Below are 56,444 nucleotides of genomic sequence, written 5' to 3'. Positions count from 1 at the left end.
GAAGAAGAAAAAGCACAATGCACCGACGTCAGTGAACTAGTCGGTACCGAACGCTGGTAGAAACATTTTCGCCGGCAATTCCGTTGCGCCCCGGTGCGGCCCCTGCCGAACCGGGGCGCAAGCCGTTTTCAATTCTCGCAGAACCGTTTGCAATCAACGGGGTGTTACACTTTTTTCTTGTATTCCTGAGAAAAGGGTTTATTGTTGTCTGGATTGAGAAGGTACTCAACGAACGGATCACGCATAGCGTCTGTTACCATCTATCTTGTAGCGCTCCTTTTCCTGTTGCCGATAGAGATACGTGCTGATCACAGCCCCTTGGAGAGGCGGGATGAAGCTCTTTATCGGCAATCTGCCCTATGATATAAACGAAACGGAATTGCGCGAGCTCTTTAGCGCCCACGGCGAAGTCGTCGATATGAATCTGATCCTGGATCAGTTCTCCGGCCGGTCAAAAGGGTTCGCCTTTGTCGAAATGTCTTCCCGATCCGGTGGCCAGCAAGCCATGGAAGACCTGAATAAGCGGACCTACAAAAACCGTCAATTAGTCTGTAACGAAGCAAAACCAAAAAAGAAATCACGGGGCCGGCGCTAGTGCGTCGGAAAACGACGGCATAGCTTGCCTGCCGGCGACCCGCAACACGGCATACGATCACCGAACATACTATAATCAGATAGTCATCCCACAGGCATTCGCTTCCTCTCTCGCTTGCCGTGCTCGATCCTGTCACCTCGAAACGACATCCTATTGTAACGACAACAACCCCCAACGCCTTCTTCCGGACCTGGTCCCGTCGACGGCAGTAAACCATTTTCTATCTAACACAAATCATCAATGACGGCCTTCGGGCCGCCTGCCGGAACTCCGGGACATTTCGCCCCGGCATTGATTCCGGACTTATGCATCATCTACAAGGAGTATTCATGAGCTTTACCGAATTTTCGTTTCACCAGCAGCTCCAGGCGAACCTGGACACCTGCGGCTACCTTGCCCCGACCCCGATCCAGCAGCAGGCCATCGGCCCGGTTCTGGACGGTCGGGACTTGCTCGGCCTGGCCCAGACCGGCACCGGCAAAACCGCCGCGTTCGTGCTGCCCATCCTGCAGCGACTGCTCAGCGGCCAGCGCGGTTGTCTGCGCGCCCTGATCGTTTCACCGACCCGGGAACTGGCCGAACAGACCCACGAGTATATCACCAAGCTGGCCTCCCGCACCAAACTGCGCAGTGCCGTAGTCTACGGCGGCGTCGGCAAACCGGCGCAGATCGCCAGAATCAGAGGCGGCGCCGAGATTATCGTCGCCTGCCCCGGACGCTTGCTTGATCTCGCCCAGGACGGTGTCGTCAATTTTTCCAAAGTGCAGACCCTTGTCCTCGACGAAGCTGACCACATGTTTGACAAGGGCTTTCTGCCGGATATCCGCCGGATCGTCAAACTGCTGCCGAAACAGCGACAAAACCTGGTCTTCTCGGCCACCATGCCGCCTGAGATCCGCACCCTGGTGGAAGGGTTGCTGACCGATCCGGTAACAGTGCAGGTCGACCACGACAAGACCATCGACACCATCTCGCACGTTTTTCTGCGCGTCGCGCAGCACAACAAGATTGTTCTGCTCAGGGATATTCTGCAACAGGGCGGCGTCTCAACCGCCATCGTCTTCACCCGGACGAAGCACAAGGCAAAGAGCCTTGCCCAGCAGCTGGCCAAGAACGGACACAAGGCGACCTCACTGCAGGGCAACCTGTCCCAGCAGAAACGCCAGGAGGCCCTGAACGGCTTCAAGAACGGCACGTACACCATCCTGGTGGCAACCGATATCGCCGCGCGAGGCATCGATGTCTCGGATATTTCCCATATCATCAACTTCGACATGCCAGAAACGACCGAGACCTATACCCATCGGACAGGACGAACCGGACGGGCAAAACGGCACGGCGAAGCGCTCAGCTTCATCGCCGAGGACAACGGCCGTCTGGCATCAACGTTGGAACGGATGCTCGGCAACAAGCTGGTCTACCGGACCCACAGCCACACCGGCCAGGCAACCCGGACCGACAACCAGCCGCAGGAAGCGCGACAACAAGATCACAAAGTCGACCGGAATAAGCGCCCACCGCGCGGCAAACGGTCATCACAGCGCAACCGTTCACTGGCGTTTGACTTCGGTGTCTGACAGCACCGGTCAAACAACCGTGACCCAAGCGCACCATGCAGCACCAGAATTAGTCACCCCGGATCGATCATCGATCCGATTTATCAAAACGGTCTCCGCATTGACGGGGCCACATTCGAAGGAGCAGTACTCATGGCAAAAGGCACAGTAAAATGGTTTAACGACGCAAAAGGTTTTGGCTTCATCGCTCAGCAGGACGGTGCCGACGTATTCGTCCATCACAGCGGTATCATGTCCAATGGCTTCAAGTCACTGGACGAAGGCGCCAGCGTTACCTTTGATGTCGTCGACGGTCCTAAGGGCCTGGCGGCAACCAACGTCGTTCAGCAATAGCAGCCTGCTTTTCGGCAGTTCCCGGGGGCGGCGTCTTCATCAGACGCCGCCCCCGGCTTTTCTCTCACATTTGCCTCCCCCCGACTCACCCTTCATTTTCTCCACAGCTCCCCCTTGACAGCCCCCTCTTCTGACGGTCTACTTGATAAACACCTACGGAGTTTTCCAGGAGACGACAATATGGAAGAAACCACCGCTTCAATGGAACTCGGGAAAAAAGACGCCCGGACCTTCATCAGCAATGAACGCATCGACTATCAACCGTTTATCGCTCTAAGCGACATGCATCTGGTGCGTAAAACCGTTCCCGCAACCTACCAGCTCCTGCAGGAGACCCTGCTCAAACTGGACGATGACTTGTGGCTGGAAATCGATACATCGACCAGCCGTCTCGCCGAACAACACGGCACCGCGTTCAACTTCGACGAATACACCAAAGGCTTCGTCGCCGGTGTTGCGGCAGTTTGGGAAAAGATTCGTGATACAGTGCTCTGATCGCCTCTCTTCCGCCACGGCAACGACCGAGAATGCCATCAGACAGGTCGTGTCTGGCCCGGTGACACAATGTAACACGTTAAATCGATTCGCTTTTTTCCGGTTGCTTTTGGCCGGCAAACAGGCCATCATTCAACCGCGCGACTGAAGTCGCAACGTACGGTCAATGCTGTCAGCCAGGCCGGGAAATCAGCCTGCCACGTAAATAATCACCAGCAGAGGGAGCTCACCATGGCCAATTTTCTGTTTGTCCTCCGGGACAACGACTTTGAAAAGGCAACTAGGTGTTTTCAATTCGCAAAAATAGCCCACGGAAAGGGACATCATGTCGATCTGTTTTTCATCGACAGCGGCGTCGATTGGGCGATAAAAACACGCGACGGCAGCAAAAAGACGGATACCGGCGATTGCGTCGACGATTATCTGCCGTATCTGGTGGAACACGAAGTGCAAATCGGGATCTGCACGCCATGCGCGAAGAACCGCAAACTCGACGAAGCGCACTTCCATGCCAACATGGCATTGGACGGCGGGCCGCATCTGATCGACATGGCCGCCGAAGCGAAGGTTTTCAACTTCTAGGATCTTCCGGGAAATACCGGCTACTCTGCCGGACCGGCGACAGGTAGTGGCCAATGGCCGACGGCTATACCAGGCATCACTTCGACTTTGATACACTCCCGTGGCTAACCAGCCCGCGCCGTCAGTTGGAGCTGCGTGGAGTGGCCCTTGGTTTGATCAAACTCCCGGCCGATCAGGGCTACACCTTCACCCATCAGCATCGAGAGCAGGAAGAGGTCTACATCGTCGTTGACGGTAACGGGGAAATGCTGCTCGATGGAAAACGGGAGCCGCTCGGCCGGGGCGACATCGTTCGCGTCGATCCGGCAACGAAACGGGCGCTGAAAGCCGGTCCGGACGGTCTCTTCGTCATCTGCGCCGGGGCGGTGCCGGCGGGGTTTCCGAAGCATCCCGATTCGCGCTACCTGATCGACGACGGCATCCCCGACTACGCTGATATCCCACCGTGGTATCAAGGAGATGAAACGGTAGTGGAGAATAATGCCCGGCTCAAGCGCAGGATGCTCGCGGCAGAAAAGCGGCGTGCCGAGAAAAAAAAGAGTTAACCCGTAGAGCCGATCAGCGACGGACAACCCCGCACTCGGTGACAAACGTCGACAACGACCGGTACTCTTGGGCACCGACCAGTTTTTTCTCGCCGATGACAAAGGTCGGCACACCGGTTATGCCCAGCGCATCGGCCCGTTCCCAATCCCGGTCAACCGCTTCGGCAAAACTCCGTTCGGTCAGCACCGCACGGGCCTCTTCAACGTCGAGTCCGCACCGCTGGACGATCGTCAGCAACACGTCCTGCTGCGCCAGATTTTCGTGATTGACGAAATAGGCCTTGAAGGCCTGGTCGTGAAAGCGTTCACCCGCTCCCCTGGATTCGGCCCAGAGGCCGAGTTCCTGCGCCAATCTGCTGTTAAACGTCTTCGACCGTTCACAATAGGGCATATTCAGCGCCTTTGCGTTTCGGCGCAGATGCTCGATCAAATCTGCTTTCGGGTACGGGTAACGTTGGTAGATCTCGTCGAGTTCGCGGCCGTCTTCCGGCGTATCGGGATGCAACGGAAAAACGCGCCAGGTAATGGAGACATCGAACTCTTTGAGTAATCGATCGATTCGCCCGGTCATGAAATAACACCATGGGCAGACATAATCGCAGTAAAGGTCCATCTTGGTCATCATGGTAATAGGTGCCCCCGCTTGTTACTGCTTGATCGGATATCGACCGGTCTTCTTCTCCAGGAAAAAACGATTCCGTCTGATACGGTAACCATCTCGGGTCGCATTGCCATCGGAAGAAAATCGCCGCCGGCCGTCAACCGAGGCGTTAACAGACAAAGCGGGGTCAGGCTTGACAAGTTGACAAACCGCAGGCGGTTTGTCAACTTGTCAAGCCTGACCCCGCCCCTCTCAACCGGCAACCGGTTTCCGCCACTCCGTCGTAAAACCGTATCGTTTCAGACGGGTCACGCCGTCGGCAAAATAATTACCGACATCTGCCACTCCATGTGCATCGTCTCCCGGTACCACGGCAATCCCGAAGTCATGCGCCAGACGCAGGATCGACTCGGTCAGGTAGGGTTCGTCCGCTCCTTTGGCAAGTGCTCGAAGATTAAAATCGAGAATAAGGTCAAGATGCCGGATCAACTCCAGATTCCTTCGAATTTTCTTATTGATCTCAGGATGCTCAAAGCGCTGTCGATAGGCCGGATCAAAGATCCTGATCAAATCGAAATGGCCGACCACCGCTGGCCGCAGCAACGAGATCATCTCGTACTGCTGGTCGAAATATCGAAGGTAGAGGCGGTCGATCCCACCGGCTTTGACCGCCGCCCGATGATACATTTCAGGCGAATAGTCGAAGTTTATATCATCGACGAAATGAACGGAACCGACGATATAATCGGGCGCAAACGCTTCGATTAATGCCGGTACGAATAGTTGATAACCGCTATAAGTCTCGATCTCCATTGCCGCGAAGAGACGGATCTGCGGAGCGTAGAGGGTTTGCAGCCGACGACACTCGACCATGTAGCGACCGAAACGCTCATAGAGCAGCTCCGGGGTCAGCCCGGCCTCTCGCTGATCGGTGTAAAGCAGCTCCTGACTGATGCCGGGTGCATGCTCGGTGATACCGGCCCAGGCAAATCCCCTGGCAATGTAGGCCTTGACGATCTCCTCGAGCGAATCGACCGCGTGATTGCAAAACTGGCCGCTATGACCGCCGTGCACCGATACTTTCTCTTCAGGCTCCATGGCATCTTCTTCTCTGAGTAAAATCAAGTGCTTCCCCGCCCCGGTCCGACACCGGCGGCACGTCATGTTTTTGTACTAGAAATTCACTGGTATCTCAAGGAGTCATTGAATTATCCCATGGTGAACTTATGGTTGAAGAAACATGAGAAAAGCGGGGTCAGGCTTGACAAGTTGACAAACCGCAGACGGGTTGTCAACTTGTCAAGCCTGACCCCGCTTCTAATATAATGGAATTGATTAAACTGCGATTACGAGGCTTGGGGGAGGTCCCGGAAACGAACTGGGTGGAAGTCACTTCCGGTTTGAACCTGCTTCAGGTGCGGTCCGTCCCACGGAAAACGGCACTGATCAATGCATTGGCAACGATCAATCCGCCATATCCGTGCGAGCATGCCGACCCGTTTGCCGATCTGCCACGGCAGATCAGCCGGCAGGGGTACACGCGAAGGATCGTGCCGCACAAACGAACCATCGCCATCACCGTTTTCAACAGTGATCCCGGACTGATACAGGAACTGGCCGAGATCAGCCCCGTCCTCTACGAAACGGACCTGATCGAGGTCGGCCGCCGGCTCGACTATTCCCGCTGGATTAATTTTATCGAACTCGCCTCATCGACAAGATGGGGCGACATAGCAGCCGAGGTGGATTCTGTACTCCCCTCTTCGGCCCCGGCCACCGGCAGCGAAGAACGGTTGCGCCGTCGCCTCGACACCCTGGCATCGTCAGATCGTATCAAAGAAGAGCTCATGTCTGAGCTGGCCGACTACCTCAAAACAGCGGCGGCCGAAGCACCTGCTGCCGAGAAAACTCGACTGACCGAACTACGCCATCGGGTTCTCCGGGCCCGTCACTTTGCCACCGCCCGCACAATAGTCGAACAGTGGCTGCCGCTGCTGGCCGCCATTGATCTTACGGATCTGCCGTTCTGGCAGTTCGGTGACTTGCGTCCTGCCCCGGAGATTCGACTCCCACCGCCGCTTTCCCATCTCCTGGAGAAACTCCGGAACGTCCTGGAAACTGTAGATGCGGCTGCAGCCGAGGAGTTGCTGCACCGGCTGCAAGTGGAACTTGACCGCCAGGGGCCGACACCGGCACTGCACGTGCGATGCCGGCAACACCTGCCCACCGTCGAGATCAAAGCTGAAAACGGCGGGCTGCGGCCCATCGACGGACTGGCTCCGCTCGACCGGCTCGCCGCCTGCTGCCAACTGCTCATCGCGCTGTCCACGGTCCTGCTGCGTAGCCGGCCAATCCTGTTGTTTTCCCTGCCGAGCTGGGCGAGCTTCAGGGAAGATCGAGATCTGCTGGCCAGCCGAATCACCGAGCTGGCCGACAGCTGCCAATGCCTCTGCGTCACCACCGACAGCCGCCCCTTTCCCGACCATGACGCAATTTTCGTGGACAATTAGTCCCGATCGTAGGCCCTGTGCCGAGGCGAGGAACCTGACCGACAGGTCCCTCGCCTCGGGGCTCCTCAGGAAACGGTGATCAGCGGTCTGATCTTTTCGAGCATCTTCGGGCCGACACCCTTGACGTTGAGCAGATCGTCAACAGATTTAAACGGACCGTTCTCCTCACGGTAGGCATTGATCCGTTCAGCAAGCTTTTCGCCGATTCCCGGCAATGTAGCCAATTGTTCAAGATCAGCCCGGTTGATATCAACCGTCTCACCGGCGACCTGGGCCGCCGCCGCGGCCGATTTGGCTCCGGCGGCTTGACTCAGGGCCGGACCGGCCACGGAAAAAAGCAGGACAAGTGAACAGAGTATGGACACGATTACGCGATGCATTTTCATCAGACTTCCTCCTGTTGTCTAGGTTCTTCTATCGAAAAATAGTGATATTCCATGGTCTCATCGGCCGAGGAGATGGAATGCATCGAACATAGCCGCTCTATCTGACAATTTTCTGACACCTGCCGCTTTTTTCCTCCTGGAGGTTGTTTTTTTACTAGATAATCACCTCACCCCGGCTGATCGGTTCTACCGGAGGCTGCATCGCGAGGGTCCTGCGGGTCGGAGAACACGCTAAAACCTATCCCGCCGTTGGAAATTTGCGCAGGACAGGTTAAAACCGGTCCCGCCGTCCGCTGAGATGGAGATTTTCATTGTCTGTTGTGACCTTCCGTCATGAAGGTTATAGTAAGTTTTAGGTAAGGGCGGAAATTCCGGAACAATCCGGACAAATAGGCACCGAAGCGGCGACAAGCAAGTCGACGGGAACGTCGACAGGAGCGTAGCACCTCCGGAGGCCTCCTTTTGGTGCATCTCACTTATCCGCGGGTTGATTATGTTCGCTGTCTACAACGATAGAGGCTACAGTTTTCGCAGCACGCTCGAGGAAGTCTATCGGGTGGAGGGAATCACGCCAACCAAGCGTGTCAAGCCGCTGCTCTCCGACGACCAGGGCGAGTCAGCCGATACCGGGCAACAGTCGCCGTTGACCAACGAGGCGGTCAACGCCTATAAAAAAATGATCCAGTCACGGCATGAAGAAGCGATCTATCATGCCTATCAGATCATGAAGCGGCCGGTTTTCACCGTCGGCGAAAACATTTCAATCTCTGACTGCTACGAGATGCTGACAAGCAAAGGGATCAAACAACTCCCCGTCATCAACGACGAAAACAAACCGGTCGGCCTAATCACCAGGGAAAGCCTGCTCAAGGTGTTGCTGGTTGACAACGAGACCGTGCGCTCGCCTGAGAGCGGGTCGATTGCCCCTCTCGTTTCGCGACCGCTGATCTCAGCCGATCCGGTTTCAGACATCAGACGTGTCGCCCAAGTGATGTACGAGTGCGAACTCAACTGCATTCCGGTAACCAACGCCGCCGATGTGATCATCGGCATCATTACCCGGACGGATATCGTCTACGCCGTTTCCACCTACCCGGCCATAACGCTCTGGGCATAACCCCGGAAAGGCAGCAGGCACTCCGACGCGACCGCAACTGCACCGGCTGCTCCGCATTATCGATCTCACACAAAGATTTTCTTGTCGACCAGCCCCAGCGCCGGGTGATTAGATGTGGTATCGTTTCAGTTTTTTCAGCAACCCCTGCCTGGTAATGTCAAGCAACGCTGCCGCCTGAGTCTTGTTGCCGTTAGTCCGTTCGAGGGCTTGTTTGATCAGTCCGACTTCCAATCGTCTGGCCTGAGCCGGAATAGCAAGATCATTGAAATCGGTCTCGCGCCGGCGCTTCTTGTGGCTGTTGAAAAAATGGAGCAGATCGCGCGAGCAGCGATCCGGCTGAATAATCTGGCCGTTGTCGGTTAGGGCTACCAGCCGCTCCACCTCCTTGAGCAACTGCCGAACGTTGCCAGGCCAGGAAAACCGCTCGAAGAGATCAATAACCTCCGGCGAGAACCCGGACACGTGTTTAGAGAAACGCTCGTTGGTAACACTGAGAAAATGCTGAGCCAGCGGCAGGATATCCTCTTTTCGATCACGAAGCGGCGGGATGACAATCTCCACCGAAAACAGCCGGAAGAACAGGTCTTCCCGAAACCGTTCTTTTTTGATCTCCGCGGCCAGATCGCGGTTTGACGCGCTGACCAGGCGCAGGTCGTATGATATCACCTTGTTGCTGCCGAGCCGGTGCCCCTCGCCTTCCTGAATAACACGCAGAAACTTCGGCTGAATGATCAACGGCATTTCTCCGATCTCATCGAGAAACATGGTTCCGCCACTGGCCTCTTCGAAAAAGCCGCGACGGGATTGCTCGGCGCCGGTGAACGCACCTTTCTCGTGGCCGAAAAATTCACTCTCCACTAGATTCTCCGGGATACAGGCACAGTTTACCGGCACGAATGGTTTGTCTGCCCGATCGCCGAGGGCATGGATCATCCGGGCGACAAGCTCTTTTCCGGTACCGTTTTCCCCGAGAATCAATACATTTACCGGTGTTTTGCTGATGATGCGAACCAAGTTGAGGACATCTATCATGGCCTGGCTCTCGGCTATGATCTTGGTGCCATGGATGGTTGCCTGCTCGAGCCGTTCGACCTCTTTTCCGAAGCGAGAGGCGATGGTCAGGATTTCCTGATTGAGCATCACCGACTCGATGGAAATGGAGAGAAAATGTGAAATCTCATCCAGTTTATGCAGATCATCGACGGTAAAGTCGCGACCGTCCTTTTTGTTGAGCAGCTGAATTGCCCCGGTCACACTTTCGCCGGTGACACTCCTGATAGGACAGCAGACGACGTTTCGACTGACAAAGCCGGTCTGTTCGTCACTGCTGGAATGGAAGCCGCGATGCTCCGCGAGATTATTTTCGACGATGCCGCGACCGCTCTTGATCACCTGACCGACAATGCTGCCCTCCAGCGGCGGTTCAATCTGCTCCTCCTCCAGGCCGGTGCCGAACATTGAACAAATCCGGTTGCTGCCCCGCTGCATAATAAAGATGGTGCATCGTTCCGCCTGCATGAAATCGGGAAGAATACGGGAGTAAAAGGTAATAAAGGTCCGATAATCGTCGAATGTCCAGGAACTGGTAACCTGGGCAAGGCGGTTGCGTAGCTTGACGAGCTGTTCCTGCGTAACCGATGGGGAAGTTTTAGCCATAATCGTAAACGATATTTACATTTTTTAAACGGATGAAGAGCCAACCGTACGTTTCGGAGACACCCCGACACACCTGTCAGCATCATTTAACCTTAACGACATGATGCAAATTTGTCAAATCGTTCCAACACCTTTCCTTTTTTACGTAATAATACAAACAGTGCTCTTCCGGAATCGAGTTGATTATCTCCGTCACACCAGGAATAACCCTGACAAAGAGAAAAAGCGAAGAATCGGTTGTCGTTAAAATCGTTAACTCCGTTGGCATTTTTCACCTCAATCCTCTCACAACGGTGTCACCATGATACACGGCAGTCTCACCACGAAACCGCTCGACCCACCAAATATAGACGAATATTCAGCATGATAATCACTGACAACAGCATTGTTTACAGAAAAATCAACATAATAGGCAACATTGGCACACGTCGTGCAATACCTGAGACATGAGACAACAAGCAACGAAAATCATTTCACTGAACGAGTCGCCGGACATGAGTAGCCAACGAGACAAACGAAATGATATGCGGCAAATCGGGCGAGGCTTCATCGTCTGTAACCAGGGTGCGTTGATAGGACGAAAACTTGCAAAGGTCTACATGGACCAGCAAAAACGCACCTATGTTGAAATAAACGGGGAGTTGGAAAGACTCACCGAACAACACGGCTATCTTGCCGTTGATTGAGAGGAAACGCTTCGTGAATATGCTCGGCAGAGACATCCTGGAGACTCGTAGGGAGAATCTGTTGCCGATCACCTGCACACCGGCCGGTACCAATCAGCCGAGGTGCGATAAGCCCCCCCGGGGATGTGGAGTGGCTGGTTCATCAGCTGTCAGTGATTGTACGCCGTCTGGAAGCACCTGTTGCTGGATCATCCATCGCCGATCCACAAATATCACCTGTATCTGATTCCACTCCACATCCCCACCCCCAGTACGCAAAAACCGGGACAGCCAACGGCTGCTCCCGGTTTTTCTTATAGGAACCATGAAAAATTGTCATTTCGCCCAATCTCTTCGTTGCGCGATCAAATTTTACCCTCGGAATATCATCTATGCCTGCGGTAAAATTTTCTTGCGCGCCTCGATCTTGAACGAAATTCCGAATTTTTCAAGCTCCCCTTATGTCATCATTGTGGCTTGGACCGGTGATCAGGGCGAAGACTCCCCGTCGTCAGCTGAAGCTTCCTCATCTTTCTCGGAAACACGGACACTGCCGGTACCGGCAACGGTCACCCCGCGTGACAGGAACAATACTTCCAAGGCCAGTAACTCATCATCGACGACTTCATCGTCACTTTCCGGTAGGGCGTCAGGCTCGCTATACCATTCTTCCCGTAATTCAGCCAATCGATCTCGCATCGTATCCTCCTCAGTCTATCGGTAACACCTGCGGATACTCAGTATGTAACCGGAACGAAGCCGTTTGACAAGCAGGCAAAAGCAGCCTCCGCTTTTGCCTTTTCCGCCATCGTTCCTATTTTGTAAGGTGAGAATTACTATTATCCAGTTCTCGATAAACAGCTAACCGAATCCGGGAGGTCAAGCGGTGATTACTATCAGCGAGGCAGCACGTACCCAACTGCTCGACCGCGGCGGCGGCGAAGGTCTGATCCGTATCGTCGTACAGTCCGGCGGCTGTGCCGGCATGACCTATCACGCAGAAATTGTAGCGAAAAAACAAGAACACGAAAAAATCATCAAACGCGACAGAGGGTTGACCGTCATCACCGACGACGACAGCCTGCCGTACCTGATCGGACTGCAGCTCGACTACTCGGATGATCTGATCACCGCCGGGTTCCGCTTTTATAACGGCAGCAACAAGTCATCGTGCGGTTGCGGCGCCAGCTTTTCAACTGGTGGCCAGCCGCTCTTCAAAGACGAGGGGGCCGGCTGTGGCGCCTGAGCCGATACCGCTGCTCGGCGGTAAATCCGTGCACTGCATCAACGAATCGCAGATGGCCGAGGCCCAGCACCTCAGTGAGAGTGATGCGGTCTCCGCACCGAAAATCCAGGCCCACCTTCACCAAGCGGAGGCCGAATTGACGCGCAATGAACGAGCAGCGCTGGCCTTCGTGTTGATCAAACGTCTCAAGGAAACCCAGGGCGACTAGCATTCCACGGATCAAACGGTACGAGCATGGCTCTCGGGCACGTATCCCTTCAAGCAATGCCCGGCGGCGGGAAGGCCTTGCAGAAAGCGGCGACATCGGCGCCGATCTCGGTGATAAGCCGCTCGTTTTCCGGCTCAGAGACCACCGCGTTAATCCATTCGCCGACCTGGAACATCTCCGCTTCCTTGAATCCCCTCGTCGTTACCGCCGATGTTCCGATCCGAATTCCGCTTGGATTGCCCGGTTTTCGTTTATCGAACGGCACCGCGTTGTAGTTGACCACCAGTCCTGCCATATCGAGGGCCCTGGCTGCTTGCTTGCCGGTAACCTTCTTGTTGGTCAGATCGACGAGCAACAGGTGGTTGTCGGTGCCGCCGGTAATCAGATCAAAACCCCGTTTGCACAGCGTTTCGGCCAGGGCCCGGGCGTTTTTCACGATCTGCCCGGCATAGTCGGCAAACTCGGGTGTCGCCGCTTCCCTGAAGGCCACCGCCATGGCTGCGGTGGTGTTGTTGTGCGGCCCGCCTTGTATGCCGGGGAAGACCGCCTTGTCGATGGCCGCCCCGTATTCCCGCTTGCACATGATGATCGCACCGCGCGGTCCCCGCAGCGACTTATGGGTGGTGGTGGTCACCACATCGGCCCACGGCACCGGCGACGGATGCGCGCCACCGGCGACCAGCCCGGCGAAATGGGCCATATCGACAAGCAGCAGGGCTCCGACTTCGTCGGCAATTTCCCGAAACTTTTCAAAATCGAGGATCCGCGGATAGGCGGAATGACCGGCAATGATGATTTTCGGCCGGCACTGCCGGGCCTTTTCCAGGATCTGTTGATAATCGATCAGACCGGTTTCCCGGCTCAGCGTGTAATGTTCAGCCTGGAAATATCTGCCGGAAATACTCACCGCGGCGCCATGGGTCAGGTGGCCGCCGTGCGGCAGAGCCATGCCGAGAATGGTATCGCCGGGTTTAAGAAAGGCGAGATAGACGGCTAGATTGGCCGGCGATCCTGAATACGGCTGCACGTTCACATGCTCGGCGTCGAACAGGTCAATGGCCCGCTCGATGGCGAGGCGCTCCACCTGGTCGATGATTTGCTGTCCCTCGTAGTAGCGCCGGCCGGGATAGCCTTCCGAATACTTGTTGGTCAACACCGAGCCGGTCGCCTGCAGCACCGCTGAGGAAACGTAATTTTCCGAGGCGATCAGGCGGATCTTGTCGAACTGCCGCCGCTCCTCCTGCTTAATCAAATCATAGATATCCGGATCGGTCTGTCTGATGTCGTCCATAGTTCCTGCCATCGGTTCCTCGTCAAAAAAGTCGCGTGCTCCGCTTCGCGTTTATTCGCTTTCTCGCAGCAGCCGCGCCGCCTCCTCATCGCCCTGTAGATTGCGCCGATGCAGGTAGGAGGCAAGCCGCTGTTTGGTCTGCCGATCCTTTTTCTGAGCCAGATCACTCTTGCCGGTGATCGATTCGATGCGTACCGCAACCACCAGACACAATGCCACCGCCGGTGTTTCGGCGGTGATCGGGGGAAACTCGGTGGCAGGCTTCTCATGAGCGGTAACCAGGCCGTTCAAGGCGCGCACTTTCTCATCGATCCGCTCGACGACCTCGGCCCGCCCCCGGATGATAACACAATGGTAGAACTGATGGACCAGGCACGGTTCGGGAAGATCACCATAATAGCCGAGATCGAGATAGGCAAGCGGAATATCGACGGTAAAGCAGACCCGCGGATCGCGCCTGATATTGTCGAGTTTCTCGCCGGCCCGGGCACAATGAAAATAGATCGAGCCGTCGAGATAGACGTAGTTGACCGGGGTGATGTAGGGGTAACCGTCGTTACCGAGAGTGGCCAGCCGGCCGATAGTGGTGCGCTGCAGGATGGCATCCATCGCCGTCCGGTCGGTAATTTCACATCGGGCTCGTTTCATATTGTCCTCACGCGCGTGCCGCCGGATGATCGAGATCCTGCCGTTGCCACAGGGACTGCAGCGTTTCGATGCCGGCCCGGGCGGAGTTTTTCATCAGGGCGAACTCCCCATCGGTGAGCGGCCGCCCTTCGGCGGACACCTGGATCTCGACCCAGTCACCGCCGGCCATCACGAAGTTACCGTCGGCCTCGGCTCGGGCGTCTTCCCGATAATCGAGATCGAGCAGCACTTCACCGTCGACAAGCCCGACCGAAACCGCCGCCACCGGCCGCAACAGCGGCAGACAGGGCAAACGGTGCTCGCGCACCATCCTGGCGATGGCCGCCCGCACCGCCAGTGCCGCTCCGGTAATCGCGGCCGTCCGCGTCCCGCCGTCGGCGTTGAGGACATCGCAATCGACCCGCAGCGTATACGGGCAGAGCCGGGTAAGATCAACCATCTGTCGCAGACTGCGACCGATCAGCCGCTGAATCTCCATGCTGCGTCCGGACCGCGCGGCCGTTTCCCGACGATTGCGCGACGAGGTGGCGCCCGGCAACATCGCATACTCCGCAGTAATCCAGCCCTGACCACTGTTTTCCAGAAACGGCGGCACTGCCTCTTCCAGGCTGACGGCGCAAACCACCTGGGTGGCGCCGGTGCTGATCAGCAGCGAGGCATAGGCCTGCGGCTGGATGTCCGGCTCGACGCGAAGCGGCCTCAGTGCATCTGCCGCCCGGTCATGGGCTCGCTGCCAGGCTTTCGTGGTCATGGTCGGGCGCTCCTAGAGTTCACGTTTGTCGATGATCCGGTTGCCCTTGCCGTTAAAGCGTTCCAGACTCCGCTCCTCGACCAGCTTGACCTCGACGCTGACCCCGAGTTCCGTGGCCAACCGTTTCTTGATCTGCTCGATAACCTGCCGCTGCTTTTTCATCTCGTGGAAAAACATAGATTCGACGACTTCGACGAGAACGGTCATTCGGTCCTCGTTCTGCTGTCGCTCGATGACCAGATTGTAATGGGGTTGCGTCCCTTCGATATCGAACAGGATGGCCTCGATCTGCGTCGGAAAGACGTTGACCCCTTTGATGATCAACATATCGTCAGTCCGGCCGGTGATTCGTTGAATCCGCTGCAAGGTGCGGCCACAAGGGCACGGCTCGAGCAGCAGCCGGGTCAGGTCGCGGGTCCGATAGCGGATCACCGGGAAGGCCTCTTTGGTCAGTGTGGTGATGACCAGCTCGCCGATTTCACCCGGCGCAACCGGCTCCAGCGTTTCCGGATCGAGGATCTCGATCAGGAAATGGTCCTCGTTGACGTGCAATCCGTTGCACTCTAAACATTCCCCGGCAACACCGGGACCCATCACTTCTGAGAGTCCGTAGTTGTCGGTGGCGATGATGCCGAGGCGCTCATTGATTTGACGGCGCATTCGCTCGGACCAGGGTTCGGCGCCGAACAATCCGTATTTCAGGGACAACCCACTTGGGTTGATGCCCATATCCATCATCACATCGGCCATCTTCAATGCGTAGGACGGTGTGCAGACCAGCGCCGTGGTCTTGAAGTCCTGCATGATTTGGATCTGCCGGCGGGTATTGCCGGAGGAGATTGGAATAACCGAGGCGCCGAGCCGCTCCGCCCCGTAATGGAGGCCGAAGCCACCGGTAAACAGGCCGTAGCCGAAGGCGATCTGGATGACATCATCCTTTGTCACCCCGGCCGCGGTGAGGATGCGGGCCACCAGGTTCGACCAGGTGCGGATGTCGTTACTGCTATAGCCGACCACGGTGGCCATGCCGGTGGTCCCGGACGAGGAGTGGATGCGGACTACATCGCGCAACGGCACGGCAAACAGGCCGTAGGGATAATTGTCCCGCAGATCCTGTTTGGTGGTAAACGGCAGCCGGCGCAGATCGTCGAGCGAACCGAAGGACTCGTAATCGAGCTTCATGTCGAAGAACTTGTTGCGGTAAAACGGCACATGGGTACCAACCCGATACAGTGTCGCCTGGAGCCGCTCCAACTGCAATTGCTCCAGTTCGTCCCGCGCGATGCACTCCCTCTCCTCTTCCCAGAACATCATCTCACTCCATCTCTTCGTATCAACCTGCAAGCCGGCACGGCGCCGGCGGTTAGTGAATCCGTTCCCGCCCCAGGTAGGCTCGTTGCACGTCACGATTGGCAAGCAAATCCTCGGCCGACCCCTGCAGAATCACCTTGCCGGTCTCCAGGACATAACCGCGATCGGCAATAGTCAGCGCCGCCTTGGCGTTCTGTTCGACGAGCAATACCGTATTACCTTCTTCACGCAGCCGGCCGATAACCCGAAAAATCTCCTGCACGATCAGTGGAGCGAGGCCGGTGGACGGCTCGTCCATCATAATCAGCGACGGTTTCGACATCAGGGCTCGCGCCATGGCCAGCATCTGCTGCTCGCCGCCGGACAACGTCCCGGCCAGCTGCTGCCGCCGCTGGTGCAGGATCGGGAATAACTCATACTGGTGGGCCAACTGCTCGGCGAGCAGCTGTCTTCCCTGCCGCCGCAACACGTGACCGCCGAGAATCAGGTTTTCTTCGACCGACAGCGGCGCAAACACCTGCCGACCTTCCGGCACCATCACGCAACCGAGCGCCGGGAGCTTCTGTGCGGCCAGGGTGGTGATCGGCCGGTCACGAAACTCGATCTCGCCCGACGTCGCCCTGAGCAACCCGGCAATCGTGGTCAGCAGGGTCGTCTTACCGGCCCCGTTGGCACCGATGATGGCAACGATCTCGCCGGCCTTGACATGCATGGAGACCTGTTTGAGGACCTTGAGCTTGCCATAACCGGAGGAGAGATTCTTGATTTTCAACATGACCCGTCCGCTACTCCCCGAGATACACCTTGATCACTTCTTCGTTGCTCTGAATCGCTTCCGGTACATCTTCGGCAATCTTTCGACCGAAACTGAGCACGACTATCTCATCGGAAATATCCATCACCAGCGACATGTCATGCTCGACGAGCAGCACGGTGATGCCGAGCTGTCGGATCGAACTGATCAGCCGGCCGACCTCGGCCGTCTCGTAGATATTGAGACCGGCAGCCGGTTCGTCGAGCAACAGCAGGTCCGGCTCCATGGCCAGCGCTCGGGCCAGTTCGACGGCCCGTTGCTGGCCGAAGGCCAGGCTGGTGGCCTCGAGTTCGGCCAACTCGGCGATCCCGAGCATCTCCAGACGCTCCAGCGCCGCCTGCCGGATCCGCTGCTCTTCGGCCAACACCCAGGGCAAATGGAGCATCGAGGCAATGAAACCGCCGCTGCTCCTGATATGCCTGCCGATCATCACGTTCTCCAGCACCGTCATGCCGGGAAACAGCTTGATGTTCTGAAAGGTCCGGGCAATTCCGAACGAGGCGATCTGGTGGGGTCTGTGGCCGGTAATATCGCGGCCGTCAAGCAGCACCGATCCCGACGAGGGCGTCAGCGAACCGGTGATCAGGTTGAACAGGGTCGTCTTGCCGGCCCCGTTGGGCCCGATCACCGCCTTGATCATCCCGCGCTCAACCGAAAAGGAGACCTCGCTAACCGCCTGCAGGCCACCAAATTGTTTGCCCAGGTTCGAGACTGCCAGCAAGGCCATCAGCGCAGCCCTCCCGGCTCTTTTACCCGGCGCCGGCGGCGGCGGAAGAAATCGAGCACACCGCTGAAATTCAGCAGGCTCAGGACACCGTTCGGGGCAAACAACATGATGCCGATCAGAATCAGGCCGAAGACGGCATCGTCATAGCTGCCGAAAACACCGCGCAGCGACAGGAAGTTGAGTACCACCCCCATGACCAGCGCACCCCAGAGGTGGGCCATGCCGCCGACCGCGACGATCGCCACATAGCGCACCGATTTCATCACCCCGGCCTCCGACGGCCCGATACCGCCGTTGTAATGGGTCAGAAAGACCCCGGCAACGGCGGCGAAAACGGCGGACAGGACAAAGACCTGCAGTTTGCAGCGGGCCGTGTCGACGCCCATCGCCCCGGCGGCATCCTCGGAGCCGTGAATGGAACGGAGTGCCCGGCCAACCCGGCTGTCGATCAGATTCCTGAGCAGGATCAGACCCATGATCAGCAGGCCCCAGGCGATATAGTAATTTGCTTCCCGGACAGCGAAGCTGCCGCTGACCTCCAGGCCGAACGGCAACAGGAAGGGCGGCACCTCGGAGATGCCGTCGGCCTCGCCGAAATATTCGCTGGCCAGGGCAATGCGGTAGATAATGATGCCGAAACCAAGCGTCGCCATGGCCAGGTAGTGTCCTTTCAGCTTGAGCACCGGGATGCCAAGCAGCCAAGCGATCAGGGCCGCTGCGATAATCGCGACCAGACAGGCCGCCCAAGGGGCGACTACCACCAGTTCGGCTCCATAGATATCCTGACCGGTAGCCAGGATACCGGCCCCTTCAAGCAGTCGAAAGAAGGCCTGGTCCTGAAAGAACGCCAGATTCCTGGTAGTCAGCGCCGCGGAGAGATAGCCGCCGATGGCGAAAAAACCGGCGTGGCCCAGCGAGATCTGACCGGTATAGCCCATCAACGCGCAAAGTCCGATGATCAGCAGCGAATAGTAGGCCGCCATGGTCAACTGGGTCAGGTAATACCTGGTGTCCGTCCAGTCGGTCAACACCTGAACGCCGACCACCAGGATCACCAGCGGCAGTAGGAAAAGAAGGCGCCGCATCGCTAGAACTCCTTCAATCCGGCAGCCGTCCCGGAACCGAACAGGCCGTGTGGACGAACGAACAGAATGATCAGCAGGATGGCGATGGCGATGGCATCCTGAAAGGCCAGCGGCAGCACCGACACCGAGAATGCCTCGATGATGCCAAGCAGCAGACCGGCCGCCACCGCCGCCGCGGAATTGCCGAGTCCGCCAAGGATGGCCACGGTGAACCCCTTGATGGCCAGACCGGTACCGTTATCGTAGGCAGTCGAGGTAATCGGCGACATGACGCAACCGGCCAGCGCGCCGATACCGGCGCTGAGGACAAACGAGAAGGTCACCATGTCGCGGGTATTGATGCCGCAGAGTACGGCCGCCTTGCGATTGGCGGCGCAAGCCCGCATCTGCCGACCCACCGACGTGCCCTGGAAAAAAATACTGAGAAACGCCACCATCAGACCACAGGCGCCGATTACCCAGAACACCTGGGGTGACACGCGGGCACCAAGCACGTTGACGGTGCTGATCTCGTTGCCGACAAAATACGGCAGCGAACGGATCGACTCGTCCCAAACATGCAGGGCCGCCTCACGGGTCAAAATGGACAGGCCGATGGTGATGATGACCATGCGCAACACCCCGGGATTGTCCAACCAGCGGATAAAACAGATCTCCAGCAGCGCCCCGTAGAGCATGGTCAGGGCCACCGCCGCAGCAATGGCCAGCGGCAGCGGCATGATCGGCAAAAGCGAGATGGAGATCATGCCGCCGAGCATGACGAACTCGCCCTGGGCAAAATTGATGATGCCGGTGGTGTTATAGATGATATTGAAACCGATGGCGACGATCGCATAGATCGAGCCGTAGGTAATCCCGGCAAAAAAATATTGAATAAAGAGTTCCAGGGTCATCGGTCACGCCTGCGCCTGAAAACGCCGGGCATCGCGAGCCCCGACCGCCGGGGCCCAAGATATCCGGCGGAGTCCGGTCGACAGCTCTCCTGCCCGGCAGCGATGCTTACTGCTTTTCATAGGGAACAAAAGCGCCGTTCTTGACGGTGACCATCTCGAACGATTCGAGATCGAGCCCGTTATGATCGGTGGCGGAAAAACTGAAGATGCCGGCGGTGCCGGGCAGACCCTGGATCTTTTCGATCTCGTCGCGAATCGACTGCTGATCCGTGCCGCCGTTTTCGATCGCTTTCATCAGAATGATAAAGGCATCATAGGCATGACCGCCGAAGGTGGACGCCTGTTCCTGAAATTTCCCTTCGTAATCGGCCTTGTACTTGGTCAGCAATTGCTTCTGCGGGTGATCGGCGGGAAGTTTGTCGGCCACCAGCAAACGGCCGGCCGGAAAGATGATCCCCTCGGCAGCCACGCCGGCCGACTCGACATACTTGATATTGCCGAAACCGTGACTCTGAAAAAGCGGCACGTCCCAGCCGGCCTGACGCATATTCTTGGCGACAATAGCCTGGGCAGGAACGATCGACCAGTTGACCACCGCCTGCACGTCCGGATTGGCTTTCATCTTGGCAACTACGGCGGACAGGTCGTTGGCATCCTTGTCATAGACCTCGGCCTCGACGATCTCGATGCCCATGGTCGGGGCGATGGCCTGCAGCTGCTCCTTGCCCGCTTTGCCAAAACCGGTGTTGCCGGCCAGCACCGCAATCCTGCTGATGCCCATCTCCTGCATGGTCATGAAGATCCGCCTGACCGCAAAGGAGTCACTCTGCGGGGTCTTGAAAACGAAGCCGGCCACCGGGTTGACGATGACCTCGGCGGCGGCACAGGAGAGCAGCGGCGTACGACTCTCTTCGAAGAGCTTCTTGACGGCCATCGACTCGCCGGACGTGGATGGTCCGATTACCGCGACGACCTGCTCCTCCTCAATCAGTTGCTTGGCAAAGGAGATGGCTTTTTCCGGACTGCCGCCGGAGTCCTTAATGATCAGTTCGATCTGCTTGCCGTTAATGCCGCCGGCCTGATTGACCTCGTCGGCAAGCATCTCGATGGTCCGCGATTCCGGTCCACCGAGAAACGCCGCCGGTCCGGTAACCGCCAGGATGGCACCAACTTTCAAGGTTTCAGCCATTACAGCCGGGGCCGCGGCCAAGCTCAATGCCAGGACGACCATCATCATGCGACACGCTTTCATGTCTGCTCTCCCCTCTTGCTGTTGAAAGCCGCCTGCACAGCCCGGTCACTGCACGACTTTCATCCCTGTTCTCCAGTCGTGCCGTACTTCACTGCCGGGGCACTCCCGGGAAGTGTCGACCGATCTATCGACAATGATGGTCGAGGCCGGTCTTCTTCTGCCTGCCGGCGAACTGTCAGTTGACCCGAAACCGGGCCGCCCGCCGTCATCATATGCTGCCAACTGCCCTGAGAAACGGTTTATCCGCCCAAGCTTGCTCTTCGGGCGGAAATGTGGTTCCAGTGCAACCTACAGGTTCCCTACAGGTTATAGATCTGCTGGCTCTCCAGAATCGTAAAGCCATCCTTGAGCAAGGTTTCAATAGCCCGATCCATCTCTTCGAAACGAAAGATCAACACCGCGTTTTCGCCGGTCTTGTTGACAAACGCGTACATATACTCGACATTGAGATTAGCCTCTTTGATGCTTTTCAGCACCATGGCCAGCCCGCCGGTACGATCGGGCACTTCGACGGCGATGACATTGGTCTTGCCCACCGTAAAACCGGCGCCGCGCAAGGCCTGCTCCGCGGCTTCCACTTTGTCGACAATCAGTCGCAGGATACCGAAATCGGCGGTATCGGCCACCGACAGAGCGCGGATATTGATACCGTTGTCCGCCAGGATCGAGGTGATCTCCGCCAGTCGTCCCGACTTGTTCTCCAGAAAGACTGCAATCTGCTCAACGCGCATGGTCACTCCTCCCGAACTCAGATTTTTCGTTTGTCGATAACGCGCTGCGCCTTGCCTTCGCTGCGCTGGATCGCTCGCGGATTTACGAGCTTGACGCGGCAGGTGACGCCGAGGATATCCTTGATGTCATGGGTGATCTGTCGGGTCAATTGTTCGAGCTGCTTGATCTCGTCACTGAACACCTTGTCGCTGATCTCGACCTCGACGGTCATCGTATCCATCGAACCATCGCGCTCGACGATGATCTGGTAGTGCGGCTCGACGCCGTCGATACCGATCAGCACGTGCTCGACCTGCGACGGGAAGACGTTGACGCCGCGAATGATCAGCATATCGTCGGTGCGGCCGGTGACCTTGCCCATGCGTACCAGCGTCCGACCGCACTCGCAGGTGTCGTAACAGAGGCTGGAAATATCCTTGGTCCGGTAACGGATCACCGGGAAAGCCTCTTTGGTCAGCGTGGTGAAGACCAGTTCGCCCTGCTCGCCGGGCGGCAGCACCTCGCCGGTGACCGGGTCGATGATCTCCGGCAGGAAATGGTCCTCGAAGATATGCATCCCCTTGGTGGTCTGCAGACACTCCATGGCCACACCGGGACCGATCACCTCTGAAAGCCCATAGATATCGACTGCCCGCAGATTGAGCTTGCGCTCCACTTCCTCGCGCATATTCTCGCTCCACGGTTCGGCACCGAAGATGCCGACCCGCAGGGCCAGATCCTGCGGAGCGATGCCCATCTCCTCCATCGTCTCGGCCAGGTTCAACGCATAGGACGGGGTCGACAGCAATACCGTCGAACCGAAGTCCTTCATGATGGTGATCTGCCGCTTGGTATTGCCACCGGAGACCGGAATAACTGTTGCGCCAAGCTTTTCCGCACCATAATGGGCGCCGAGACCACCGGTGAACAGGCCGTAGCCGTAGGCGTTGTGCACCATATCACCGCTGCTCGTACCGGCGCAGGCCAAGGCTCGGGCCATTAGGTTGGCCCAGGTGTCGATATCTTTTTTGGTGTAGCCGACCACGGTGGGTTTTCCGGTCGTTCCCGACGAGGCATGAACCCTGACTACCTCGTCAAGCGGCACGGTGAACATGCCGAACGGATAGTTGTCACGCAGATCCTCTTTCAGGGTGAACGGCAATCGGGCCAGATCGGCTAGAGACCGAATATCCTCCGGCTTGATGCCGGCCGTATCCATTTTCCGGCGATACGGCTCCACCGTCCGATAGACCCGCTCAATCAAATGCTGCAGGCGCCGCAGCTGGATCGACTCGAGACCGGCCCGTGGCAGGGTTTCCATCTCCGCTTCCCAATACGTCGTTTTGTTGTTTGCCATACCCGCTCCTTTGCTCATCGCTCTTGTCGGCGTCCAGCATGACGACCGGCTGTGAAGGCCGCCATGTTTTCGGCCCGGAACCGCTCCGGAACCCGGCTCTCGATGATGTCTTGAAATACCTGTTCGTCAACCGGCAGATGCACCGACAGGGCGCCGACCAGAGCCACGTTGGCGGTGCGTACCTCGCCGGCCTGACGGGCGATGGTGAAGGCGTCGACGGCAATCACCTCGATAGCGCGGGAACGCAATTCGTCAAGCACGTTCTCCGGATAGAGTGCTTGGCCGGTGGCCACCGACGGCGGCAGGATCTGCTGGGTGTTGACGATCACGGTGCTGCCTTGATGAAGATACGGCAGGTAGCGGACCGCCTCCATCATCTCGAAGGCCATCTGGATGTCGGCGCAGCCGGGATCGATAAGCGGCGAATAGACCTTGGTACCGTAACGCAATTGCGCCGTAACCGAACCGCCGCGCTGGGCCATGCCGTGCACTTCGCTTTTTTTCACGTCAAAACCGACGGCCAGCAGCGCGTAGGCGGTGATTTCACTGGCCAGCAGGATGCCCTGGCCGCCAACTCCGGAAAAAAGGATGTTTTTATTATCGCTCATTATTTCGGCTCCCCCCTGGTAATAGCGTTGAATTTGCACAGGGAGGCACACTGACCGCAATCATTACACAATACCTCGTCGATCTGCGAATACCCTTTCTGACTCTTCTTGTACCCTCTCGCCTCAGCCTCGCCCTCGGCAAACGGTGTCCAGCTGATCGCCGGGCAACCGAGCCGGATGCAGGATGTACAACCGACACAATTGTCTATATTGGTATAATAGCCGACCGGCTTGCGCAGCTTCAGCTCCGGCAGCAAGACACAGGGGGCTCGGGCGATGATCACCGACATCTCGTCGCGTTCCACCTCCTCTTTGATGATCTTGCGGCACTCCGGCACCTCGTGCGGGTTGACCACCCGGACGTGTTTCACGCCGATGGCCCGGCACAACGCCTCAAGGTCGAGCGACTGGGCCGGCTCACCTTTGATCGACGTGCCCGATGCCGGATTCGGCTGCTGGCCGGTCATTGCGGTGATGCGGTTGTCGAGGATGATCAGCGTCGCGGCGGAGCCGTTGTAGACTGAATTGATCAAACCGGTGATGCCGGAATGGACAAACGTCGAATCGCCGATGACCGACACCACTTTGTCGTGCGCCCCGTCGCCGATAGCCTTGACCATGCCGTGCGCCATCGGGATCGAGGCGCCCATGCAGACGGTCGAATCCAGAGCATTGAGCGGCGGCAGAAAACCGAGAGTATAGCAGCCGATATCGCCGGAGACGAAGACCTTGAGCCGCGACAGATTAAAAAAGATGCCGCGGTGCGGACAGCCGGGACACATGTTCGGCGGCCGCGGCGGCAGCACCACCGGCTCGAACAATTCGGCGGTATCGCGCCCGGGGTCGATGGCCCTGCGGACGATCGCCGTATTAAGCTCACCGATGGCGGGAATCAAGTCCTTGCCGTGGCAGATGATACCCATTGCCTTGATCTGCGTTTCGAGGAATGGATCGAGCTCCTCGACTACGTAGAGCGTCTCCACCGAAGCAGCAAATTCTCTGATCTTCTGCTCGGGCAGCGGCCAGCACATGCCGAGCTTGAGCACGGCGGCCTCCGGGAAGGCCTCCTTGACATAGAGATAGGAAACGCCGGAGGTGATGAAGCCACGGCGGCGATCGCCGTCCTCGATGCGGTTGTCGCTATCGTTTTCGGCCAGTTCTCGGCACCGCATCATCCGCTCCTCGACAAAGAGCCGGCGCCGGCGGGCCATGGCAGGCAGCATTACGAATTTTTCCGGATGCTTCTCGACTCCGGGCGCCAGCGGCGCCTCAATGCGCTCACCGGGACCGGCGACAACTCCCTTGACGTGGGCGATCCGGGTGGTAATCCGTAGCAGAACCGGGGTGTCGAGCTGCTCACTCAAGACAAAGGCCCGCTTGAGAAAATCGCGGGACTCGGCCGGGTCACTCGGTTCGAGCATCGGCAGTTTGGCGGCCAGGGCGTAATTACGGTTGTCTTGCTCGTTTTGCGAGGAATGCATATCCGGATCGTCGGCGGTCAGGATCACCAGGCCGCCCCGACCACCGGTATAGGCGGCAGTGAACAGCGGGTCGGCGGCAACATTGAGGCCGACATGCTTCATGGTCGCCAAGGCTCGCCCACCGGCAAACGAAGCGCCGATCGCCACCTCGAGCGCTACCTTTTCATTCGGCGCCCATTCCGTATACACCCCGTCGTAACCGGAGAGGTGCTCCATTATTTCCGTCGACGGCGTACCGGGATACCCGGAGGCGACCCGCACGCCTGCTTCCCAGGCGCCGAGTGCTATCGCCTCGTTTCCCGACAGCCACATCGTTGTATCTTGGTTACGCTGAGTCATGAGTAGCGAATTGTCCCACTCCTTCCTGTCGTGATTAATGGGAACCCTGAAAAATCGTCATTTCGCTCAATATCTTCGTTGCGCAATCAAATTTTATCCTAGGAATATCGTGTATATGCCTGTGGTAAAATTTTCTTGCGCACCTCGATCTTGAACGAAATTCCTGATTTCTCAAGCTCCCCTGAAGAGATATCGACCCGGTACGGGCCGGTTGCTGGAATAACCTAGGAAACTACTCTGAAATCAGGATTTCCGGCAAGTTTTTTTTGTCGCTTTGTACGCACTCCCCGCCACTGTCCGCTCCTGAGAGAAATCTTCATTCATCATGGTTCTTTACCTATCAAAGCAGTTTGCTTTCCGGCTATGATACCGTATAATGATGCTGCAACCGCTTCACTGTCGCCCGGTTCGCCCCCGCTCACTATCAACAAGGAGGATACCCATGTATATCGGCCGGATCATGCATACCGATCTGATCACCGTCTCACCGGAAGCGAGTCTTGTTGAGGCGCGCAAACTGATCGAAGAGAAGAAAATCGACCACTTGCTCGTAGTCAACGACAAGGGCAGACTGGTCGGACTGCTGTCCGACCGCGACCTGAGGCAACACTGGGCATCGCCGGCGACCACGCTGAGCAACCATGAACTCGGCTACCTGCTCGACAAGATCCTGGTTAAGATGATCATGATCAAGACCATCGTCACCGTCACCCCGGAAACGACCATCGAACGGGCCGCTCTGATCATGAAGGACAACAATATCAATTCACTGCCGGTCATGGACGGCGACGAACTGGTCGGCATCGTCACCAGCACCGACGTGATGCACGTCCTGCTCGAGGCCATCGGCATGAACGAGGAATCGGTGCGCATCAGCGTTCTGGTCCAAGATCGCATCGGCACTATCGCCGAGGTCAGCGCCATCCTGCGGGATCTCGACATCAACATCCAGAGCCTGGTAACCTGGCCGCTACGCAATCACCCGGGCGTTCACCAGATGATCATCAGGATCCCCGGAGACGATGGCGCCCGCGCGGTGTCGGCCCTGAATCGCAATCATTACAAGGTAATGACCCACTACATGAAGGATATAACCCCCTATCTGCCCAAACCTTCCTGAACACCTCTGCACCACGGCACCGCCCCTGTTCGGCAGCCGGGCCTGTCGGTCGGGCTGCCACGGACCGCTCCGTCCACACCGACCGGCGTAACACAGCGACAAACCGGAGCAGCGTATCACCGCTCAGCACCGATCAATTGATTATTTTCCCCGCCGGTGCGAAAGTTGCATGGAAAATAGCATAAAAGGGATCCGATAACTGCCTGCCACAATTGTGTGGTATACTCAGGCAAGTGCCCCTTTGAAGGCAACGCTTGCCACAGCTTCGTGGCTGAAACGGACCGGCACAGTGGGAATACCGACGATGTCCCCGGCGAAGACACAGCGCACTGCGCACACCAACAAGGTGATGCTCCGCCGCACCAAGGTGTTGCGGGCCATCAACCGTTTGAGCAACTCTGATCTGACAAACCTGAGCCGCAACGAGATACTGGCCCGCTGCGGTGAAATCATGCTGCTCAACAGCGAGTTCTGCGGCGGCTGGGTGGGACGACACGACCCTGAGGAAAAACAATTAGTTCCACTGGTCTTCTTTTTGCCGCTGCCACGACCGGACGGCAGTCGAGAGCTATTCCGCAAACAGGTGTTACTCGAGGAGCCGATCGTTGCCCCGGCCCGGCTTACCATCGAAAAACGCCGGCGCCGTATCCTGAAAAACATCGATCCGCCGCTGCATATCCCGCTGCTGCCTGGTGAAATCTCGTTTCACTCGGCCGGCTGTTGGCCTCTGGCCCATCTCGATCAGGTGTATGGGACAATTACCGTCTATTCCTCCGAGCAGAATGGCTTTCCCAAATCGGAACTCGACTTTCTCGACGGCACCGTCACCGACCTGTCTCTGGCTCTCTACGCCCACAACGTTTCCCTGTTGCTTCAGTACGAGCGTGACTTCAGCACCGAAATCATCGATTCCATCCAGGCCCTGATGGTCTCGGTCACGCCCTGCGGCAAGATCCTGCGCTTCAATACCGAAGCCGAACGGATCAGCGGCTATCAACAGCAGGAGGTGCTCGACCGCTACTGGGTCGACGTGTTGCTTTCGCCGGAAAACCGCATCCACTATCAAAACCTGTTTTCCGACCTGCTGAAAAGCGACCGCCGCAATCTCAGCTTTCGCGCTCCGTTGCTGACCAAAGACGGCACGTTGCGCACCATCGACTGGCACAGTTCGATCAAACCCGATATCGACCGGGGCACCGTCGGCATGGTCCTGTTCGGTCTCGATATCACCGACCGGCTGGCCGCCGACCGCCTCTACGACAGCACCGTCGCGAAATGGGAAAATATCTTCACGACGATCCAGGACCCGGCGCTGATTGTCAGTCGCGACGGCTCTATCCTCGACGCCAACCATGCCACTTTTTCGGCATCCCGCAGAAGCCGCGAGGAGGTCATCGGCCAATCGGTCTGCATAATCCTGCACGGCGGTCACAAGCGCGAGAGTATCTGCCCGCTGGAAACAATTATCAAAAGCGGCAAGAGCCGGATCCTGCACACCGAACTGAGCGGCCTGCACGGCGACTACCTGCTCACCATCAGCCCCTGCCCGAACACCTCGGTCAACGAAGAGATGACCCTGCTCGTCGCTCGCGATATGACCGAGGAAGAACGTCACCGGGCGGAGGCGATCCGCGCTGCACAGCTCGCCTCGTTGGGTGAACTGGCCGCCGGCGTCGCCCATGAAATCAACAACCCGATTAACGGCATCCTCAATTACGCCCAAATGCTGCGCGATCTCTCCCTGGATGAACTCGGCGAAAAGATAGCCGGTCGGATCATCGACCAGAGCAAGCGGGTCGCCAGTATCGTCAAGAATTTACTTGATTTTTCGAGACCAAAAGTCGAAGAACCGGAGCCGGTCAATTGCCGGGATTTGTTGCACACCTGCATCGAGCTGGTCAAGCATCAGCTGTATCAAGATGATATCCAGGTCGAATTCGAATTCGACGACTCACTGCCGCTGATCTATTGCAACGCATCCCAGGTGCAGCAAGTGCTGCTCAATATCATCAGCAACAGCAAGTATGCTCTCAACGAGAGATACCCCTCGGCACACCAGAACAAAAAAATCATCTTCCAGGGAACGATGACTCGCCATGGCCGGACACCGTATGTCCGAACAACCATAACGGATTTCGGCTCCGGCATCGAGCACCGCCTGATTGAACGGGTTTTTGAGCCGTTTTTCTCGACCAAGCCGGATGGCCAGGGCACCGGCCTCGGTCTGAGCATCAGCTATGGCCTGATTAGAGACAACGGCGGCTATCTCCGCATCAAGAGCCGCTACGGCTCGCACACATCGGTTCAGGTCGATCTGCCGGTGGTCGCCGGTGAAGGGGGGACACTATGATACGATACCATCGAAACACTGTTCTTGTTGGACTCGTCCTCGGCGTTTACACACTGTTGCTGGTTACACCCGCCTACTTCACCCGGGCCAGCGGCAATCTTCCTGAAACTACCCTGATCGGCCCCGCCGCCGCCACAGCGGCTCTGTTCTGCGCGACGCTGTTTGCACTGTTGTCGATCATCTCCTCACTGCGCAAGCGCATCGAGACCCTGCAGGTATCGCTCAGCCAGCGGGAAACCGAACTTGCCGACATCCGCTTCAACCTGGAACAGATTATCGAAAAACGCACCTTCGAGATCTCCGTGGTCAACGCCTCCCTCAACCGCGAAATTGCCGAGCGGCTGCAGGCTGAAACGCGGAGCAAGGAACTGCAGAAGCAGATGGAGCTGATCCTCAATTCGGCCGGCGAGGGCATTTTCGGCCTCGATGCCGATGGTAATCTCACCTTTGTCAACACCGCCGCCTCGCTGATGCTCGGCTGGAAACGCGGAGAAATGATCGGCATGAGCCATCACGAATTAGTCCATCACAGCCACGTCGACGGCAGTCGGCACGACCCGGAGCACTGTCCGATCCGCCAGGCTTTCAAGGATGGCATCGTCCATTTCAGTTCCGACGACGTTTTCTGGACCAAGGACGGCACCTGTTTCCCGGTTGAATACGTCAGCACGCCAATCATCGAAGATTCGACGATCAAAGGCGCCGTGGTCGTCTTTCGCGACCAGAGCACCTTTTCCTGACCGGCAATGAGGCCGGCTGCCATGATACTGCACGATTCCGGCAGCCGGAAATGAGGCAAGGAGGAACGGTTATGGCAGAACAACACAACAGAACGGGATCGATTCTGGTGGTCGATGATGAGGCCAGTCTCCGGGAGACCTTTCATTTCTTTCTCTCCCGGGAAGGCTACCATCCGGTGCTGACCGCCGGCGACTTCGAACAGGCCTTTGCCACACTCACTTCCACACCGGTCGACCTGGTTATCTCCGATATCGTACTGCGTGACGCATCCGGCATCGAACTGCTGAAAAAAGCGCGGCAAAACGGTATCGACAGCCCCTTTATCATCATCACCGGTTATCCCGACGTCGATACCGCCGCTGAGGCCGTACGCTACGGCGCTTTCGACTACATCGTCAAACCGGTCGACAAGGATGCGCTGCTGCGGTCGGTACGACTGGTCCTTAGGCAACGTCACCTGGAACGACTGAAAGTAACGGCGGAAGAGGAGCGAGAACGCTACCGGCTGCTGCTCGACACGGTTTTCAGAAGCGTTACCGATGCCATCGTCATCGTCGACGACGAACTGAACATCATCAACCTCAACGCTGCCGCCCGCCAGCTGTTTGCCAACCTGCTGCCCGGCTTCGACGAAGGAACCAACCTCAATTCCACGATCCGCTCCAACGAATTTTCTACACTGCGCACCGACCTGCTCCGTGTCCTGCAGACCGGAGAAGACGTCGTCGAGCATCGGTTTGAATGCAACACCATCGACAACAAACCGAAAATATTAAGCATCTGCACATCACCGTTCGCAGAGGGCGGGGCTCACGGACATGGCGCCGTCATCGTCATTCGCGACATGTCCGTCTGTGGCGAACAGCAGCGCAGTCGACGAAGCAGCTTTCACCGCTTCATCGGCAGCAGCGATGTGATGCAGGCGGTCTACACGATGATCGAAAACGTCGGCCGGGTCGACACTACGGTCCTGATCACCGGCGAATCGGGAACCGGCAAGGAACTGGCGGCCGAAGCCCTCCATTATGAATCAAACCGGCGGACCATGCCGCTGGTCAAAGTCGACTGCACGGCCATCCCGGAAAATCTGCTGGAAAGCGAACTATTCGGACATAAAAAAGGCTCGTTCACCGGGGCCGACAAGGACCGGCGCGGCCTGATCATGCAGGCCGACGGCGGCACCCTGTTTCTCGACGAGATCGGTGAGATCTCGGCAATGACCCAGTTGCGCTTGCTGCGTTTCCTGCAGGAGCGGACATTTTATCCGGTGGGCAGCGACACCCCGATGACCGTCGATACCAGGGTGATCACCGCCACCAATGTCGATCTTCGGGAGAAGGTGCAGCAGGGAACCTTTCGCGAAGACCTCTACTTCCGCCTGCGAGTTATCGACATTCCTCTGCCGCCGCTACGTAAACGAAATGGCGATATCCTCCTGCTAGCCGGTCATTTCATCAAAAAGTTCTCGGAGAAATTACACAAACCGATCAACGGCCTGTCCGATGACGCGATCAAGGCGTTGACCGGCCATCACTGGCCGGGCAACGTCCGGGAATTGGAGCATTTGATCGAGCGGGCGGTGGTTCTCTGTGAAGGGGTAACGATAACCACCAAAGACTTGCCACAGGATCTGACAAAACCGGTCGATCATATCGACATGAAAAACCATTTCAAGGACCAGGAACCAGCGCGATCGATCGAACAGCCCATCGGCAGACTCGATTCAGTAGCTCTAAGAATCCTCGGCACGCTCAACAAGTGCGGCGGCAACAAGGCCAAGGCCGCCCGATTGCTCGGCATCGACCGTTCGACGCTATATCGCAAGATCAAAGAATACGACATCGATCTCTCGACGTTCTCCCTCGAATAACCAGCCGCGACAATACTTGTTGCAACACTTGTTGCAACACTTCTGTTGCCACACTTTTGTGGTTTCCTGCCACACAAATGTGGTTCGAAGGTCGTTTATTGTCCCTTTACGGGGGAACCACACCGATAGCCTCGCCACAACCGGCAGGGTTGTTGGCCATGCCGCAGGCTGCACCGAAAGGGTCAGACGGGGCTCAGTGATGGTTTGCCGAGGGCAGTGCATAGCAAAGGACTGTGGCTTACGGGGGACTGTGGCCTGCTGGACTATAGCGGCAGATAGCGGAAGGCAGCAGATAGCGGAGGACAATAGATCAATAGATAGCGGAGGACAGGTTGAAACCTGTCCTCCGCTATCTATTGAGACTTGGTCCGCCGTTGATTGAGACTTGGCCCGCTGTCGGTTGAGATTCGGCATCGATTATGCACAGTCAATGATAAAGCTGCTGAGTCCTCAACGGCCAGATACGACGGAGGGAACCGATGCAACAGGCTACGCCCCTGCTGGATGACCAGAACCGGTGGTCAGCACTGTTGCGCGATGAAACGTGGTGCACCAACCACCTCTTCCTGCTTCGCTGGCCGCAAGAATTTATCTGCCCCGCCTGTGGCCGCAGCGGTGGCCGACGGTCGCCGGCGGCCCGGGTCACCTGCCGATATTGCGGCAAAACCACCTCGATCACCACCGGCACACTGCTGCACGGCACGAAAAAGCCACTTTCCCTCTGGCTGCAAGGGCTCTGGTGGCTCAGTGCGCTGCCGCAACAGCTGACCGGCAAGACACTGCAACGACACCTCGGCCTGAAAAGCTATCAGACGGCCTGGAGTTGGCTGAAGACGCTGAGACGAGCGATGAGGGATGCGGATCGGCAGCGGTGCTCGGGAACGATCGAAGTGGACTGCGGTTTCATCAACTTCGACAGCGACGAGACGCAGGGGCGCGCCCTGCTGGCCGTCGTCGAGGTGGAGCCGAAAAACAGGATGACCGGCCGACTCCACCTGGCTCACTGCGCGATACCGACCCCGCAGTTGTTGGTCGCGTTCATCGAAAATACCACCGAACCGGGCAGCACTCTCCTCGCCCCGGACCGCCCCCTCTTCGCTCTGTCCTCCCGACCGAATCGACTCTACCTGGTCGAAACCGGATGCACCAGCCAGGAACGCGCCCGGGAAGTGATCGACCGTTGTTGTGCACGCTTTCGTCAGCAACAGGGTCCGAAATGTTCGCCGGGCCGCCTCCAGGAACATCTCGATGAGTTCTGTTTCCGTAACAATAGTGCTCTGTCGGCCAACCGACGCCTGATTTTCGACCGTCTCGTCGAAGCCGTGTTGCTCATCGATGGCGACATCCGGCAGCCGGTCCCCGGCGAGCCGCTGCTCGCCGGAGGTTTACCATGAACCTTCCGGTGCGCGGACTACTGGCTTTGATCCTGGCAGCCATCCTCATCTTTATCGGATTCAATATCTACCATATCAGCACCCGCCTGCCTGAACGCTCGTACAGCGCCTTTCTCGACGACCTGGAACAGGGTGACATCAGCGATGTGACCATCAAGGATGGAGTGATCACCGGCACCGACAAGCAGAGCCGCCAGTTCACCACCTATTCGCCCGACATCTCCTCACTGATGCCCCTGCTGCGCCGCCACCGGGTGGACATCACCACCAAACCATCACCCCAGAGCAGCGCCTTTTTCAGGGAGATGTTGCTGGTACTGCTGATTCTCGGCGGCTGGATGATCCTGAGCCGCAAGCGAAACAATCAGTCGCTCCAGTTTGCCCGCAATAAAACCTACAAACAAAACCGCAACCAGTTGACCAGGGTCTCGTTTGACGATGTGGCCGGAATCTCAGAGGCCCGGGAGGAGATCATGGAGATCACCGCCTTTCTCAAGGAGCCGGTAAAATTTGGCGCGCTCGGTGGCCGCATTCCCAAAGGCGTACTGCTCCAGGGCCCGCCGGGAACCGGCAAAACCTTGCTGGCCAAGGCCATTGCCGGTGAGGCATCGGTACCCTTCTACTCCCTCGGCGGTTCCGACTTTGTCGAAATGTTCGCCGGACTCGGGGCCTCCCGGGTTCGCGACCTGTTTGGCGAAGCCAAAAAGAACGCGCCGTGCATCATCTTCATCGACGAGATTGATGCCATCGGTGGCAAACGGGCAGGTCAATTCCGCAGCGGCTCCAACGACGAACGGGAACAGACGCTAAACGCGCTGCTCGTCGAAATGGATGGCTTTACCTCCCACGAGACGGTGATCGTCGTTGCCGCGACCAACCGTCCCGATATTCTCGATTCGGCACTGCTCCGGCCGGGACGCTTCGATCGGCGTATAACCCTGACGCTGCCGGATATCAGGGGCAGGGAAAAAATCTTCGCGGTACACAGCCGCAAGGTGGCCGTCGGCGGCAACGTCGACTTCAAGGTGGTTGCCAAGGGAACACCGGGATTCAGCGGCGCGGAAATCGCCAATCTGGTAAACGAAGCGGCACTGTTGGCCGCTCGCAAAGGAAAATCATTGATCGACCTGAGCGATTTTGAAGAGGCCAAGGATAAGATCATCATGGGGCTGGAGAGGAAAAACGCGGTGATCAGCGAAAAGGCACGCCGACTCACCGCCTACCACGAGGCCGGGCACGCAGTCCTTGCCATCCTGCTGCCTCAGACCGATCCACTGCACAAAATAACCATTATTCCACGCGGCCAGGCGCTCGGCCTGACCCAGCAACTGCCGTTCGACGAGCATCTCACCTATTCTCAGGACTATCTGGTCAACAAGATCAAGATCCTGCTCGGCGGCAGGCTGGCCGAAGAAATTATCTTCGGCACGCTGACCACCGGCGCGAGCAACGACCTCCAGTCGATCAGTCGGATTGCTTACCGCCTCGTCTGCACCTTCGGCATGAGCAGCCATATCGGCCCGCTGGCCTGCAGCGACCTGACTGATCAGATAACCGGCGATCCGGGCGACATCAGCTGGCAACGCAGCGAGGAGACCCGGCGGGAGATCGATATGGAAATCAGAAAGATCGTCCTTTCCTGCTATCAAAGTGCCAAAGAGGTGCTCTCCAACAACAGTGCCCTTCTGCACATGCTCGCCGAAGCGTTATTGGTCCATGAAACGCTGGACAGTGAAGAGGTAGACATCATTCACCGCTGCTATCTCAACGAGCATGAGCAGCATCACAAGAAATGGGACATTGTCCCCAGCAAGCAAGGAGCCGGCCATGAATAAGCGTCACGACCATCTGTTCCCGGGTATGCTCATGCTGCTCGGCATAGTTTTCATCCTTACCGCTGCCCGCACCGGCAGTGCCACAGATCCGTCCGACTACCTGGACCTTGATCGGCTCGGTGACCGCTACGGTGAAGTGGCCTTCGATCACGCACTTCACGCCGACTACGCGGCATGTAGCGAGTGCCATCACCACACCACCGGCGAGGCCCCGTCCGACCCCGTCTGCGCCGCCTGTCACCAGGCTGGCGACGAGGCCGAGTCGGTGTCCTGTGCGACCTGCCACCCGGTACAACCGTTTGCCGTAGAGCTTATCGAACAGAAGGCAAACTCGACTCGCTATCATATCGATATTGTCGGATTGCAGGGGGCTTACCACCTGAACTGCCTCTCCTGCCACGAGGCGATCGGCGGCCCGACCGGCTGCACCGATTGTCATCAAAGCCAACCGTGAACCTGGGGGAGGAACCTGTCATGAACGGTCCGTTGTCTCGTCGAAACTTCTTGAGAACCGGTCTTGCGACATTTTGCGCGACGCTCATAGGTACCCATGCCGAAAAAACCGCTGCCCGCGATTTCGAAGGGTATCACCAGAGCAAAGGAGTCCTGGTCGACCTGACCAGGTGCATCGGCTGCCGCAGCTGCGAAGCGGCCTGCAATAAAGAACAGGGGCTGCCACCGCCCGAGACCGGCTTTGACGATCCATCCGTTTTTCAGCTGGACGAACACGGGCAGCCGCGGCGCCCCGACGATCGGGCCTATACCGTGGTCAATCGATACGAGACAGAGTTTGCCGACCACCCGTTGTTTCGCAAGATCCAATGCAATCACTGTCTGGAACCGGCCTGCCTGACCGCTTGTTTTGTCAACGCCTACACCAAGACACCGGAAGGCGCCGTGATCTACGATGCCGATGTCTGCGTCGGCTGCCGCACCTGCATGATCGCCTGCCCGTTCTCGATCCCTGCCTTCAAGTATTCCAGCGCCTTTGAGCCACGCATCATGAAGTGCATCTTCTGTTACGACACCCGCCTGGTCAACGGACTGCCGCCGGCGTGCGTCGAGGCCTGCCCGACAGAAGCGCTGACGTTTGGCGAGCGGGAAACACTGCTGCGGATCGGGCGAAAACGGATTAGGGAGCGTCCGAACCGCTATGTCGATCATGTCTATGGCGAACATGAAGCGGGCGGCACCGCCTGGCTCTACCTGTCCGGGGTGCCGCATGATGAAGTCGGTTTTGACATGGACGTACCGAAACAGCCGATTATCACCTACGTCAAGGACTTCCTGGCCATCGTGCCAATGGTGCTGACCATCTGGCCGGCACTGTTTGCCGGTTTCCACCTGCTGGCCAGCCGCGAACAGAAAACCATCGAAACAAACCACGCATCTCAGGAGGACAGCCATGAAAGCACTGGTCAATGAGGCGCCCGGCCTGCCGATCGACCGCAGCCGCAAAGATCATGCATCATCCTGGAATGTTAGGGAGAAACTGCTGCTAGGCCTTTCGGTCCGCGATTATCTGGCACAGATGATGCGCAATCCGGTAAACTGGGTTCTGGCCGCTATCCTGTTGCTCGGCATCCCGCTGCTCGGCCAACGCTACCTGTTCGGCCTGGCCACCGTAACCCACGGTTCGCAGGATTATCCCTGGGGATTGCTCCTCGGGTTCGGCCTGTTCGGTATGGTGCCGCTATCGGCTTCCGGATTTTTACTGAGCACCGCAGTGGAAATCTTCCACCGCAAGGATTTTCTTCCGATCGAGCGCCTGGCCCTGCTCAACGGCCTGCTCGGCTATTTCTTCGCCGTCATCTATCTGCTCGTCGACCTCGGCATGCCGTGGCGGCTGACCTACCCGATGGTCGTCTCGTTCGGACCGGCCGCCGTACTCTTTCTTGTCGCCTGGCATGTCGCCACCTACCTCTCCGTCCAGATTGCCGAAATGGTGCCGGCCTTTGCCGAATGGGTCGGCTGGCCTGCGGCCAAACGCTGGATCAAGAGCATCGCTCTGGGACTGACCATTGCCGGCATCATCCTCTCCACACTGCACCAGGGGGCGCTCGGGGCACTGTTCTGTTACGCCCCGGCCAAAATTCATCCGCTGTGGATGTCTCCCGAATTCCTGTGGCTGCACTTCTTCTGCTCATCCATCTTTGCCGGCCTCTGCATGGTCATCATCGTCTCCACGCTGCTCAAGCATTTCATGGCCTGGCGCTGCGACGACCGTTTCCTCGACAATCTCGACCGGATCACCATCGGCCTGGCTAAGGGCTCCGCCTATGCGATGATCACCTACCTGGTCATCAAACTCGTCGCAATCGCCCACGACCAGGAATGGCAATACCTGATCACCGGCTGGGGATTCTATTACCTACTCGAGTTGGGCATCGGCGTGGTGTTGCCGATGGTGATGTTCGCCCGCGGCGTCCGCAATCACAATGTGGCGATCCTGCGTTTCGGGGCGCTCATCGCCGTCCTCGGCATCATCTGGAACCGTCTCAACACCGTCCTGGTCGCCTACAACTGGCGCCATTACCAGGAACTACCGACCTGGCAGGAAACCTGGATCGTCTTTACCGTACTGGCCTTCTATTTCATCATCTATCGCTTCATCCTCTATCGGCTGCCGGTTGTCTTCGCCTGGAAACAACCGTGACCATCTCGCGCCGGAACCGCAAAAACAGCGGCTCCGGCGCTTTTTTCTGCCTCCGTTTATCCAGAACAATACCCGACAATTGTGTGGCAGCGGCGCGACACATTACCCGCTGAACGCCACAGGTTTGTGGTACCACACAACAATCGCTCCGCTTTTTCTTCAGGGTTGATTTTCGAAAGAATTTTTATTGTTTTATTACAGGCACATAAAACACGATAAACAATACGCACAAAGTCGTTTCCTGGCATCATTGGTGCAATACCAAGAACAAAGAAGCCACTCATCCACAACCCGCTACAGGAGGATGCCATGAAAACAATCGTCACCACCAACAGCCGGACTGAAACCGATATGCAACATGAAGTGTCGGGTTTTCTGTTCACCGTCGTCTCGGCCTCGGCCCTGATCATCGGAATCTGGGGAGTTGCCTGTCTGGTCGGCGGACTGGTCAGCGGCGGCTTCATGTCTCTGGTCAAAGGATACCTGACCGCCCTCACCGGAATGTAGTACACACCGCTATCACTGGAGGAGTAACAGATGAAAACCAGTCCATCACGAGTCATGCTCAACACATCGATGGTCTTCGGCAGCCTGGTCGGCCTCTGGGCGCTCGCCGCCCTGATCGGCGGCCTGCGCCAGACCGGTTGGCAGGTTACCGAACTGTTGCGGCAGTACATGGTCGCCACCGGGATGATCCAGCCGTTTCATACCCTGGTCGATTTCTACAGTCACATCAAAGGGGTTGAATACCTGATCTGTGTCGCTTTCTTCGTAGCTTTTCCGTTGTTTTACCGCTATGTCAACGAAGAGCGCAAAGAGGTACGCACGGAGAAATGATCGCCGTCCAATAGGGCCGCCTCGACCTGGTCGATCCGCGTGATCACCAGGTCGGCCGTGGCAAAATCATGTCCCCTCGAATAACCACTTGGCACGGCAACCACCTGCAAACCGGCACGTTTGGCGGCCTGCACTCCTGATTCAGAATCCTCGAAGGCCAGGCAGCGGTCAGGCGGCAAGCCGAGCATTCGGCAGGCCTGCTGATAAATGTCCGGGGCCGGTTTTTTCCTGACAACCATGTCCCCGCCCACCACCACCTCGAAATAGCGCTCCAATGCGTGTATCTGCAGGATCTTCTGCAACTCGAGCAGGTGCGAGGAAGACGCCACCGCCAACCGGCAGCGCTCGCCGAAACGCTGCAAGACCGTCCGCACACCCGGTAACAAAGCGAGCTTCGGAATCATTTCCAGATAGCGAACCTGCTTGCGACGCACCAGTTCGGCGACATCGATTTCAAGCGACGCCGCGGCGATAAAATCCTCGGCTACTTTTTCGTTACTGGTACCGACGTAGACAAGAAACTGCTCCCAAGAAAAGGACGGGACACCATGGTCGGCCAGGGTCTGCTGCCACGCCAGGTGATGAAGCGGCTCCGAATCGACCAGCGTGCCGTCCATATCAAAAATCACCGCCTCTATCATTACCGTTCCTCCTGCCGGTGCAGTCAGCATCTCACATCACCAGTCTCTTAAAGAAAATCATTTTACCGGGCCGGCCAGCCCTTCCGACCATGACGCCGGCTTTCATTGTTCGTTGTGACGTCCCATCATGGGGTCATATCAATAACACAGCCGCCGAAAATCTCAAGCAAGCGCCGTATCCCGACAGGCAATCGTCACCAGGGCGGCTATCGGACTCTTATTGCTGTTGACAGCCTTTCATCAAACCAATTATTGTTGCGCTTCATTATACCTTAAGACTGTCGTGAAACACTCGGCCGTCCGTTCACCGGCAAGGAGAGCACGAACACCGTTCCGCTCGCGGGGGGGCACTATCCCGGGAACAGCTCGTTCATGCCCAATGCAACGGTCGGACGGGAACACCACGATTCGCGGCGGGGCAAACACGTATCGACCATGAGGAAGCACATGTGGAAATCAGTAGCAGCCGCTCCGGCGGACTCTATCCTCGGACTCACCGAGGCCTTCAGAAACGACGGTAATCCCAGCAAAGTCAATCTCGGCGTCGGCGTCTATATGGACGATACCGGTACGACACCGATCCTGAACTGTGTCAAGGATGCCGAACGCATCATGCTCGGCGTTGAAAACAGCAAGAGCTACCTGCCGATCTCCGGCGACCCCGAATACGGCCGCCAGGTCCAGCGCCTGATCTTCGGCGCTGGCAGTGAGGTTATCAGCAGCGACCGGGCAGCAACGGCGCATTCACCGGGGGGCACCGGCGCCCTGCGCATCGGTGGTGAATTGATCAAACGGTTCCGGCCCCAGGCAACGACCTGGGTCAGCTCGCCGACCTGGGCCAATCACCAGGGGATTTTCACCGCCGCCGGCTTCCCAATCAAACAATACCCTTACTACAACTCCGAAACCAAGGGGTTGCGGTTCGACGAACTGCTGTCGGCCCTGCGCAGCATCCCGGCCGGTGACGTCGTCTTGTTGCACGCCTGTTGCCACAACCCGAGCGGCGTCGATCCCGATGGCAACCAGTGGCGAGAGATTGCCGCAATCGCTGAAAGCCAAGGTTGGCTGCCGTTTCTCGACTTCGCCTACCAAGGGCTCGGCGCCGGCATCGAGGAGGACCGCAGGGCGGTGACTGAGTTCGCTGCCCGAGGCGTCGATTTCTTCGTCGCCAGTTCCTTTTCCAAAAACTTCGGTCTCTACAACGAGCGGGCCGGCGCAATTACGGTAATATCCCCGAACAGCCGGGAAAAGGACGTGGCGCTCAGCCACCTGAAATCGACGGTGCGCGTCTGCTATTCCAACCCGCCGGCGCACGGCGGGTTGATCGTCAAGACCATTCTCTCCGAGCCGACGCTTGAAGCCACCTGGCGTCAGGAACTGGCCGCGATGTGCGGCCGCATCGTCGAGATGCGCCGCGCCCTGGTCGACGGACTGGCCGCCCGTGGCATTTCCCAGGACTTTTCATATATAACGAGACAGCGGGGAATGTTCTCTTTCAGCGGCCTGACCGATGAAACCGTCGCCTGGCTCAGGGAAAACAGGGCCGTCTACGTGGTCGGCGGCGGCCGCATCAACGTTGCCGGCCTGACGAGCGCGAACATCGATTACGTCTGCGATTCTATTGCGGAGGCGTTGGCGTAGCGCGAGGACAGGATACCACCGGGAAAGAGAGCGGGTTGAAACCCGTCTCTTATTTAGTCAGCGGGGGACAGGTTGAAACCTGTCCCTCCGTTAGTAGAGACTTTAGTCTTTGAACACCAGCTTGCCGCCCATGTGGCCGGCCAGACCGGCGGCACCGACCATCGTCGCGCCGAGCAGCAGGTATATCCAGCGCCCCGGTGAAGTGAGCACCTGCGGGTCGACCAGGCGCCAGACGATCATCGCGATCAGGCACGCCGAAACGATGACCGAGGCCGCGATCTTGGTTGCAAAAATTTTGGTCATCACCTTCTTGTAGCGATTTTTCCATTCCAGATAACCGGTGACCAGGACCACCGGCATGGTCAACAGCACGAAGACCAGGTTGTAGAAAGCCGCCTGCTCAAACGTCGCGACGCTGAACACCAGGGCAATGACGAGAAACACCAGGGCGAGCGGCAGCACACCGTTAGGGGTGTGGACGCTGATCGGGTGCAAGTGGTATTTGAGTACCAGGCCGGCGATACCGCTTGGTGCCGGCTGTCCGCCAGTCGCTGCCGCCGGGGCGGCCGGAGCGTCCGGGGCCGCAGAACTACTTGCCGCCGGTTCCGATTCATCGACGAGTTCCTTGAAATATTCGGCACCCGCGCCGCAGACCGGACAGGTTTCCGGCGGCGCATCCCCCTCGTGAACATAGCCGCAGACTGTACACTCCCATTTTTTCATGCGCGCGTCCTCCCTGATTAACGCTATGACGCCGGTATGACCCGGCTTTGTCAACCTACAAATATCCGGAAATGCTGTTATTCTACCATACCGCCAGCCGGTCTGCCAACAGTAAACCGGGTCTGGTCCTCGGCCAACCAAACAGTTTTACGGTTCTCGACGGCGGCAACAGAACGAAAAACCATTACCGTTCCTCAGCAAGTTGCCGGTCAATTTCATCGATCCGGGCCTGGGCCTCTTCCCAGCGCAGCAACCAGCGGTCGAGACGACGCGCACTCTCCTCGTAGTCGGCACTGACCGTACTCCAATGCTGCTGGTCCTGGTAGAGATCCGGATCGGCCAGGGTCTTTTCCAGCTGCTCTTTCTCCCGCTCCAGCTTGTCGACCTGCCGCTCTGCCTCACTGAGCTTCTTCAGCCAGGGACCGGCCAGATCCTGCCGGCGACGGCGGCGTTCAGCTTCCCGGCGACGGCGCTCTTTCTTGCTGTCCCCGGACACGTCAGCCGTCGGCGCCGCCGTTTGTTCCGTTTTTTCCCGCTCCGCCTGCCGCTGTTCGAGCAGCTGCTGACGGTCGAGAAATTCGGCGACCGTTCCCTCGTAGACAGTCACTCTCCCATCCTTGACTTCGAGCACTTTGTTGACGAAACAATCGAGAAAATAGCGGTTGTGCGAGACGACGACGATGGTCCCGTCATACTGTCGCATCGCTTCCTGCAACACCTCCTGGGAACTCATGTCCAGGTGATTGGTCGGCTCGTCGAGGAGCATGCAGTTGGCCGGGATGGCAATCATCCGGGCCAGGGCCAGGCGACTTTTTTCACCACCGGACAAGACCGAAACCTTCTTGTCGACATCCTCGCCACGAAAGAGGAAGGCCCCGAGCAGCGAGCGCAGCCGAGTGGTGGTCAGGTCTTCTGCGGCGTGGGACAAGGTCTCCAGCACCGTGTAATCCGGCGGCAACTCCTGGGCCTGGTGTTGACCGAAATAGGTGAGCTGCACTCCGGAACCGAGCCGGCACTGGCCACTATCGGCCGGTAATTGTCCGGCCAGGATACGGAGCAAGGTCGACTTGCCGGCACCGTTCACCCCGACTACGGCGACCTTGTCGCCGCGCTGCAGCAGCAGATTGACATCCGTGAAAACCGGCTTGCCATGATAACTTTTGCCGACATCCTCGATCATCAGCACATCCCGGCCCGAATGCGGCGCCGCCGGAAAAGAAAAACGGATCTGCTGTTCGTCTTCGGCCAGCTCGATCACCTCCATTTTATCGAGTTGTTTGAGCCGGCTCTGGGCCTGGCGAGCCTTGGTGGCCTTGGCCTTGAACCGTTCAACGAACCGCATGGTCTGACGAATCTGCGCCTGCTGGTTACTGTAAGCCGCCTTCTCGATCCGCCGCCGCTCTTCCTTCTCCCGGACGTAGTAAGAGTAGTTACCCTTGTAGACGGTCAACCTGCCCAGGCTCAACTCCCAGGTCTGCCGGGTGGTCCGGTCGAGGAAGGAGCGGTCATGGGAAATAATCACCATCGCCCCGTCATAAGACTGCAGAAATGACTCGAGCCAGGTCAACGAATCGAGATCGAGATGATTGGTCGGCTCGTCGAGCAACAGCAGGGACGGCGCCGCCAGCAGCATCCGAGCGAGCAGCAGGCGCATCACCCAGCCACCGGAAAACGAGACCACCGGCCGCTCCAGATCCTCGTCGCGAAAACCGAGACCATGCAACACTTTTTCGATCCGGGTTCGGATCGTATAAACATCATGCTCTTCAAGTCGATGCTGCACCTCGCCCTGCCGCTCCAGGATCTGCTCAAACTCCTCGCTGTCCGGTGCGGCACCGGCAAGCCGGTGGTTCAATTCCTTGAGCTCGCGTTGCAGGTCGAGTACGGCGGCAAACGAGGTCTCCGCCTCCTGGTAGACCGTACGGTTCGAGCTGATTACCCCCGGTTCCTGCGGCAGATATCCCACCGAAAAGTGGCGGGCGCAGGTAACGACACTGTCATCGGTGGCAGTTTCGCCGGCCATGATCTTCATCAAGGTGGTCTTGCCGGTGCCGTTCACCCCGACCAGACCGATACGATCACCGGGGTAAACCACGGCGGAAAGGTCTCTGAACAGGTGTTTGTTGCCGTAGCGAATATCGAGATGATTAACGGATAGCATAAGAAAAAGATCCGCGCGCCAGCGTCCCGTCGAGTCTGACCGAAAAAGCGGCCGATTCGAACAGGGCGCCGAGACGCTTGAGATTGTTTTTCCCGGAACCGACGAAGGCCGAATGGTCCCGGGGAGAAATGGTCAACTCCACGGTCCGGCCCGGCCCGGCGGAGCGCAGCAGCCGCCTGACCGTGAGGTACCAGTCGCGGCTTGCCACCAGCTCACCGAATGCAGGGTGATACGGGCCGGCGAGCACTCGGGACTGCAGCTCGGGCGACGGCTGCAGCCCCATCCGGATCACAGGAATCCCTGCTGCCGTCAACAGCTGCCTGGCCCGGCCGGTCAAAGCGACCGCCCTGGCCAGGCCGAGCGGGCGCCACTGTCCCCGCCGGTAAAGCTCCGCCATCCCGGTGCCGGCCAGCACCAGGTTCGGGTAAAGGCGCACAAACGACGGTTTCAGCTCTATCACCTGCCGTACACCGGCAAGAAACGAGGCGGTGGTCTCCCCGGGCAGCCCGACCATCATTTGCAGACCGACGTCGCAGCCCCGGCGGACCAGCACCCCGACCGCCCGTATCGTCGCGGCACCATCATGGCCGCGTTCCACCCGCTGCAGCACCGCGTCGTTCATCGATTGTGCGCCGAGTTCCACGGTACCGACACCGTAGGAGCGTAAAAAATCGACGATTCCATCATCGATGCAGTCCGGCCTCGTCGAGACACGAAGAGAATCGATCTGCCCCCGGCGCAGATACGGCTGCGCCGTTTCGAGCAACAGTCGTCGCTGGTCTTCTTCAAGGCAGGTGAACGAGCCGCCGAAAAAGGCGAGCTGCACGATCCGGCGCCGTTGTCGGTAGCCAAGCCAGCTGTCAATCGTCCGGCGGAGCCGGTCGACCTGATCCAAAGGTTCCGCGCCGTCTCGATCCTGACCGGCAATCGTCCACTGATCACAGAACAGGCAACGATGGGGACAACCCCGGTGCTGGATGAAAAACGGGATGACCAGCATCTGCTCAGCGCTGCTCCTTCTTCTCCCAGGGCAGCAGTGCAGCGGCGGCGGCGCGCTGTTCCGCCTCTTTTTTCGAGCCGGCCGTACCGCTACCGAGCACCTCATCGCGGAACAGCACCGAAACGGAGAACTGTTTGCGGTGCGACGGACCGTCCTCTCCGTCAAGCCGGTAGACCGGTGCCTCGTTATGGCGGTCCTGCAACACTTCCTGGAGACGACTTTTGGCGTCACTGAGCAGCAGATCCTGTTTTTTCTGCTCGATCGCCTCGACAAATAACCGCTGGACGATGTCAGCAACGGTCGTATAACCGCTGTCTTCGAAGATCGCTCCGATCACCGCCTCGAACGCGCAGGCAAGGATCGACGACTTATTCCGGCCGCAGGACGCGTCCTCCCCCTTGCCGAGGCAGAGAAAGCGCCCGAGATCAAGGAAGCGGGCCATCTCGGCGAGATGGCCTTCATTAACCAGCGAAGAGCGAAACCTGGTCAACTCGCCTTCGCGCATGTTCGGGTAGCGCCGGCAGAGCAGATGACCGATCACCAGATCGAGCACCGCATCGCCGATAAACTCCAATACCTGGTTGTCGTTACCGGCCTGCGCCTGCTCAAAAGCATAGGAGGGATGCACCACTGCTTTCTGCAGCAGACGCAGATCGGTAAAGCGGTAACCGAGGGTGGTTTCGAGCGCGGCGAGCAGATCCTTGTTCTGCTGAACCAGCGCATCAACGGGGATTCCCATGGTAGTGTCCTCTCGATTCTCCTGTATCTTTCCTCTTGTCAAAAGCATGATCTATGGTATAAAGGACCTTCTTCGCCTGCGGGATGACGGCGGCGTAGCCAAGTGGCCAAGGCAGTGGTCTGCAAAACCATTATTCAGCGGTTCAAATCCGCTCGCCGCCTCCAATAATACCAGGGAGTTATCGACTACAAGCCGGTAGCTCCTTTTGTTTTTGTTACCGTTTTGTTACCAGTATTAAAAATAGCACTCCCCAGCGTGGCCGCTGCTACCGGATTCTCCGTCTTCAAGAGATGCCCGTAGATATCCAGCGTAACCCTGATGCTGCTGTGGCCCATTTGCGCCTGGATATACTTTATATTCTGCCCCAGGTCAATCTGCATACTTGCATAGGTGTGGCGTAGGTCATGAAATCGAACCTGCTGGATCCCGGCCCGAATCAACGCTGGGCGAAAATATCGGTATATCATATTGGGCGCAGACATTGGCAGACCCTTGTCATTTGGAAAAACGAGTTCACCGGGAGGACACGCAACCCTCCATTTTTTAAGCTGGGTGATGAGTTGCGGGGCCAGGTCTATCTTCCGTTTTGAACTTTTCGTCTTCGGCAAGTAGAACCTGCCATTATTGTAAGTCCTTTTAACATCAACCTGCTTCTGCCTCCACAGGATGTCATCCCATTTCAATCCAAGCAGCTCACCCTCCCGCATCCCGGTTGTCACCGCCATCATGAACAATGTGCAGTATTTTTCCCCTTTAGTGTGTTGCAGCAACAGACGCACCTGCTCATAATTCAGTGTGGTAACCCGTTCATCCTCTTCATGATTGACTTCCGACCTGGGTTTTGCAGCATCCCTAACAGGATTGTACTTGATGTAACCGTGCTTCACGGCATAAGTCATCACCTGCCCCAGCGTCACGATAATCTTTCTCAAGGTAAGGTTGTGGATGCCCTTTTCAGCAGCATCGGAAATAAATTCCTCCACCACATCAAGTCGGATAGCATTTATCTTTCGATTTCCTAACACAGGGTTTAGGTGCTTGTTGATATGGCTGCGGTACTGCCGGAAAGTGTTGTCCCTGACGGTAGTTTTCTTAATGCCAAGCCACCTGTTGGCAACATCGGAAAATAGCGGCTCCTTCTTCACTGGGAAATAGGATCCGCTGTCGATCTCCTCCAGAATCCTCCTCAGTTCCCTTTCAGCATCCGCTTTCTTGGTTCCAGGCTTGAGTGCCCTAACCGTCCGTTTACCGTCAACGCAGAAATCAAGAACATACCGATTGCGCCGTTTGCTTACGGTTGCCATGCCTTACCCTCTTGAAGTGTTTACAGAAAGAGGAGACGGATTTGTTGTGCCACCTTACCACACGGCCTTTTGATTGTGCCAAAAAACGAGGTGACAGCGCCCTCAGAATCTTTTGCCCAAACCTTATCGTTTCAATATTCGCAGCACCGCGGTCGAACTCCAGTCCTTACCCCGGATCGTCTTGAAGCCACGGGAGTTCAGTTCCTGTGCTATCTGCCGCAGTGATTTGTCCGCGCCGATGTCCTCGATAACTTCACGGATGCTTTTTGCATAATCAACTGCTTTCCGCAACTTCGCTTCCCGTGCCGCACTAGTGTCACCGCTACCGGGGATTTGTTTGCCGTCAGCAAAGCATGGGTTGCCCAGTTTGACACCACGTTTCTTCGCTTGCTCCAGTGCCGCCTTCGTTCTCTGAGAGATCAGCTTGCGTTCGTGCTGCGCCATAGCAGAGAAAATATGCACCGTCAATTCGTTCATGTCCGGTTGCTCTGCGATGACGAAATTGACCCCTGCTTTGCTCAGGGAAGTGATGAAGTGCAGATCCCTGCTCAATCGATCCAGCTTCGCTACGACCAACCTGGCGTTCTTTAACCGGCAATCCCTGATGGCCTTCTTGAGTGCCGGTCGGTCATCCTTACCACCCGATTCAACCTCGGTGTATTCTGACACCATCTCCCAGTGGCCGCCGTTCAGGTAATCCATGACCGTTTGTCGTTGGGCATCTAACCCAAGACCACTGTTCCCTTGTCGGTCAGTTGAAACCCGGTAATAACAGACGAATCGGCCTTCCATGATGTCCCCCTCTCTTGGTGATACATTGTTTCATGCCCTCGTTAGACAAAATGTATCACAACGATCAGACACAAGCAAACCTTTTTATTGTTCGTCAAACCTTGGGTAAACCTTAGGTATGCGCCCTCCACTTTTTTACCGCGTCAAAAAACCTTGTACCAACCTTGCACCTTTGCCAACCTCAACGCCTGGGATACAATAAAATCTCTGGCAGAGACGATACCCTTGCCCCAACCTTGCCCTATCCACGTCGATGAGGCCGGGATCGTCGAGCATGATCCTGTCCAGGTTGCCAATGGCGATAAGGAGAACATACTTTGCGGTCCCGGCGGCGACTAGTTCCGGGGTGCCGTACTTGATGACCTTCGTTGCGAAGTCAACGGTCTTACCGGATATGCCTAGTGCTTTTCCTGCTTGGTCGCGGGACTGGCCCTTTGTCTGTTCAGGTAAATTTTCCTTAACTGCTCTTGCGGCGTCGTTATTCTGTGCTGCGACCTGCCGCTCTCGCGCCTGCCTGTCCCAAATATCCCGCGCCTTTGCCGCAACCAATGACAGTTCCTTGCCCGCTGAACCTTTGGGAAACCTTTGGAGAAAACCTATCCAAAACCTCACCCGTACCCTTTGTAAAACCTTGGGTGTTCTGCCCCTTTTTGTCGCGTAGGAAAACTCTTCAGCCCTAGTCTGAACCTCTACCCTTCTCCTCTTGCGTTTACTTGGCGCTCCAACCTTTCGCAAGCAGCCTTTCAACGGCAACCTGCCAGCATGTTTCTGGTAGGGAGTGGATTGCTGCGAGGTGAGCGGCTTTGTCGAGTAAAGCGTCGGATCGTTCCGACAGTTTTGAATACACCACAGCGGCCATTCTAAGAGATGAAATTGTGTCCTTGTGTTTACCCACCCTCGCCGCGTACTCACTCAGCCCGCAGCGCTGGACCTAGCTCTTCATAAAGCGAGTTGCTATGATGAACTCACCCTTGAGAACGAGTCCCGAGACCGGCACACAACCACTAATTTCTCAAAAACGCTCCCATTTGAAACTGTGCAAACTGCTAATGGGTTCTCATGTAAACCACTTGACATTGGTATTTTTCTGCGTGATAACTAGCACAAAAGTTAACCTTATCCATTTCAATTACCGACGTGATAGGCATTAGGTTCCAAGATTGAAACGATGCTAGCCTAGCAGGGAAGCCTACTATGACTGAATTTGATACCGATAAAGAAAATGAAGACTCAATGATTAAAACAATTCTTGACCCACATCTGTTCAATTTTCGTCAATATGACGCCGCCAAAGGTCTAGGTCTGAAAGGCTTAACTAGATATGAATGGACCGGCAAACTGGAGCAATTTAATAGAATTATTTGGGCTCAACAATTTAAGAAACCTGAACTTAAAGCAGAATTGGCAAAATTGGCATTTGAGTCTGCTTTATCAACTACTGCCATTGCAATGGATCTTGATGATGTACGATTCCATACGCTTGTTGTTAGCGAAGAGGATGCAAAATATCGTGAGAAATATTTTTGTGAAAAATTTTGGAACTTCATTGTATTCATTGCAACAGATAGTATCCCTGCCAATATTGACGAAAAAAAGGTCTTATTAAAAATAATTGATGATTGCGCTCGGTACTGTTTTAGAGATGATCTCTCCCGAGATGAAGTGGAGCTACAACATCCTAGTAGGGCTGCTGAGAATCTTGGGAAAAAGACAACGATTCAGGAGGTTGAAGATGAGTATGGGTTAGGTTTTGAATGGGAAAAATTGAAACCCTTCATCCGAAACAATGATGAACTTTGGGCCTATGATACGGATCAAGAAAGTTGGGATCATCTAGCAGGAGAGTCTGGTGTTGCGTTAGTGAGAGATGGCGAGATTATAGCGAGTATAATGATTGAAATAAGTTGATGGATCATTGAATAGGGATCAAGCCAGCTTTTGTCTTTTGTTCCAAATTATCAATAACAGAGTAATACAACGATTAAACCGGTGATCATCATGTTAACAATGCCGCTTTGAAGGACTGAAAATCCTATCAGCACCTTTATTTGACCTTATTCCCGTTAAGGCCCAAATAGGCTTCGGGTTGAATGAGTTGACCTTCTTTCTGCAAAGCTCGGTTTATCCTTCAGCATCAATGATAGTGTTATATAGGTTGCGCCATCTTAGTGACAATTGTCAGATGGGATCACGTTTTTTACAATGTATTGCTAGAATGGCGTGTCATCTTCTTCAATTTCTTCTTCTCTGTCGAAAATCGAAGTCTTCTCTTCTAATTGCTTTTCACAATATTTAATAGCGTCCCTTGTTAATACAAATTTATTACGTCTTCTGGCCTCTTTAGTATCGATAAAGTTATTTTCAGTCAATTTGACACCCAAAACTGTTGCGTTGTCTTTGTAAAATTCTTCTTTTTTATCATCCCAGAAAGAACTCTTCTTTAGCTTAATGTACGCATCACTTATCTCGATATCTCCGTTATTTTGATAAATAATCATCAACAATTCATCACACAACAAATCATAAAATTGTTCATGAGATTGTAGGCAATCATATAGCTCTGTTTCTTCTGCCCAATATTGGTTTAGCATCTCTTCAGCAGCTTCTGGATCCATTATTTCATCTTCATCTTGGATTTCATCATCTACAATTTGGTCGTCATCGGGACCGGACATAAAGAGTTCCCAATCTTCTTCATCCATATCATCAAATTCTTCATAATCATTTGTTTTTCGATTACTCATTTCAAACACCAAATTGCAATGGTTACTTGAAAATTATAGGCAACAATGTGCATAACAATAACTAATCTAGCGCAATATATATGAAGGTTGAGAGAACCTTAAAACGTTTCTTTCAGCTCAATCTCGATATTGAAAAATCAAATTGATTCCTCCAGAAGTCATGTGTTTTCTTGCGACAATATTTTGCTTTGCGTTCTGATTTTTGATGAATCTAAAATTTTCATAATACCCATTATTATTGTTCGTTGAAAACTTTATTATCAATAATTACAAATACTCACATTGACACCGGAGCTCGCTGTAAGATTTTTGTCAGAAGAACCATGTATTGTCTCTCTAATTACCCAACGGAGGGCGCATGCAGGCAGACTTCATTGAAATTTTGATTGAGCGAGCTCATCAGATCCTCGGTGACTCATCGGTCTACGAAGTGATCGACCTCGATAATGCCGCTGCAAGAGATAGAATCAGAGAAATCTACGGTAATGTTGAGGCGGCAACAATCAATGCTTATTTGAAAGTCGTTGATGAGATCAGGGTGGTTACGATTCCATCTCAGGAGGATATCGTTTTAAAAGCAGACTGATAACCTCATAAACGACGCCGTAGATCTTCCCTTCTTTCGAAGCGCTTCTTCCTGCTACATTCAGCGTCTCAATTGCATTGGCATCAATCCACTGACGCATTATCTCACAAGCTTCAGCGGTTGACAAGGCTGTCATGTCGAGATGGAGCCACGGCCTGTTATGCTTGATCGCCAGCTTCCTTGTCAGGTCGGAGCCGCCAGACAATCTGCCGTGTGTAAATATGACAGTCCCGTCTGAATCAACGACATTCTGCTCGGTACGTTTCGGGTAACCGGCAGTCGGCATCTCTTGAACAATGTATCGTTCTAGTAAAGGCCCAGCCTCTGTTTTCCTGCCTTTCGGAACCCAGCCACCATACGAGAACCCATTATCAATAGCTGCGTCTATAGCCGCTATATCGGCCCCCATCTGGCAGCCTGAAACAATCTTCTTCAGCATACCGGATTCCCGCTAGGCCGCCGGTTGGGCAACAACTCCTTGCGCGCATCTTCTATTTTCGCCATCAACTCCTCTCTCGTAAACACCCCTTTCTCTAATAGCAGGTCGATTAATGCCTGATTAATCAGGATTTCCATCTGGAGAACGTCGTGGGGGCTTACAAGGTCGGTGGTCTTTATTCTATCTGTCATCGTTTACCATGAATTGAAAAGGAGTAATCATCTCCGGTTTCTTCGGAAATGGCTAAATATCATGTTTTCCCGTTAAGTTGTATATCCATTCGTCTGGTTGAACCGGTATATTAATCTTATGTGTCTATGTCATATAACTTCGACCACAATATTTTGACCTAGTTCCTTCGCTATTTTGGAAAGCAATTGCTTCTTGCTTTCAGTGTTACTATGGGTACATATATAATAGTTACCTACTTGCGTTTGACCATACTTTTCATGCTTTGAATCGCTCACGAGATCGACTCCACTAACTTGATGTCTCAAAGCTCGAACCTTTTCTATGCCAAACACTTCAATAGTATCTGCCATGGCCTGAGCTGCGGTGGGGCGCTGAATTACACGACCACTTGGCAGAGTGATTCTAAGAATCGTTTTCGTTGATTTCGAATGAGGCTTGATAGTATAGCCAGGCTCGACTTTAACCCTTTGCCTTGTTGATGCATCGATACCAGAACTCCATTCATTCCGGAGAGCTTCGAGTTTTTCTCGGAATTTTCCGAGTGCCTTTCCAGCCTCGCTGAGCCTTTGAGCATCATCATATTTACTTTTTGTAAAGGCATTTACGCCTTCCTGGTTTAACTGCTCTTCTACGGAACCAATTTCCTCCATTATGATGGCAAATGCTGTTGATACCCCATCAGATTTCATTGGTGCACTACCTCCTATTGTTCTGCGGATAATATTCATGGAGAGGTGCACCGCTTAAACCGTGCCCCCCTCGACAACCTTGTTAGGGCTTGACTTCATTAAGTGCTGAAGCCCTAAAGACCGAGCATATTCAGAAGCCGTTTGTCCTTGATCGTTTGATGCGTGGATATCAGCACCTTGGGCAAGCAGAGCTAGTACAGCTTTTTCGTCGTGACGGTGCAGTGCCCCAAATAATTTATGTGTGGCATCGACTGATTTGCGTGCCTTAACCTCACGTTGGCGGTTTTCTTTGGAAGAATTACGTTTTTTCGTATGTTCAGCGGGGTCTTTCACGGTCCCAATTGCAAGCATTACAACTGCAAGAATTGCACGAGGATACTCAGCAGCAGGGAGGAGGCGATCAATGCAGGTTTTCGTCCTTGTGGCAAATGTCGGCCATGAGAGAGTATTGGGGTGTTTTTTGCACACATGGACTTTTCGTGCGCGTGAGGCTGTTGCGCCGGTGTTGCGTTCCCTTTTTATGGCGTTGAAAAAGTACGATGAAATCGACACACCTCACTCAGAAGATACTTGATGTCTTTATACCTGATATCGGTTTCTACCAAGTCTTTTCAAGACCATCTCGTAGGATATTTTGTGATTGCCCAAAAGACTGGCAATCTCATCGTGGGAATAAATCTGCACCTTGTACTGCTCAGCTAATCTTCTAGTATTTGTTAATAAATGTTTTGCGTTGGTGGCAAATATCAAGGAGTCTATTTGTTTATTGAGCTCTTCTGAATACTTGACACTGGCAGCATAAACTGCTTGAATGGCGTTGTATCCATCATACTTTGCACTCATGGTGTGCTTGCACTGAATTAGTATCCCTGAGGACTTTGTGGTGAGAACAACATCCGCACCGTAGTCTGAGCCACTTTGAGTGAGCCAGCAATTGGATGCGTCAAACTCCTTTAAAAAAAGTTCTGCACACAGAGCCTCAAACTGCTGCCAAGATATTCGACTCAAGTCATCCCCTGTAATTCTATCACGTGGCACAATGCCTGCTGTGTGGATACCACCTGGATTTGGCAGTACCTGCTCAGCAGTTACTACAGCGTCCTTCAACAGTGTTTTCTTTGACAACAGGCTGTGCAGGTTTACATCAAATGATTCATAATCTGGATGATGTAAGATTGGCACAAACACATTTACATCTTTCTTTTGGCCAATACGGTATACCCGGTCTGTTGCCTGGGCCTCTTTTGCTGGGTTCCAATGCCTTTCCAAATGAATGACATTATTAGCGCCAACGATGGTCAGTCCTACTCCTGCAGCTATCGGCGACATGATGATTATGCCGAAACCGACACGTTCCTCAAAATCTCTGATGATTGTTTTTCTTGTTTCTATTGATGGATTTTTGGCTACTGCTTTAGTGTCACCGTTGATTATTGCCAACGGTCCTCCCAAGCCATAATACCTGGCTAAGGCAATACTTAAAAACTTCTGCAAACGCGTATTGACGGCGAAAATTATACATTTTTCTCTACGTTTCTGTATTTCTGTCAAAACTGACAGCAGACTCTGGATTTTCCCAGATTCATGCATTAAAGACTGAAGGGCTTTCTTCTCGTTGGTGATTCTCAACGTGCCACCATCAGCGAGTTGTGGATGTAAACTGACATCTCTCAACCGCTGCAGGGAACTTAGAACAAGGTTGATTTCTGAATCTGCCCTGGCCTTTAATGTCCCGTTATAGATATCGAGTTGATTTCCCTTCATTATTTTTGCAAGCGCCGGGAGATATTGCCACTCTTCACCATCAATTCCCACGAATATATTCTTTTGCGGCAATCCTTCCAGATTGTCTTCTTTTACACGCCGCAACATGAGCGGACCAACTTTTAAGCGTAGTGCCCGACCAATAGCAATACGGACATCTTCTATCTCATCGCCTGCGGCCTCAAGTATCGGCAGGACATAATTGTTCCGAAAATTTTGGTAACTGTTCAGGTATCCAGGGCAGGCGGTATCCATAAGGCACCAAAAATCGGACAAACTGTTTTCTACCGGAGTTCCTGTGGTCAGGAGCTTAAAGTCGGCTTTAAGACCTTTGGCGGCTCGGGTTTGAAGAGCATTGGGATTTTTAATATTTTGAGCCTCATCAAAGATCACCATTCCCCAGTCAATGGTACACAAGGAAAATTGATAATCTCTGAGGGTTTGATAGGTAGTAATGACCAATCTCTGCGGCATATCTAGCATATCCGGCAAATGCTTTTTACCTACTTTGAGCGAATACCTGATTTGGGCCGTTGTGTCGTCTTTAAGTAATTGCTGCTTGGTTTCAACACCACTTATTCTGAAACGACCAAGGTCAGCATCGGCCTGCAAGATGATGATGTCTTTGAAGGGAGACTCTGAAAATGTTTGATCAACTTCATCCTTCCATGTCTGAACCAAACTAAGAGGTGCCACCACTAGGCAGGGTTTCTTAGTTTTCTTCTTTTGACCTAGATTTTTATAAAGCTGGTCTACTGCAGCAAGCGCCATGAAAGTCTTACCAAGGCCCATGTCATCAGCCAGTAACCCTCCTCCCTGCTGCTTCTCAGCGAGCGCCAAGCCAAGGATCCAGCGGATACCTGTATCCTGGTGAGGGAAGGGAGTTCTCAAGTAGTTTGACCAGTCCAGTTTTTCTGCAGGATAGAGTAGATCAGAAATCTTTGCATCGAGCTCTTGCAGTTCAATAGCAACCGAATCGTCGTGAAGGTCTATATCGACAACGGCCGTTTCTTTTGAAGAGTTTTGTTCTTCCTTTTCGATCTCTTCTTTTCCGGAATCGCTTGTTGGAGCAGCCCCTTCAAGGATTTTTCTTTCCATTTTTATTACTGTTTCGGTAACTGTATCCTTGTCGCTGATATCAAAATATTTACCTTCAAAAAAGAGCTCCCCAGCGCCTGTCATTGTCGCATCTTTCAGCCGGGCTTTGAACTGCAACAATTTGTCAGCATCATGTATATATTCGGAAAGCTTCAATATGGGAAGAACTGATGCTGTGCTTGTATTCGTCGCAAACCAGTCAATACCTGATTCATCTGTTTCACCAAAGTAAGCATGTTTAAATTTAGTTACTCCGTGCACCCGAATGGAAAAACCAATTTCTAAATCAACAAGCGATGCATCTATGAAAGCTGTAGGATTTTTAAAAAAATGAGCAACTTTATCTTGGGGAACAATTCTGTTTTTTAATATTTCGTGAACGGCTTCAAGTTTCTTGTCGTCGAATAATATTATTTCATCACCGACTCTTAATGCAGTTGCCTTCTTTGATTCCAGTTGACCAAGAACCCGCTGTATTCTTTCGTTACTGGCATTTTGGCCCATAAAGGGAGTCAGCACCAAGTTACCAGCAGCGTCTCTTTCTGCCTCTATTGAAATTGATCTAGGAGCTTTGATTTCCTTATTTTCAAAATGAGCTAAGTTGATATTCGCACCAGCCTGTTGCCCTTCCTGTAAGGCAAGGAGAAGACGAAGATTGTCGTATTCTGTTTTTTCCGAAGAACGGTGAGCTTCAATAGCACCAAATATATGCTGTTGTGCCGGAGTTAAAGCATATTGCTGAGTTGAACCTATCTGCAAGAGGGGACCTGAAACCCTATAGGATCTGGAGAGAGGTGAACCTTCATTTTTGATTTTGAGAATAACCGCGAAGTTTGATCTGCGTGTATCCCCCTGGATATCTGCTTCAATGCTCCCGCACCAATCAATTGGCAAGCCTAACATGTCTTTTGTTGTTCTATCCAATCTGACAGCGACATCTGTGCCTATGATAAATCCATTGGGAATGACTTCAGCTTTTCCCTGCTCAACTAACATCATCATTGCAACATGCTGCTGAGTAATCCAAAGATCGGCAGTTCCTTGTGTAATACCGGATGTTCCAGACACAAAATGAAGTAACACCTTGATTTGCTGTTTTAAAGTAGCGATTTTAGAGAGAATTATGTAGGCATCAAATTTTACTCTATATATTTGACATAGTGTGTTATGTATGGTAAAAAGCAGGCATCATGCATATCCACCGAGTCAAATCAAAGCGCGGCGACAAGGTCTATACCCAGATTTTGCTTCGCGAATCGTACCGGGAGCGCGGAGAGCACGGCTCCAAAGTCAAGAAACGGACCCTGCTCAACCTGACTAAATATCCCGAGTCGGTTATCTCGG

General features: G+C 55.4%; 59 protein-coding genes and 1 tRNA gene (1 of these 60 running past the window's edge). 27 read left to right on the top strand and 33 right to left on the bottom strand.

Annotated features, from left to right (window positions below; translation table 11 throughout):
• The 7 genes from BUC26_RS23780 to BUC26_RS14875 form a co-directional block, all read left to right on the top strand.
• Window positions 1–60 carry the 3' end of a hypothetical protein gene (locus BUC26_RS23780; protein WP_167369263.1) on the top strand. Its footprint begins 111 nt before the window's first position, so only the last 60 of its 171 coding nucleotides appear in the window; its start codon lies beyond the left edge, outside the window; it ends in the stop codon at window positions 58–60.
• A 271-nt stretch (window positions 61–331) separates the two neighbouring features.
• Complete coding sequence (locus BUC26_RS14900; protein WP_073377379.1) at window positions 332–595, top strand: RNA recognition motif domain-containing protein; 264 nt, start codon at window positions 332–334, stop codon at window positions 593–595.
• Between the two features lie 329 nt (window positions 596–924).
• Window positions 925–2,172: a DEAD/DEAH box helicase gene (locus BUC26_RS14895; protein WP_073377377.1), complete on the top strand. Its 1,248-nt coding sequence runs from the start codon at window positions 925–927 to the stop codon at window positions 2,170–2,172.
• Between the two features lie 132 nt (window positions 2,173–2,304).
• The gene (locus tag BUC26_RS14890; RefSeq protein ID WP_073377376.1) at window positions 2,305–2,505 is read left to right on the top strand and encodes a cold-shock protein; all 201 of its coding nucleotides are present in this window, start codon (window positions 2,305–2,307) and stop codon (window positions 2,503–2,505) included.
• A gap of 180 nt (window positions 2,506–2,685) precedes the next feature.
• Window positions 2,686–3,000 (top strand): hypothetical protein, encoded by a 315-nt coding sequence (locus BUC26_RS14885; protein WP_073377375.1) that lies wholly within the window; start codon window positions 2,686–2,688, stop codon window positions 2,998–3,000.
• Window positions 3,001–3,231: 231 nt separating this feature from the next.
• Window positions 3,232–3,582 carry a DsrE family protein gene (locus BUC26_RS14880; RefSeq protein WP_073377373.1) on the top strand — a complete coding sequence of 117 codons (351 nt, stop codon included), beginning with the start codon at window positions 3,232–3,234 and terminating at the stop codon, window positions 3,580–3,582.
• Window positions 3,583–3,635: 53 nt separating this feature from the next.
• On the top strand, window positions 3,636–4,127 hold the full coding sequence (locus tag BUC26_RS14875) for a cupin domain-containing protein (protein ID WP_073377372.1): 492 nt from the start codon (window positions 3,636–3,638) through the stop codon (window positions 4,125–4,127).
• A 13-nt stretch (window positions 4,128–4,140) separates the two neighbouring features.
• On the opposite strand, the gene BUC26_RS14870 is transcribed toward BUC26_RS14875, so the two are convergent.
• Together BUC26_RS14870 and BUC26_RS14865 are read right to left on the bottom strand one after the other, a co-directional pair.
• Window positions 4,141–4,752, bottom strand: a complete 612-nt coding sequence (locus BUC26_RS14870; protein ID WP_073377371.1) for a DsbA family oxidoreductase — start codon at window positions 4,750–4,752, stop codon at window positions 4,141–4,143.
• 228 nt (window positions 4,753–4,980) lie between these two features.
• On the bottom strand, window positions 4,981–5,853 hold the full coding sequence (locus BUC26_RS14865; protein ID WP_244155868.1) for a histidinol-phosphatase: 873 nt from the start codon (window positions 5,851–5,853) through the stop codon (window positions 4,981–4,983).
• A 257-nt stretch (window positions 5,854–6,110) separates the two neighbouring features.
• Here BUC26_RS14865 and BUC26_RS14860 point away from each other — a divergent pair, with 257 nt between their 5' ends.
• The gene (locus BUC26_RS14860) at window positions 6,111–7,238 is read left to right on the top strand and encodes a hypothetical protein (RefSeq protein ID WP_073377368.1); all 1,128 of its coding nucleotides are present in this window, start codon (window positions 6,111–6,113) and stop codon (window positions 7,236–7,238) included.
• Between the two features lie 65 nt (window positions 7,239–7,303).
• Here BUC26_RS14860 and BUC26_RS14855 read toward each other — a convergent pair whose 3' ends face one another.
• On the bottom strand, window positions 7,304–7,624 hold the full coding sequence (locus tag BUC26_RS14855) for a ComEA family DNA-binding protein (RefSeq protein WP_084540698.1): 321 nt from the start codon (window positions 7,622–7,624) through the stop codon (window positions 7,304–7,306).
• A gap of 493 nt (window positions 7,625–8,117) precedes the next feature.
• On the opposite strand from BUC26_RS14855, the gene BUC26_RS14850 reads away from it, so the two are divergent.
• Entirely contained in the window at window positions 8,118–8,741 is a 624-nt protein-coding gene (locus BUC26_RS14850) for a CBS domain-containing protein (protein WP_143166032.1), read from the top strand.
• Between the two features lie 108 nt (window positions 8,742–8,849).
• Here the strand turns inward: BUC26_RS14850 and BUC26_RS14845 are convergent, their stop codons facing one another.
• Window positions 8,850–10,397 carry a sigma-54-dependent Fis family transcriptional regulator gene (locus BUC26_RS14845; RefSeq protein ID WP_073377365.1) on the bottom strand — a complete coding sequence of 516 codons (1,548 nt, stop codon included), beginning with the start codon at window positions 10,395–10,397 and terminating at the stop codon, window positions 8,850–8,852.
• Between the two features lie 494 nt (window positions 10,398–10,891).
• Here BUC26_RS14845 and BUC26_RS14840 point away from each other — a divergent pair, with 494 nt between their 5' ends.
• Window positions 10,892–11,083 carry a hypothetical protein gene (locus tag BUC26_RS14840; protein WP_143166031.1) on the top strand — a complete coding sequence of 64 codons (192 nt, stop codon included), beginning with the start codon at window positions 10,892–10,894 and terminating at the stop codon, window positions 11,081–11,083.
• A gap of 468 nt (window positions 11,084–11,551) precedes the next feature.
• On the opposite strand, the gene BUC26_RS14835 is transcribed toward BUC26_RS14840, so the two are convergent.
• The gene (locus BUC26_RS14835) at window positions 11,552–11,761 is read right to left on the bottom strand and encodes a hypothetical protein (RefSeq protein WP_073377362.1); all 210 of its coding nucleotides are present in this window, start codon (window positions 11,759–11,761) and stop codon (window positions 11,552–11,554) included.
• Window positions 11,762–11,948: 187 nt separating this feature from the next.
• Between BUC26_RS14835 and BUC26_RS14830 the strand changes: the two genes are divergently transcribed.
• The gene (locus BUC26_RS14830; protein WP_073377361.1) at window positions 11,949–12,308 is read left to right on the top strand and encodes a HesB/IscA family protein; all 360 of its coding nucleotides are present in this window, start codon (window positions 11,949–11,951) and stop codon (window positions 12,306–12,308) included.
• Window positions 12,298–12,516, top strand: coding sequence for a hypothetical protein (locus tag BUC26_RS14825; protein ID WP_073377359.1), 219 nt, complete (start codon window positions 12,298–12,300; stop codon window positions 12,514–12,516). Before BUC26_RS14830 ends, BUC26_RS14825 begins: the two co-directional genes overlap by 11 nt.
• Window positions 12,517–12,565: 49 nt before the next feature.
• Here the strand turns inward: BUC26_RS14825 and BUC26_RS14820 are convergent, their stop codons facing one another.
• From BUC26_RS14820 to iorA, 13 genes are all read right to left on the bottom strand, one after another.
• A complete protein-coding gene (locus BUC26_RS14820; protein ID WP_279626305.1) occupies window positions 12,566–13,819 on the bottom strand; it encodes a serine hydroxymethyltransferase in 1,254 nt (417 codons plus the stop codon).
• A 39-nt stretch (window positions 13,820–13,858) separates the two neighbouring features.
• The gene (locus tag BUC26_RS14815; protein ID WP_073377356.1) at window positions 13,859–14,455 is read right to left on the bottom strand and encodes a pyridoxamine 5'-phosphate oxidase family protein; all 597 of its coding nucleotides are present in this window, start codon (window positions 14,453–14,455) and stop codon (window positions 13,859–13,861) included.
• A 7-nt stretch (window positions 14,456–14,462) separates the two neighbouring features.
• Complete coding sequence (gene rph / locus BUC26_RS14810) at window positions 14,463–15,206, bottom strand: ribonuclease PH (protein WP_073377355.1); 744 nt, start codon at window positions 15,204–15,206, stop codon at window positions 14,463–14,465.
• Between the two features lie 12 nt (window positions 15,207–15,218).
• Window positions 15,219–16,517 carry a phenylacetate--CoA ligase family protein gene (locus BUC26_RS14805; RefSeq protein ID WP_143166036.1) on the bottom strand — a complete coding sequence of 433 codons (1,299 nt, stop codon included), beginning with the start codon at window positions 16,515–16,517 and terminating at the stop codon, window positions 15,219–15,221.
• A gap of 52 nt (window positions 16,518–16,569) precedes the next feature.
• Window positions 16,570–17,292 carry an ABC transporter ATP-binding protein gene (locus BUC26_RS14800; protein WP_073377352.1) on the bottom strand — a complete coding sequence of 241 codons (723 nt, stop codon included), beginning with the start codon at window positions 17,290–17,292 and terminating at the stop codon, window positions 16,570–16,572.
• Between the two features lie 10 nt (window positions 17,293–17,302).
• Window positions 17,303–18,058 (bottom strand): ABC transporter ATP-binding protein, encoded by a 756-nt coding sequence (locus BUC26_RS14795; RefSeq protein WP_143166030.1) that lies wholly within the window; start codon window positions 18,056–18,058, stop codon window positions 17,303–17,305.
• Entirely contained in the window at window positions 18,058–19,143 is a 1,086-nt protein-coding gene (locus tag BUC26_RS14790) for a branched-chain amino acid ABC transporter permease (protein WP_073377351.1), read from the bottom strand. The genes BUC26_RS14795 and BUC26_RS14790 overlap by 1 nt, the downstream gene beginning before the upstream one ends.
• A gap of 2 nt (window positions 19,144–19,145) precedes the next feature.
• On the bottom strand, window positions 19,146–20,036 hold the full coding sequence (locus BUC26_RS14785) for a branched-chain amino acid ABC transporter permease (protein ID WP_073377350.1): 891 nt from the start codon (window positions 20,034–20,036) through the stop codon (window positions 19,146–19,148).
• Window positions 20,037–20,142: 106 nt separating this feature from the next.
• Entirely contained in the window at window positions 20,143–21,288 is a 1,146-nt protein-coding gene (locus BUC26_RS14780; RefSeq protein WP_073377348.1) for an ABC transporter substrate-binding protein, read from the bottom strand.
• A 299-nt stretch (window positions 21,289–21,587) separates the two neighbouring features.
• On the bottom strand, window positions 21,588–22,019 hold the full coding sequence (locus BUC26_RS14775) for an ACT domain-containing protein (protein ID WP_073377347.1): 432 nt from the start codon (window positions 22,017–22,019) through the stop codon (window positions 21,588–21,590).
• A gap of 17 nt (window positions 22,020–22,036) precedes the next feature.
• Entirely contained in the window at window positions 22,037–23,356 is a 1,320-nt protein-coding gene (paaK, locus tag BUC26_RS14770; protein WP_073377346.1) for a phenylacetate--CoA ligase PaaK, read from the bottom strand.
• Window positions 23,357–23,370: 14 nt separating this feature from the next.
• A complete protein-coding gene (locus BUC26_RS14765; RefSeq protein ID WP_073377344.1) occupies window positions 23,371–23,964 on the bottom strand; it encodes an indolepyruvate oxidoreductase subunit beta in 594 nt (197 codons plus the stop codon).
• Window positions 23,964–25,757, bottom strand: coding sequence for an indolepyruvate ferredoxin oxidoreductase subunit alpha (iorA, locus tag BUC26_RS14760; protein ID WP_073377343.1), 1,794 nt, complete (start codon window positions 25,755–25,757; stop codon window positions 23,964–23,966). The genes BUC26_RS14765 and iorA overlap by 1 nt, the downstream gene beginning before the upstream one ends.
• Window positions 25,758–26,226: 469 nt before the next feature.
• Between iorA and BUC26_RS14755 the strand changes: the two genes are divergently transcribed.
• The 9 genes from BUC26_RS14755 to BUC26_RS14715 all read left to right on the top strand — a co-directional run bounded on the left by BUC26_RS14755 (window position 26,227) and on the right by BUC26_RS14715 (window position 37,750).
• Window positions 26,227–26,904, top strand: coding sequence for a CBS and ACT domain-containing protein (locus tag BUC26_RS14755; RefSeq protein WP_073377342.1), 678 nt, complete (start codon window positions 26,227–26,229; stop codon window positions 26,902–26,904).
• 304 nt (window positions 26,905–27,208) lie between these two features.
• The gene (locus BUC26_RS14750; protein ID WP_073377340.1) at window positions 27,209–29,254 is read left to right on the top strand and encodes a PAS domain S-box protein; all 2,046 of its coding nucleotides are present in this window, start codon (window positions 27,209–27,211) and stop codon (window positions 29,252–29,254) included.
• Complete coding sequence (locus BUC26_RS14745; RefSeq protein ID WP_073377339.1) at window positions 29,251–29,994, top strand: PAS domain-containing protein; 744 nt, start codon at window positions 29,251–29,253, stop codon at window positions 29,992–29,994. Before BUC26_RS14750 ends, BUC26_RS14745 begins: the two co-directional genes overlap by 4 nt.
• 71 nt (window positions 29,995–30,065) lie before the next feature.
• Window positions 30,066–31,865, top strand: coding sequence for a sigma 54-interacting transcriptional regulator (locus BUC26_RS14740; protein ID WP_073377338.1), 1,800 nt, complete (start codon window positions 30,066–30,068; stop codon window positions 31,863–31,865).
• Window positions 31,866–32,344: 479 nt separating this feature from the next.
• Window positions 32,345–33,259, top strand: coding sequence for a hypothetical protein (locus BUC26_RS14735; RefSeq protein WP_073377337.1), 915 nt, complete (start codon window positions 32,345–32,347; stop codon window positions 33,257–33,259).
• Window positions 33,256–35,094 (top strand): ATP-dependent zinc metalloprotease FtsH, encoded by a 1,839-nt coding sequence (gene ftsH, locus BUC26_RS14730; protein ID WP_073377335.1) that lies wholly within the window; start codon window positions 33,256–33,258, stop codon window positions 35,092–35,094. The genes BUC26_RS14735 and ftsH overlap by 4 nt, the downstream gene beginning before the upstream one ends.
• Window positions 35,087–35,548, top strand: a complete 462-nt coding sequence (locus tag BUC26_RS14725; RefSeq protein WP_073377333.1) for a cytochrome c3 family protein — start codon at window positions 35,087–35,089, stop codon at window positions 35,546–35,548. Before ftsH ends, BUC26_RS14725 begins: the two co-directional genes overlap by 8 nt.
• A gap of 20 nt (window positions 35,549–35,568) precedes the next feature.
• Window positions 35,569–36,519 carry a 4Fe-4S dicluster domain-containing protein gene (locus BUC26_RS14720; protein ID WP_143166028.1) on the top strand — a complete coding sequence of 317 codons (951 nt, stop codon included), beginning with the start codon at window positions 35,569–35,571 and terminating at the stop codon, window positions 36,517–36,519.
• Window positions 36,500–37,750 (top strand): polysulfide reductase NrfD family protein, encoded by a 1,251-nt coding sequence (locus BUC26_RS14715; protein ID WP_084540696.1) that lies wholly within the window; start codon window positions 36,500–36,502, stop codon window positions 37,748–37,750. Before BUC26_RS14720 ends, BUC26_RS14715 begins: the two co-directional genes overlap by 20 nt.
• Window positions 37,751–37,806: 56 nt before the next feature.
• Here the strand turns inward: BUC26_RS14715 and BUC26_RS23055 are convergent, their stop codons facing one another.
• A complete protein-coding gene (locus BUC26_RS23055; protein WP_143166027.1) occupies window positions 37,807–38,034 on the bottom strand; it encodes a hypothetical protein in 228 nt (75 codons plus the stop codon).
• Window positions 38,035–38,059: 25 nt separating this feature from the next.
• Between BUC26_RS23055 and BUC26_RS14710 the strand changes: the two genes are divergently transcribed.
• Both BUC26_RS14710 and BUC26_RS23775 read left to right on the top strand, forming a co-directional pair.
• Complete coding sequence (locus BUC26_RS14710) at window positions 38,060–38,257, top strand: hypothetical protein (RefSeq protein ID WP_073377331.1); 198 nt, start codon at window positions 38,060–38,062, stop codon at window positions 38,255–38,257.
• Between the two features lie 30 nt (window positions 38,258–38,287).
• Entirely contained in the window at window positions 38,288–38,587 is a 300-nt protein-coding gene (locus BUC26_RS23775; RefSeq protein WP_073377329.1) for a hypothetical protein, read from the top strand.
• Here BUC26_RS23775 and BUC26_RS14700 read toward each other — a convergent pair.
• Entirely contained in the window at window positions 38,545–39,228 is a 684-nt protein-coding gene (locus BUC26_RS14700; RefSeq protein ID WP_073377327.1) for an HAD family hydrolase, read from the bottom strand. The genes BUC26_RS23775 and BUC26_RS14700 overlap by 43 nt on opposite strands.
• Before the next feature lie 447 nt (window positions 39,229–39,675).
• On the opposite strand from BUC26_RS14700, the gene BUC26_RS14695 reads away from it, so the two are divergent.
• Window positions 39,676–40,869 (top strand): amino acid aminotransferase, encoded by a 1,194-nt coding sequence (locus BUC26_RS14695; protein ID WP_073377325.1) that lies wholly within the window; start codon window positions 39,676–39,678, stop codon window positions 40,867–40,869.
• Window positions 40,870–40,971: 102 nt separating this feature from the next.
• Here the strand turns inward: BUC26_RS14695 and BUC26_RS14690 are convergent, their stop codons facing one another.
• From BUC26_RS14690 to rnc, 4 genes are all read right to left on the bottom strand, one after another.
• The gene (locus BUC26_RS14690) at window positions 40,972–41,592 is read right to left on the bottom strand and encodes a DUF2231 domain-containing protein (RefSeq protein WP_073377323.1); all 621 of its coding nucleotides are present in this window, start codon (window positions 41,590–41,592) and stop codon (window positions 40,972–40,974) included.
• A gap of 184 nt (window positions 41,593–41,776) precedes the next feature.
• Complete coding sequence (locus BUC26_RS14685; RefSeq protein WP_073377321.1) at window positions 41,777–43,753, bottom strand: ABC-F family ATP-binding cassette domain-containing protein; 1,977 nt, start codon at window positions 43,751–43,753, stop codon at window positions 41,777–41,779.
• The gene (locus BUC26_RS14680) at window positions 43,740–44,753 is read right to left on the bottom strand and encodes an elongator complex protein 3 (protein ID WP_073377319.1); all 1,014 of its coding nucleotides are present in this window, start codon (window positions 44,751–44,753) and stop codon (window positions 43,740–43,742) included. Before BUC26_RS14680 ends, BUC26_RS14685 begins: the two co-directional genes overlap by 14 nt.
• A gap of 4 nt (window positions 44,754–44,757) precedes the next feature.
• Window positions 44,758–45,492 (bottom strand): ribonuclease III, encoded by a 735-nt coding sequence (rnc, locus tag BUC26_RS14675; protein WP_073377317.1) that lies wholly within the window; start codon window positions 45,490–45,492, stop codon window positions 44,758–44,760.
• Between the two features lie 88 nt (window positions 45,493–45,580).
• Between rnc and BUC26_RS14670 the strand changes: the two genes are divergently transcribed.
• Window positions 45,581–45,656, top strand: a tRNA-Cys gene (locus BUC26_RS14670).
• A 21-nt stretch (window positions 45,657–45,677) separates the two neighbouring features.
• Here the strand turns inward: BUC26_RS14670 and BUC26_RS14665 are convergent.
• The 3 genes from BUC26_RS14665 to BUC26_RS14655 form a co-directional block, all read right to left on the bottom strand.
• Window positions 45,678–46,796, bottom strand: coding sequence for a tyrosine-type recombinase/integrase (locus BUC26_RS14665; RefSeq protein WP_073377315.1), 1,119 nt, complete (start codon window positions 46,794–46,796; stop codon window positions 45,678–45,680).
• A gap of 123 nt (window positions 46,797–46,919) precedes the next feature.
• Window positions 46,920–47,588: a recombinase family protein gene (locus tag BUC26_RS14660; RefSeq protein WP_073377313.1), complete on the bottom strand. Its 669-nt coding sequence runs from the start codon at window positions 47,586–47,588 to the stop codon at window positions 46,920–46,922.
• Between the two features lie 135 nt (window positions 47,589–47,723).
• Window positions 47,724–48,323, bottom strand: a complete 600-nt coding sequence (locus BUC26_RS14655) for a hypothetical protein (protein ID WP_143166025.1) — start codon at window positions 48,321–48,323, stop codon at window positions 47,724–47,726.
• A gap of 459 nt (window positions 48,324–48,782) precedes the next feature.
• Here BUC26_RS14655 and BUC26_RS14650 point away from each other — a divergent pair, with 459 nt between their 5' ends.
• On the top strand, window positions 48,783–49,496 hold the full coding sequence (locus BUC26_RS14650; protein WP_073377309.1) for a hypothetical protein: 714 nt from the start codon (window positions 48,783–48,785) through the stop codon (window positions 49,494–49,496).
• 302 nt (window positions 49,497–49,798) lie between these two features.
• Here BUC26_RS14650 and BUC26_RS14645 read toward each other — a convergent pair whose 3' ends face one another.
• Window positions 49,799–50,332: a hypothetical protein gene (locus BUC26_RS14645; protein ID WP_143166024.1), complete on the bottom strand. Its 534-nt coding sequence runs from the start codon at window positions 50,330–50,332 to the stop codon at window positions 49,799–49,801.
• 358 nt (window positions 50,333–50,690) lie between these two features.
• Between BUC26_RS14645 and BUC26_RS14640 the strand changes: the two genes are divergently transcribed.
• Entirely contained in the window at window positions 50,691–50,918 is a 228-nt protein-coding gene (locus tag BUC26_RS14640) for a hypothetical protein (RefSeq protein ID WP_073377305.1), read from the top strand.
• Here the strand turns inward: BUC26_RS14640 and BUC26_RS14635 are convergent.
• The 5 genes from BUC26_RS14635 to BUC26_RS14615 all read right to left on the bottom strand — a co-directional run bounded on the left by BUC26_RS14635 (window position 50,875) and on the right by BUC26_RS14615 (window position 56,183).
• Window positions 50,875–51,357, bottom strand: a complete 483-nt coding sequence (locus BUC26_RS14635; protein ID WP_073377303.1) for a putative molybdenum carrier protein — start codon at window positions 51,355–51,357, stop codon at window positions 50,875–50,877. The genes BUC26_RS14640 and BUC26_RS14635 overlap by 44 nt on opposite strands.
• Window positions 51,351–51,494: a hypothetical protein gene (locus tag BUC26_RS23425; RefSeq protein WP_153307084.1), complete on the bottom strand. Its 144-nt coding sequence runs from the start codon at window positions 51,492–51,494 to the stop codon at window positions 51,351–51,353. The genes BUC26_RS14635 and BUC26_RS23425 overlap by 7 nt, the downstream gene beginning before the upstream one ends.
• Window positions 51,495–51,677: 183 nt before the next feature.
• Window positions 51,678–52,238 carry a hypothetical protein gene (locus BUC26_RS14625; RefSeq protein ID WP_073377299.1) on the bottom strand — a complete coding sequence of 187 codons (561 nt, stop codon included), beginning with the start codon at window positions 52,236–52,238 and terminating at the stop codon, window positions 51,678–51,680.
• A 54-nt stretch (window positions 52,239–52,292) separates the two neighbouring features.
• Window positions 52,293–52,790: a hypothetical protein gene (locus BUC26_RS24430; RefSeq protein WP_279626304.1), complete on the bottom strand. Its 498-nt coding sequence runs from the start codon at window positions 52,788–52,790 to the stop codon at window positions 52,293–52,295.
• A gap of 27 nt (window positions 52,791–52,817) precedes the next feature.
• Window positions 52,818–56,183 (bottom strand): SNF2-related protein, encoded by a 3,366-nt coding sequence (locus BUC26_RS14615; protein WP_143166023.1) that lies wholly within the window; start codon window positions 56,181–56,183, stop codon window positions 52,818–52,820.
• Between the last annotated feature and the right edge of the window lie 261 nt (window positions 56,184–56,444).

It is taken from the genome of Desulfofustis glycolicus DSM 9705 (genome assembly GCF_900130015.1).
GTDB lineage: Bacteria > Desulfobacterota > Desulfobulbia > Desulfobulbales > Desulfocapsaceae > Desulfofustis > Desulfofustis glycolicus.
This window is presented reverse-complemented; position numbering and strand designations above follow the sequence as displayed.

Bases quoted from the DNA above. Each gene is read 5' to 3' on its own strand.
- BUC26_RS14780 (WP_073377348.1), bottom strand. From the start codon at position 21,288: ATGAAAGCGTGTCGCATGATGATGGTCGTCCTGGCATTGAGCTTGGCC.
- BUC26_RS14845 (WP_073377365.1), bottom strand. From the start codon at position 10,397: ATGGCTAAAACTTCCCCATCGGTTACGCAGGAACAGCTCGTCAAGCTA.
- BUC26_RS14895 (WP_073377377.1), top strand. From the start codon at position 925: ATGAGCTTTACCGAATTTTCGTTTCACCAGCAGCTCCAGGCGAACCTG.
- BUC26_RS14640 (WP_073377305.1), top strand. From the start codon at position 50,691: ATGCAGGCAGACTTCATTGAAATTTTGATTGAGCGAGCTCATCAGATC.
- BUC26_RS23775 (WP_073377329.1), top strand. From the start codon at position 38,288: ATGAAAACCAGTCCATCACGAGTCATGCTCAACACATCGATGGTCTTC.
- BUC26_RS14710 (WP_073377331.1), top strand. From the start codon at position 38,060: ATGAAAACAATCGTCACCACCAACAGCCGGACTGAAACCGATATGCAA.
- BUC26_RS14690 (WP_073377323.1), bottom strand. From the start codon at position 41,592: ATGAAAAAATGGGAGTGTACAGTCTGCGGCTATGTTCACGAGGGGGAT.
- BUC26_RS14745 (WP_073377339.1), top strand. From the start codon at position 29,251: ATGATACGATACCATCGAAACACTGTTCTTGTTGGACTCGTCCTCGGC.
- BUC26_RS14820 (WP_279626305.1), bottom strand. From the start codon at position 13,819: ATGGCAGGAACTATGGACGACATCAGACAGACCGATCCGGATATCTAT.
- BUC26_RS14665 (WP_073377315.1), bottom strand. From the start codon at position 46,796: ATGGCAACCGTAAGCAAACGGCGCAATCGGTATGTTCTTGATTTCTGC.
- BUC26_RS14740 (WP_073377338.1), top strand. From the start codon at position 30,066: ATGGCAGAACAACACAACAGAACGGGATCGATTCTGGTGGTCGATGAT.
- BUC26_RS14625 (WP_073377299.1), bottom strand. From the start codon at position 52,238: ATGAAATCTGATGGGGTATCAACAGCATTTGCCATCATAATGGAGGAA.
- rph (WP_073377355.1), bottom strand. From the start codon at position 15,206: ATGACCACGAAAGCCTGGCAGCGAGCCCATGACCGGGCGGCAGATGCA.
- BUC26_RS14685 (WP_073377321.1), bottom strand. From the start codon at position 43,753: ATGCTATCCGTTAATCATCTCGATATTCGCTACGGCAACAAACACCTG.
- BUC26_RS14700 (WP_073377327.1), bottom strand. From the start codon at position 39,228: ATGATAGAGGCGGTGATTTTTGATATGGACGGCACGCTGGTCGATTCG.
- BUC26_RS14875 (WP_073377372.1), top strand. From the start codon at position 3,636: ATGGCCGACGGCTATACCAGGCATCACTTCGACTTTGATACACTCCCG.
- BUC26_RS14785 (WP_073377350.1), bottom strand. From the start codon at position 20,036: ATGACCCTGGAACTCTTTATTCAATATTTTTTTGCCGGGATTACCTAC.
- BUC26_RS14775 (WP_073377347.1), bottom strand. From the start codon at position 22,019: ATGCGCGTTGAGCAGATTGCAGTCTTTCTGGAGAACAAGTCGGGACGA.
- BUC26_RS14890 (WP_073377376.1), top strand. From the start codon at position 2,305: ATGGCAAAAGGCACAGTAAAATGGTTTAACGACGCAAAAGGTTTTGGC.
- BUC26_RS14680 (WP_073377319.1), bottom strand. From the start codon at position 44,753: ATGCTGGTCATCCCGTTTTTCATCCAGCACCGGGGTTGTCCCCATCGT.
- BUC26_RS14870 (WP_073377371.1), bottom strand. From the start codon at position 4,752: ATGATGACCAAGATGGACCTTTACTGCGATTATGTCTGCCCATGGTGT.
- BUC26_RS14840 (WP_143166031.1), top strand. From the start codon at position 10,892: ATGAGTAGCCAACGAGACAAACGAAATGATATGCGGCAAATCGGGCGA.
- rnc (WP_073377317.1), bottom strand. From the start codon at position 45,492: ATGGGAATCCCCGTTGATGCGCTGGTTCAGCAGAACAAGGATCTGCTC.
- ftsH (WP_073377335.1), top strand. From the start codon at position 33,256: ATGAACCTTCCGGTGCGCGGACTACTGGCTTTGATCCTGGCAGCCATC.
- BUC26_RS23055 (WP_143166027.1), bottom strand. From the start codon at position 38,034: ATGAGTGGCTTCTTTGTTCTTGGTATTGCACCAATGATGCCAGGAAAC.
- BUC26_RS14645 (WP_143166024.1), bottom strand. From the start codon at position 50,332: ATGAGTAATCGAAAAACAAATGATTATGAAGAATTTGATGATATGGAT.
- BUC26_RS14755 (WP_073377342.1), top strand. From the start codon at position 26,227: ATGTATATCGGCCGGATCATGCATACCGATCTGATCACCGTCTCACCG.
- BUC26_RS14650 (WP_073377309.1), top strand. From the start codon at position 48,783: ATGACTGAATTTGATACCGATAAAGAAAATGAAGACTCAATGATTAAA.
- BUC26_RS14790 (WP_073377351.1), bottom strand. From the start codon at position 19,143: ATGCGGCGCCTTCTTTTCCTACTGCCGCTGGTGATCCTGGTGGTCGGC.
- BUC26_RS14880 (WP_073377373.1), top strand. From the start codon at position 3,232: ATGGCCAATTTTCTGTTTGTCCTCCGGGACAACGACTTTGAAAAGGCA.
- BUC26_RS14720 (WP_143166028.1), top strand. From the start codon at position 35,569: ATGAACGGTCCGTTGTCTCGTCGAAACTTCTTGAGAACCGGTCTTGCG.
- BUC26_RS14835 (WP_073377362.1), bottom strand. From the start codon at position 11,761: ATGCGAGATCGATTGGCTGAATTACGGGAAGAATGGTATAGCGAGCCT.
- BUC26_RS14900 (WP_073377379.1), top strand. From the start codon at position 332: ATGAAGCTCTTTATCGGCAATCTGCCCTATGATATAAACGAAACGGAA.
- BUC26_RS14800 (WP_073377352.1), bottom strand. From the start codon at position 17,292: ATGTTGAAAATCAAGAATCTCTCCTCCGGTTATGGCAAGCTCAAGGTC.
- BUC26_RS14815 (WP_073377356.1), bottom strand. From the start codon at position 14,455: ATGAAACGAGCCCGATGTGAAATTACCGACCGGACGGCGATGGATGCC.
- iorA (WP_073377343.1), bottom strand. From the start codon at position 25,757: ATGTGGCTGTCGGGAAACGAGGCGATAGCACTCGGCGCCTGGGAAGCA.
- BUC26_RS14850 (WP_143166032.1), top strand. From the start codon at position 8,118: ATGTTCGCTGTCTACAACGATAGAGGCTACAGTTTTCGCAGCACGCTC.
- BUC26_RS14695 (WP_073377325.1), top strand. From the start codon at position 39,676: ATGTGGAAATCAGTAGCAGCCGCTCCGGCGGACTCTATCCTCGGACTC.
- BUC26_RS14660 (WP_073377313.1), bottom strand. From the start codon at position 47,588: ATGGAAGGCCGATTCGTCTGTTATTACCGGGTTTCAACTGACCGACAA.
- BUC26_RS23425 (WP_153307084.1), bottom strand. From the start codon at position 51,494: ATGGAAATCCTGATTAATCAGGCATTAATCGACCTGCTATTAGAGAAA.
- BUC26_RS14795 (WP_143166030.1), bottom strand. From the start codon at position 18,058: ATGGCCTTGCTGGCAGTCTCGAACCTGGGCAAACAATTTGGTGGCCTG.
- BUC26_RS14805 (WP_143166036.1), bottom strand. From the start codon at position 16,517: ATGTTCTGGGAAGAGGAGAGGGAGTGCATCGCGCGGGACGAACTGGAG.
- BUC26_RS14855 (WP_084540698.1), bottom strand. From the start codon at position 7,624: ATGAAAATGCATCGCGTAATCGTGTCCATACTCTGTTCACTTGTCCTG.
- BUC26_RS14765 (WP_073377344.1), bottom strand. From the start codon at position 23,964: ATGAGCGATAATAAAAACATCCTTTTTTCCGGAGTTGGCGGCCAGGGC.
- BUC26_RS14885 (WP_073377375.1), top strand. From the start codon at position 2,686: ATGGAAGAAACCACCGCTTCAATGGAACTCGGGAAAAAAGACGCCCGG.
- BUC26_RS14735 (WP_073377337.1), top strand. From the start codon at position 32,345: ATGCAACAGGCTACGCCCCTGCTGGATGACCAGAACCGGTGGTCAGCA.
- BUC26_RS14715 (WP_084540696.1), top strand. From the start codon at position 36,500: ATGAAAGCACTGGTCAATGAGGCGCCCGGCCTGCCGATCGACCGCAGC.
- BUC26_RS14750 (WP_073377340.1), top strand. From the start codon at position 27,209: ATGTCCCCGGCGAAGACACAGCGCACTGCGCACACCAACAAGGTGATG.
- BUC26_RS14725 (WP_073377333.1), top strand. From the start codon at position 35,087: ATGAATAAGCGTCACGACCATCTGTTCCCGGGTATGCTCATGCTGCTC.
- paaK (WP_073377346.1), bottom strand. From the start codon at position 23,356: ATGGCAAACAACAAAACGACGTATTGGGAAGCGGAGATGGAAACCCTG.
- BUC26_RS14635 (WP_073377303.1), bottom strand. From the start codon at position 51,357: ATGCTGAAGAAGATTGTTTCAGGCTGCCAGATGGGGGCCGATATAGCG.